We start from the raw sequence: 56,992 nt of genomic DNA on the forward strand, positions 1-56,992 counted from the left end.
GTCGGCGCGGGGCCGGCGCGGCGACCGGCGTGCGCCGACGATCCCGCGACCGCGGCGGGCGGGGCGCGAAGGACGCCGGCGCGATGCCGGTCCCGCCCCGCGGCGGGCCGCCAGGGGCCGTCAGTCGACCCGGTACTCCTCCAGCAGCCGACGACCGATGATCATCTTCTGGATGTCGGCGGTGCCCTCGCCGATCAGCAGCATCGGCGCCTCCCGGTACAGGCGCTCGATCTCGTACTCGGTGGAGTAGCCGTAGCCGCCGTGGATGCGGAAGGCGGCCTCCACGACCTCCTTGCAGTACTCCCCGGCCAGGAACTTGGCCATTCCGGCCTCCANAGGCGGCCTCCACGACCTCCTTGCAGTACTCCCCGGCCAGGAACTTGGCCATTCCGGCCTCCAGGTCGTTGCGCTCGCCGGAGTCCTTGCGACGGGCCGCCATCACCATCATCTGGTGGGCGGCCTCGACCTTGGTGGCCATCTCCGCCAGCCGGAACTGCACCGCCTGGTGCTCGGCGATGGGCCTGCCGAACGCGCGGCGCCGCTGGGCGTAGTCGATGGCCAGCTCGAACGCCCGCCGCGCCATGCCGCAGGCGCGGGCCGCCACGTTCACCCGGCCGACCTCGACCCCGTCCATCATCTGGTAGAAGCCGCGGCCGGGCACGCCGCCCAGCACCCGGTCGGCGCCGATCCGGTAGCCGTCCAGCACCAGCTCGGTGGTGTCGACGCCCTTGTAGCCCATCTTGTCGATCTTGCCGGGGACGGTGAGTCCGGGCGCGACCTCGCCGAACCCGGGCTCTTTCTCGACCAGGAACGTCGTCATGTTGCGGTGCGGGGCGTCGGCGCCCTCGTCGGTGCGGCACAGCAGGGCGATCAGGTTGGCCGAGGCACCGTTGGTGAGCCACATCTTCCGCCCGTCGATGACGTAGTCGTCGCCGTCGCGCCGGGCGCGGGTGCGGATCGCCGCCACGTCCGAACCGCAGTCCGGCTCGGACATGGAGAAGGCGCCGCGGACCTCGCCGGCGGCCATCTTCGGCAGCAGCCGGGTCTTCTGCTCCTCGGTGCCGTGACGGCCGATCATGTAGGCGACGATGAAGTGGGTGTTGAGGATGCCCGAGACGCTCATCCAGCCCCGGGACAGCTCCTCCACGACCAGGGCGTAGGTCAGCAGCGATTCGCCGAGGCCGCCGTACTCCTCGGGAATGGTGAGCCCGAAGACGCCGAGCTCCTTGAGCCCGTCGACGATCTGCCGCGGGTAGGCGTCGGCGTGCTCCAGCTCGGTCGCGACCGGCAGCACCTCGCGGTCCACGAAGTCGGCGACGGTGCTGAGGATCTCCTGCTGCGTGTCGGTCAGACCTTCGGTCCGTGCCAGCCGGCCCATGGCCACCTCCCTGATCAGGCTGCCCCGGTACGGTAACGGGCGCCGGGGGACGGGGGCGGACCGGTCAGGAGGAGACGGTCTCGGCCTGCTGGCCCTCCTGCTCGAACATGCCGCGCCTGCGGAACAGCTCGACCACCAAGTCGCCCTGTCTGCGCAGCATCGCGACGTACTCCTGCTCGGCCTCGGCGACGTCGCCCTTGCGGATGGCCCGCACGATGGCGGCGGTGCCGCGCCGCTCCACGGCGTCGGCGCCGGGCACCAGCTCGAAGAGGTTGCCCGGGACGATCCCGGTCATCTGGCGGAGCATGCCGTGCAGCCGCGGGGACCGCGCCGACTCCACCACCAGCCGGTGGAACCGCGACGTCAGCTCCTGCAGCTCCTCGGCGTCCTCGGCGGCGGCGATCCGCCTGCTGAGCGGCGCCAGCCGCTCGGCCAGCTCGTCCCCCCGGCGTTCCACGGCGCGGCGCACGGCGAACCCGTAGAACAGGCCGTACAGCTCGTAGTGGTCGCGGACCGCCGTCTCGTCCAGCGCGTTCACGAACACCCCGCGGTGCGGGATGATCGTCATCCAGCCCTCGCGCTCCAGCGCGATCAGGGCCTCCCGGACGGGGATGCGCGAGACTCCCAGCGTCTGCGCGATGGCGTCCTGCGGCACCCGCTGTCCCTGGCGGAGCACACCGTCGAAGATCAGCCGCCGCACATAGAGCCGGACCTGCTCCCCGCTGCTCATCCGAGTCAGATTCGGATTCGGTAGGTCGACCGCGCTCTCCGCCTCGGTTCGCAATGGGACGGTTCGCTGCTTGCGCGGGATCGTCCTCACCTCTAGGTCCGGGGGGCGGCCTCATACCGCCCGACTTGTATCAAAGCTACCAGCGCGGTGTTCCGCTCCGAGCCGATCACCTGCGACGATCACGGGCGAAGGAGCCCTGAACCGCCCGGCAGAACGGCCTTTCCGGCAGGCCCGAGCACGGCGGCCCACCGACGCACGGTGCGCGATTTTATATATCGCCTCGCCGCCCGTACGCCGAACCGCACGGGCGCGGCCCCAAGGAAGCGCGATCGGCCGTCGCCTCGGCCGAACGGCCGGTCTCAAAGGCGGGTCGGACCGGGTCTCTCGGTCGTCACGGTCGCCTCCTGCGCTCCGGGCGGAATCGAGCGGACCGCCGCCGGGCCGAGGACGCCGCCGCCGAGCTCCTGCGCATCCCTCCGTACAAGGGGTACCGAAAGGCCGAGCGGGCGTCCTCCACAGGGCCTGCGGCGGACACCCGCTCCGGAGGCGGCGGAACGCCCGGTGTCACAACGCCGCGTCCAGGGCGTCGACGATCCGGTCGAGCTGGTCGGGAGTCGTGCGCCAGTTGCTGAAGGCCGCCCGCAGGGCCCAGGTGCCGTCGAGGACGGTGGGGGTGACGAAGAGGTCTCCTCCGGCGGCGACCGTTTTGACGATCCGGTCGATGCGGTCGGCGGTGGGACCGTCGGCGACGGTAAAGCAGACCACGTTGAGGCGGACGGGGGCCAGCAGCCGCCAACGGGGGTCGGCCTCAAGGCGGTCGCCGAGGGCGCGGGCGGCGGCGATGTTGCGTTCGACGATCTCGCGGTGCCCTGCCCGCCCGTAGGCGGTGAGGGAGAACCAGGCGGCCAGGGCGCGCAGCCGCCGGGAGTTCTCCGGGGTCAGGTGAATGAAATCCGGGTCATCGGTGGGGAGGCCGAGGTAGGCGGCGGCGTTGCGGAAGACACGGACCTGCAGGTCACGACGCCGGGTGAACTGCACCGCCGAGTCGTAGGGGACGTTGCCCCACTTGTGCAGGTCCACGCAGACCGAATCGGCCTCGTCCAGGCCCGCGACCAGATGCGCATGGGAGGGGGAGAGCGCCGCATAGGCGCCGAACGCGGCGTCCACGTGGAGCCAGAAGGGGTGGCGTTCGCGCAGCGCGGCGATGGCCCGCAGGTCGTCGAAGTCCCCGGTGTTCACCGTCCCCGCATTGGCCACGACGACGGCGGGGCGTCCCTCCAGCGCGGTCAACGCCCGCTCCAGCTCGGTGAGGTCCACGCATTCGCGGCCGGGTTGGGTCGGAACGGGCCGCAGGGCGTTCCGGCCGAGGCCGAGCATGGACAGGGCCTTGAAGACGCTGGAATGCGGTGTGCCCGACAGCACGGTCACCGGCCCGAGCGCCCCGACCCCGGCGTCGGAGACCGCGACGCCCGCCTGCTCGCCGAGCCATTCCCGGGCTATGGCGAGTCCGACCATGTTCGACATGGTCGCCCCGGTGACGAAGGCCCCGCTGTGCGCCTCCCCCAGCCCGAACAGCTCGCGCAGCCAGCCGACGACCTCGCGTTCCAGGTCGGGCGCGGCCGAGTCCAGCCCGCTGGTGGGGTTCTGGTCCAGCACGGAGGTCAGCCAGTCCCCGGCCAGCGACGCAGGGGTCGCTCCCCCGGTGACGAACCCCAGGTAGCGGGGGCCGGCGCTGCCGGAGAACCCCGGCTCCCAGCGTCGCCGGAACTCCTCCAGCGCCCCGGCGAGTCCTTTGCCCTCCTGCGGCAGCGCCCGTGCCGCCCTCGGTGCGGGCGGAACCGCCACCGCCCTCGTCTCCAGGCCGGACAGCAGGTCGGTGGCGTACCGTCCGGTCTGCTCCAGCAACTGCGGAAGCCGCGCCAGGTCGTCGCCGAGTCGTTCGTGCATGCAGTGGACGCTAAAAGCGGACGGCTCCGTTGTCGCGGGCCAATGGAGGGAAATTGGTCGGGACGGAGCGGTGAACGGGCACGGGCCGACGGTCGGGAGGCCGAAGCCGCTGCTCGAACCGGGCCGACTCGGCGGTGCCCCAGGACGGCTCTCGTCCGCATGCCGCTGTATCCCCACGGCCGCTGTACGCAAAGGCCGGTGGACCCTACCCTGCGGGTGTGGCCCGGCTCCCGGCGGGTCACGCCCCCTGCAAGAGCCGGCCGTGTCGGAGGGAACATGCCGCCGCAGCGTCCGCCATCGTCCTGGACGCGGGCCGGGCGCACAGCGGCCGTGCCGGTCTCCATGGCGGCCGGGGTCTGGGCCGCGGCGACGCTGGTCCGGGACTTCCACATCAACGGTTCGGTCAGCCGGCAGATACCGGTCGTGCTGGTCATCGTCGGCGTGTTGTTCACGGCGACCCGTCTGCTGCCGGCCCCGGCCTACCGGGCCCTGCAAAGGCGCATACGGCGGACCGCCGAGCACGACATGAGGGCTTCGTTCGACCTCGATGTCCCGAATGACGTCTCGGAGCGGAAGTTCTTCTCCGCTCTCCGGCGCCTCTGGGCTCTGTTCGGCGCGCTCTTCGGCATCCAGGTCGCGATGGGCGTCGCGGTGGGACCCGTGGCGTTGCATCTGTCGGTGCGGCTGTGCGAGGCGCTCGGTCTGCCGGTGCGGCTTTCCGGCTTCGGCGCGACCGTCATCGCCGCCTGGGTGATCCTCGGTCTCTGCCCGGTGCTCACCTACGTGCTGCGGGCGCCGACGGGACGGATACCGGCCCTGCAGGCGGTGTACGTGCTGGTTCGGCAGGCCCTCGTCCTGAGCGGTTTGCTGCTCGCCGCACGGGTTCTCGACGGGGTCCGGGTGACGGCCGGGCCGGAGTGGCGGCAATTGCTCGTGCTGGCCGTGCTGACCGTGTTGTTCACCCTCCTGGCCTTCGAGTTCTCCGCACCCGGCCTCACGCTGCTCTTCCTGGTGACCTTCAGTGCGTTGAAGCTGTGGCTGCTGTCGTGGCTGAGCACCTGGATGGACCCCGCCCTGCAGATCAGCGGCTTTTGGACCTTCCTGGGGACCGCCCTGTTCATCGTGGCGCTGACCTGGCCGATCCGGGTGATCGACGGACGGCGACGGCAAGCGGAGCAGCCGCCCGATCCGTTCTGGGACATGCACCACATGCCTCCCCAGCCGCCCTCGACCTACTTCTGAAGCCTTCCGTCCGCTGGGCTCGAACGGCTCTGGGCGCCCCGCCGACGGCCGTCTCCACCCGCGGAGAGCCGGTGGGACCGGGACGTCGAGGAGCCGATACGGGCCTTGAGGGCGCGCTAGGCGCAGCGGCGCCCGTCACCCCGTCGGCCAGCTCCCGCTGCTTGGCCGACCGCACGCGAAGTGCTCGGCTGAGGACGGGAACCATGAGAGAGACAGGCGGCAGCGCCCGCCCTGCAGTCGCAACAGGGGCGTCGCCGACTGGAGACCTGAGCGGGTCCGACCGGCGGACGGGTCGAGCGGACGGTCAGGGGGTCATCGCTTGAGCCGGGTCAGCAGGGCGGTGAACTGGGCGAGAGACACGGTCAGGTGACCGCGCTCCCGGTTCTTGGAGTCACGGACGCCGACGTCCTCGGCCAGGCGGGCGACCTCGACACAATGACCGCCGTTGGAGGCGCTGTAGCTGCTCTTACGCCACTGTGCGACCGTGCCTGCCTCCTTCAGGGCTTCTCGATGGGAACGGTCGAGGGTTGGACAACCGGGGATCAGGCTTGATCCCCGGCCAGAGCCTTACGAACGAGGCGGGGTTCAGCCACCTGAGAGGTGATCTCGGACGCCCGATGCCGCCCTGCCGGACAGCCAGAGGTCAGATGGTCTACCGCTTGAGCTGGGCCAATAGTGCGGCGAACTGGGCGGAGGTCAGGCTCAGGTGACCATGCTCAGGACTCTTGGAGTCCCGCACGCCAACCCCTTCGGCAAGACGTGCAACCTCGACGCAGTTACCTCCATTGGAGGCGCTGTAGGAAGACTTCCGCCACTTCCGGGCACTCATGTCCACTGCTCCTCAAGGACCTTTTTGATGAAGTCGATCGACTGATCGACCGGCAGCGCGTGGCTGCGAATCGCTTCGAACGACTCTGCCACCTTCTGGATTTCACTGCCCACACTTGTGGTCATACCACGTAGGGCGCACTCTGCATACGCCACTTCGGTGCGATCGTCCAGCGTCGCGATCACGAACGCTCCGGCGTTGCCGGGATGGGGAATGCCCCGGGGCACGATCTGCACGGCGAGGCGCGGGGAGATCATCGCGAGCAGGTGTTCAAGCTGCTCACGCATCACCTCGGGGCCACCCAGCCCGTTGTAGAGCACCGCCTCATCAAGAAGACAAACCACAGCAGGAGGCGGTGGAGACGACCTGTGAAGGATCCTCTGTCGTGCAAGGCGAGCTGCCGTCGCCTCCTCGTCACCGAAGAGCATCGTGCGGGCGTACGCCTCTGTCTGGAGAAGTCCGTAGACGACCACCGGCTCGAATGAGCGGAGCATGACGGCTTCGGCCTCCACCACCGGCCAGTCGAACCAAGTGGGGAAGGCGGAGTCCATCACCAGGTCGTCCCAGAGCTCCAAGAGCTTGCCGCCCGCGCCGAGCTCCCGGTCCATGGTCTCGGCGAACTCGCGAGAACAGCGGGTCCGGCCGCCCTCCACCTGCCCGACGTACTGGCTGGTCACGCCCCGACCGTTGTTGGCGCGGCGGCCCAGGCTCTCCTGAGTCAGCCCGGCCTCCTCCCGGTAGCGGCGGAGCTGACGACCGAAGGCCAGCAGCGTCGGCGAAACGCTGCCTCGCCTGCGTCGAGGGGCCATGCTTCACCCTCCCAAGTCGATGAAACCGGCCAGGGTTCCGATGAAACCCGGCGAGGATCACGAAGGACCACCGTGACCAGTTTCCAGCCTTCATCCAGCACTTTGTGACGAAGCGTACTCGGCCAGTGGCTGAATATCCGTGAAACAGAGCAGTCAGCTCCTTGAAAAGGGATTATTCATGCTCAACGAGCACCCGCGACCGAGCATCCGTGATTCCCGCCCATCGGAGGCGCCAGATGCCCTGACCATCGCCCTGCTCGGGTCCCCGGCCTCCGCCGGCCTGGCACGCACCTTTGCCGAGCAGAAGATTCACAAATGGGACTATTTGCACATCCTGGACGACGTGCTTCTGATCACCGGCGAGCTGGTCGCCAACGCCTCCGAGGCGACTCCGGGCAAGAAGCTCTGCTATCGCCTTGAGCGCAACCCCAAGGGCGTCCTCATCTCCGTCTGGGACTCCAGCCCTCACGTCCCCACCGTGAGGCCCGTCGTCGAGCTCACCCTCGAAGCCCTCGACCGGAGCGAGGACGCCTTCGACTCCGGCGGCGGCTGGGGCCTGCCCATCGTGCAGGCCCTCTCCGTCGCCTGCGGCTGCACTCCGCACCCCACCGGCGGCAAATGGGTCTGGGCCCGTCTCGTCCCATGATCAGCAACGTCCCCGGACCAAGGGAGACGAGAAGGCCCACCCGCTCCGGAGCGGTCGCCGGCAGAGCCGTCTCACGACCACGTCGTTTCCCGGTCGGTCGTCTTGCACCCAATGTGCGCAAGACGACCGACCGCGGGTCGGCCGCTCAAAGGGCCATCGCATACAGGACTTTTTGAACACACGTCCGGTCGCAGCCACCAGTCCCGGCCTCGGGCCCCTCGAGAGGCACCTGCCCGGGGAGTAGACGCCGATGCCCCCGAGCACGAGCCGGCCCCACCTCCCCTGGGCGCAGGCCGGATGCCAGCAGCGACCCGGTGAAGACACAGGAGCCCGGTGGAGACATGGAAGAGGCGTCCGAGCGCCCTCCCCACCCCCGCTCACGGTCCGGCGACCATGCCCTGCCCGACGCTTCTTGGCGATCAGCCCACCGGACCGTCTCTGAATGCTCAAGGCCCCCGTCTGGGAGTCACGGGAAACGATGGCGAGCGGGTATCGCCGATGGTGCCGAGCGACGGGGCGGCGCGTCGGCGGTCAACCTATGGGCGCTGATGACCGACCTTGCATTCCATCGACATCCATCCTCGTTGAAACGGTGCCGTACAACCTTCCGGTGCACGATGACGCCCAGGAAATCCGTTACGCCGTTCATGTTTCGAAAGAAACCTGAACGACGTCGAGAGCTCCTCACCCCCAGAGCCCGGCTCCGGCCGCCAGGCCAGTGCCCACGACCTCCCAAACACTTTTCCAAAAACCCTTGATTACAGCCGTCCCTCATCCTCCCACCGGACAGACCGAAACCATGGACAATCCACTGGAGAACATATTCACAAGTCCTTGACCAGCAGATTCACACAAGACGCACGCCACCACCCCCGACAAGTCCAGCAAAATATAACCATTCAAGTAAGATCTTTGTTGATTGCTGACATTGCAGGCAGTGCTCACGATCGGAGTGGACCGATCGGAGGAGCGCTGTGCCAGACCAGGACCTGTTCCCCCGACAAGTCGGCAAGGGCTGGAAGAGGGCGATCGAGGCGATCGGCGAGCTGGCCCCGGCCGCTCCCGATGCCGAGGAACGACGGCGGCAGGCGGGCGAGGAGCTGAAGCAGGCGCTGCTGGCCACCTTGGAGGAGATTCCCCCCGGATCCTTGGATCTGTTCGACGCCGCCGCCGAGCTACGGCGACTCGCCCGCAGCAGGGAAGCGGACATCGATCTGTGCGCGGCCTTCGGCGACACCGATGACGACGAGGCCGGGCGACTGCTGGCGTTGGTGGCACGGATGCTGCTGGCGACGATGGGCGGTGAGCTGGCAGGGCTGACCACCGAGGAGGTCGTCGCGCTGCTGGCCGGGCATTTCCTGCGGGCTCTGGCGCGGAGAGCGGGATTCGATCGCCGGTTGCCGTTCGGGCTGGGCTCAGAGCTGTCCGCTCCCGATGCCCTGAGCAGGGTGGAGCAGGTGCTGGCAGAACCCGCCGTGGAAGAGCTGATTCCCACGCTCCTGGACTGTTGTCGGCAGTCCTCCGGAGGGAAGCAGGATGAGCACTGACCGAGTGATCGAGTATTGGTCGAACGGCAGGAGTGAACCACTTCACCTGAGTTGGAAATACGACGTCTACAGCGACTTCTCCGAAGCGGCCAACGCGATCGCCGATGCGTTCCCGCCGGTGGCCGCCGACTTGTGGGATATCGCCGCCGCCTGTCATGCCGTCGACCGCCGGGTGCGGCGGCCGCCGAACGAACACTGGAAACCGTCTGCCTGGGGCCGAGACATCGGTATACGGGTGGCCGTTCGCAACCCGTCCTTGTGGGAGCGACACCGCCGTCTGTTGGAAGGACTGCTGACTTGGCTCACCTGTGACCGATGGTCATTGTCCTTCCGTGAACCACGTCCCGGTGAGCTGCCGAAGCAGGTTGTTGAGCCTTTCCTGGAAGGCATAGACGATTGGCCGGGGAAACGAATCGCCATGCTCTTTTCCGGCGGTGCGGACTCCACCGCCGGAGTGCTGCACGAGGTATCGCAGAGTCAGGGCGATTCGGTACTGCTGACGGTGAGCGTGGCTTCCAACAAGAAGATGCGCTCTCGCCAGGAGAATCTGGCCAAGTCCATCCCGCAGCGGCTCGGGATGCGCGTGGCACCGCTGCCTTTCAGGTTGCATCTCAAGAAGTCGACCAGTGGTGCCGTACGGTCCGAGAACAGCCAGCGGACGCGAGGTCTGGTGTTCCTGGCCGCGGGAATCGCCGCCGCGCTCACCGCGGGCTGCCGCAGGCTGCTGATCTATGAGAACGGCATTGGAGCGATCAACCTGCCCTGTACCCGGGGCCAGGTCGGCGCCCAGGCCGCCCGTCCGGTCCATCCGCGGACGATCCTCGTGATGCAGCGCATCGCCGACATCGTGGCGGACGCCTGCGGGCTGCCACCACTCGTGCTGGAGAACAAGGCGCTGTGGCGGACCAAGGCGGAGTTGATCGGCGGCCTGCCGCCCGCATACGACGACATCCTGGCCGCCTCCGTCTCCTGCGACACGGGCTTCGCCGCACGATCTGAGTTCAGTCACTGCGGGGAATGCTCCTCATGCCTGCTGCGGCGGCAGGCCCTGCTCGCCGCCGGCCGCTCCGCCGTCGAGCATCGGGAGGAGTACCGCGGGCGCAGCGAGATCGAGGATCAGCACCTGCACGCCATGCTGTGGCAGGTCGCCCGGATGAGGAGGGCGCTGGAGGCCGAGGACCCATGGACGGCGTTCGTGCAGGAGTTCCCCGACGTTCTGTGCGTCCCGTCGGTTCTGGACCACAGGGACGAACTGCTCGACCTCTATCGGCGCTACTGCGCGGAGTGGGCCGACCCGGCGATCGCCCGGCGTCTTGGATTCCAGCCGAGCACCTGGGGACTGACCGCCCCTGGGTGATGGCCTCCTTCCGGCTCTTCTCCCCTACGGCATCCGGGCTCGAGGCAGGTTTCCGTCCTTCCCTTCCGTCCGCTCCGTCGGTCTTCGCGCCCACCCCTTCGGACCAGGTCCCGCCTCAGGCCGCCCGCACCCGGCTCGAACGGTTCGGCCGCCGGCCCTGAAGATCGCCCGGCGCCCGGGGCCGCCATGCCCCGCCGGTCACTCGGGACGCCATGCGGCGGTCTCGACGGTGGCGTGGTCGCGGACGCGCAACACCTCCCGGAACCTTCGCTGCCGGCGGTGCAGGCCGTGCACGAGCATGGTCTGACGGGCGGCGACCTCGTCGGCGATGTTCAGCAGGCCGCGCCGGTCGGCGTGGGCGGACACCCGCATGGTGGCCACGCGCGCCTTCACCTGGACGGTCACCCGGCCGCCGTGGACCGGAAGGGTGAACTCCCCGCCGCCCTCCTCGGACAACCGCCGCAACCGTGCGCCCGGCGACTCCTCGTCCTGGTAGCCCGAGATGAACAGGGCGCTGCCCGGGTCGGGCAGGATCCGCGCCGCCCACTGCACGGCCGGGCCTCCCGTCAGCATGCCCGACGTGGTGATGACGACGCCGGTGCGGAAGGTGTCGAGCTCGGCGGGGCGGTCGGCGACGGCCACGGCGTCCCCGAAGATCTTCAAAGGATGCGCGGAGTCGGCGGTCGCCGCCTCGAAGGCCCTGCTGAGATCGGCGGCCATCCCGTCGATGCGGACCGGTACCTCCGGCAGGTGCCGCCGCAGGACGAGGGCGATCTCCTGGGCCCGGCCGAGGGCGAAGGCGGGGATCAGCACCCGGCCGCCGCCCTGGTGGATCTCCTGGACCTCGCGGATGAAGTCGCCGACGCGCCGCTCCCGGTCCTCGTGGTCGTCTCCGCAGCATGTGGTCTCCAGGACCAGCAGATCGGCGCCTCGGGCCGATTCCGGCAGGGTGTAGCCGTCGACGCTCTCCTGCCGGAACCCGGAGATGTCGCCGGTGACGACGACCCGGCGGTCACCGGCTCGGATCACCGCCCCCGCGGCGCCCAGGATGTGCCCGGCGGGGAACAGCTCGACCGTCATCCCGCCGATGCGGCGCGGCACCGCGAACGGCACCTCCTCGCACCGGCGGGCGGCCGCCTCGACCTCGGCGTGGCCGTACAGCGCGACCGGGTCGGCCCCCCAGCGGGCCCGCGCACGGTTCTGCTCCCGCATGACCTTGGCGGTGTCCTCCCACATCATCGGCATCAGCCGGACGGTCTCGGGAGAGGCCAGGATCCGCAGCCGCGGGTTCCGGGCGACCAGTGCGGGCACATAGCCGCAGTGGTCGTTGTGGGCGTGGGTGACCACGACGGCGTGCAGGTCGCCCTCGAGCGCCCGGTCGATGTCCCGCGGGGGCAGCGTCCGCCCGTCGGAGGGGCGCAGGCCGGCGTCGACCAGGATCCTGGTGCCTCCGGCCTCGACGAGCAGGCACGATCCGCCGATCTCGGTGTCCCCGCCCAGCGGCGTGACGCGCAGGTCGAGGTCGTCGACGACCTCGACGGGGGGCGCGGGCGGGGTCGGGTCCACCACGGCCCGCACGGCGGCCAACAGTTCCTCGGGGGTGAGCGATGCGGCGGCCGCCGCCGCGAGCAGGACGTCGTTGTAGCGGCCCGGTGAGGCGGCGTCGCCGCGCGGGTCCCGGCTGGCCGCGTCGTCGCGCGGTGCGGGAGGTCGTTCCAGCGCGTGCAGCAGCGCGGCGGCGGTCGCCCGCGGGTCCCGCAGCCGGTGCTGCGCGACCGCGAGCTGCCGGTCGAGTTTGTCGACGCGTTCCTCCAGCTCCGTCATGGCGGCGCGCGTCTCTTCGAGCAGCTTCCCGGCCTCGCGGGCCTCTTGCCGGGCGTACTCCAGCCTCTGCCGCTCGGCCTCGAGCTTCTTTTTGAGGACGCGCTCGGCCTGCCTGGCCCGTTTGGCCCGTCTGGCCGCAGGGTCGGGTGCGGACCCCGGCGGGTCCAGCCAGCCGAGCGCCGCCTCGACCACCGCGTCGTCGGGGTTCAGCAGCAGGGTCGCCAGATGCCGTGCCCGGTCCTGCAGGCGGGCGCCGCGCAGGGTCTCGGCCACCCGGACGCGCACCGCCGGGGAGCGCCGCAGCACCTCCAGCAGCCAGGGCGCGCGCTCGCGGACCAGCCAGTCCGGGCCGCCGGGCAGGCGCGCGGCGCCCGGGCGGGAGCACACCACCTCGGCCACGGCCCGCAGGATCGGTTCGGCGGCGGCGCGGTCCCCCGCGCTCATCGGTGCCCGTCCATCCGGCGAGTGGCCTCGGCGAGCACCGGTTCGCACGACAGTCTTCCCTCCCTGGGCTCCAGTGCGCCCAGCAGCCGCAGGACCTCCACCAGGTCGGCGGTGCCGGAGTAGCCGTGGGCCCGCAGGGATCGCGCGCTCAGCGCCGGAAGCGTCTCCTCCCCGTGCAGCTCCAGCAGTCCGGCCAGGTCCTCGGGGGTCTCCGGGGCGTCCTCGGCGACCAGCTGCCGCCATGCCGCGCTCAGGCACTCGTCGGCCAGCACCCCGGTGGCGGCGACGAACTCCTCAGGGTCGCGGCGCAGCCGCTCCTGGCACCACCGGAGGGCCCGGTCGCGTTCGACGCCGCGCTCCCCGACGCGGTCGACGATCTGACCGATGAGCATCGGCCAGCCTCCGGTGCAGACCAGCAGGGCGTCCTGGCCCTTCTCGTCGGGGAAGCCGTGCGCCTCCTCCCACATCCACTGGCGGATCGCCAGCCGGTTGAAGCGGCGCAGCTCCATCAGGTCCACCCCGTCCCGGCATTGCAGGTCGCTCCAGACCCGCGCCAGGCCGGGGCCGGTGACCAGGACGACGGCGAGGGTGCCGCGACGGGGGGTGGAGACGGCCGCCAGCGCCTCGTCGAGCCTGCGGGCGAAGTGGCGGCCGTCGCCGTCCTCCGGCACGGTCATGACGATCACGGTGTGCCCGTCGTGCCGGTTCGCCCGTTCGACCGCGCCGTCGAAGGTGAGCCTCCCGGGGCCGACCAGGTGGATCTTCACCCCCGGGTTGTCGAGCTCTTCCTCTTCGAGGGCGAACGGGACCCGTTCCACGTGCAGGGCGCGTGAGCCCGCCACCACGTGGACGAGGTCGTGCGGGCGCAGCAGCGCGGCGAGCTGGCGGCTGCTCAGCGGCGAACGCTCGGGGCCGCCTCGGAAGGCGCCGTGGTAGGAGTGGGCGTCGAAGCTGTCGGGCTTTTCGAATTCTCCGGCGTTCTGCAGGACCTCCTCGACCTCGGCGGTGCCGCCGAGCAGGTTGAGGATGTGCGGGGTGCGCAGCCGGTAGCGGTCGGCGTCCAGGCCCAGGACGCCGAGGTTGACGCATTCGTCGAGCAGGCTGCGGAAACCGTCGCTGCTGCAGTCCTCGAAGCCGGCCTCCCACCAGTAGCGGCACTGCTCCGACAGCTCGCCGACGCTGAGGGCGGCGTCCGCGCCCTCGGTCAGAGCGTGCAGGGCCACCGTGTAGGCGATCACCTTGTAGCGCTTGTCCAGGTTGAGCGTCCACTCGAAGCGGTCCCGGAACCCGCGCGCCAGGGTCTTGTCCCGCCAGACCTCCGCGACGTCCTCGGCCGTGATCTCGTAGGGGAGCTCGCGCGTGGCGCGCGGGTTGCGCCGCAGCCTCTTCAGCAGCTCCTCGGCGAAGAGCTGGATGAGGGCGGGGGCGTTGTTGGCCTCGGCGATGACGCGGGCGGCCAGGGTCTCGGGGAAGCGGAACCCGAGCGTCGCCAAGGGGCGCACCAGCAGGTCGAACGCGTCCTGCGGCTCCAGCGGCCCCACCGCGATGGGGGTGCCCAGGTGGGCGAGGGGCTGGTTGGTCAGGCTCTGGAAGCGGGCGGTCTGGTGCAGGCCGGCGAAGACGACCTTCACCCGGCGGCCCGTCTCCTCCATCAGGTTGCGCAGGGCGATGACGTTCTCGAACTTGGCGCCCTTGGCGTCCTCGTTGAGGAACTGGTCGGCCTCGTCCAGCAGGATGAGCAGCTGCCGCTGGGGATCCCGCCGGATCCATTCCAAGATGGCCTTGCACACCTGTTCGCCGCGCACCAGCCCGGTGGGGATCACGCCCTGCTGGGCGAGCTTGTCGGCGAGCTTGGACCACAGCGAGGCCAGCGGCGCGACCTTGCCGACGGTCTGGATGTTCTCCAGGATGACCACCCGGTTCCGGTCGGTCGCCCGGATGTGCCGTTCGACCTTGCGCAGCAGCGCCGATTTGCCCAGCTGCCGGCCGCCGTAGACGAAGGAGGAGCCGGTCTGGTCGGTGACCTCCCGGAGCTGGTCGGCGCGGCCGTAGAACATCTCGTCGGGCACGTCGCCGACCGGGGCGTAGGGGTTGGCGGCGGTGAAGGGCGCCATCAGCGCCACCGCGACCGACCAGTCGGCCTCGGGCATGCAGGCCAGGTAGCTGATCGCAACGTCGTCGAGCACGCCGGCCACCGGCGCCGGTCGCCGGCGGGCGGCGGCGGCCAGCTGCTGCCGCTCCTCGGGGGACAGCACGCCGAAGTACCACACCAGGACGGTCTGGTCCTCGGGCTGGTCTTTGAGCATCTCGATGAGCTGCTGGGGTCCGGGTCGCCGCCACACCAGCAGCAGCCGCAGCCGCTTGCCCGAGGGGCTCATCCGGGAGCCGAAGGCCGGCAGCAGCGCATCGCCCACCACCTGCTCCAGCTCCAGGTCGATCCATACGCGGTGCGGGTCGGCCGGTGCTCCGGTGACGTCGCGCTGCACGCCCTCCAGCCCGATCATCCGCAGGACGGGTCTGATCGCGCTTCTGAGGTTGCCCGCGGTCTTGGAGCCCAGGCCGCACGCCCGCCACTGCCGCAGCCCCTCCTTGGACTCCTGGCGGCGGGCGTTGCGCAGCGCGGGGATGTCGATGCCGGCGCCCTCCAGCAGCGCGGCCAGGTCCGGGTCGGCGACGTGGGTGCCGGCGCCCAGGGCGTCGATCAGCGCGTTGAGGAACTCGACGTTCTCCTGTTTGCGGGCCCGTTTCCCGCCGCGGACCAGGCTGCGGGCGAACGCGGCGGGGAAGGCGGGATAAAAGCGCCGCAGGTGGTGGTCGACGCCCTCGGAGGCCTCGTGCAGCTGCCGGCCCGCCTCGATCTGGGCCAGGAACTCCCGGGCCGTGGTCAGGTCGCCTTCGCCGATGCGCTCGGCGATGCGGTCGCGGACGGCGGCCACGCGGGGGTCGTGTGCGGCCCGTTCCTCCAGTCGGGCCCGTTCGCGCTCGATGGCCTCCCGGCTCCAGTCCTCGAGCAGGTCGCGCAACCGGTCGAGGGAGCGGTCGATCCGGTCGAAGTCGCGCCGGTCGCCCAGCAGCGTGCTCAGCCTCTCCTCCGCCCTGCGGACCTGGTCCTCGGTGAGCACGCCGTCCCGCGCCCGGCGCGCCACCAGGTCGCGGATCTCCTCGACCCGCGCATCCCGGTCCTCGCGGGCGCGCCTGACGAGCTCCTCGCGTCGGGCGCGCAGCTCGAGCGCCGTCTGCAGGTCTCGTCGTTCCAGCACCGTGACGATGGCGAGGGTGCCCTCGTGGTCGCCGCGTGCGGCCCGTTCTTCGAAGGCGGCCCGCCAGGCCCGATCGTCGGCGAGGGCGGTGGGGATCAGCTGGTCGACGGTGAACGGTTCGCGGGGCCCCAGGGACGCCGGGTCCAGCGGGATCGTGGGGGCCAGCAGCAGGTCCCGGTTGACCACGTGGGCGATCGGCGGCTCGCTCTCCGGCAGGGGCCTGCCGGAGAGCAGGTCGAACGTCTCGGTGAGCAGGTCGTGGGCGGCCCGGACCGCGGCGGCCTTCACCTCGTCGGGCGTGCGGGCCATGTCCTGCAGCGCGTCGAGGATCGCGGCCCGTTTCGCCTCGGACGCCTCCTGCAGCTGCCCCAGCGGTCCGAGCCTCCAGTCCTGGACGTCGGCGGCGTCCCGCTCCCGGATCTCCCGCACCGCCCTGGCCCACCGGCCCGCCGTGTCGAGGGCGTTGGCGACCTTGGCGACGAGCTGGGCGCGGGCCCCTGCGATGATCTTCTTGGGGCGGCGCCGGGCGGTGATGCGGCGGGTCTTCTCGTCGATCATCCGCTCGATCTCATCGGTCGCGCGCAACCGGGTGACCTGGGCGGCGACCTGGTCGGCGTTGGCCGGGTCGTCCTGGGCGGCCAGCATCAGCAGGCTGCCGACGGGCTCGTCCCGCTGCAGCAGCGTCTTCCACACCTCGGTGGCCGGCTGGTATTTGATCTTGCGGTGGGGTTCCTCCTCCAGGAGCCGGGCCGCCTCCCGGGCGCTCTGCGTCCGCGCCATCGTCGCCTCGGCCATGCCGCGCGTCCGGCCGGCGACGCCCGAGCCCAGGTAGGCGCCGCCGCGGGCGGCACGGACGAACATCTCCCCGCAGTCGACCAGGTCGGGGTGGCCGGAGACGACGACCGTGAGCTCCTCCAGCAGCTTGGTGGACTCGGGGGTGGGATGCACCAGGCCGGCCCTGATCGCGGCCGCCCAGGCCAGGACGCCGCCCGCCGGGTCCTCCGCGAGGGCCTTGACGCTCAGGTTCCGGGCCAGCGCGGTGAACTCGGCCGACAGCGGTCCGGCGAAGACCGCCATCTCCGCCGCGATCGCCGTGCAGTGACGGGCGGCCGTCTCCGCCTCCGGTCGGCCCGCGGCGCTGCGCAGCCATCCGGCCAGCCCGAACCGGCCGGCGCGCAGCGCGGCGGCCTCCGCTTCGGCCACGGACGGACCGGCGGGGGACGTCGCCTCGGCGGCGGGGCGCGCCGCCGGTCGGCGGTCCGGCTGCTCGGTGGTCGTGGGCCCGGTCCCGGCGGAGACCTCAGTGGAGGTCCCGGCGGAAAGGTCAGGAGGGGTGTCGGAAGGGAGATCGCCGGAGAGCTCGGCGTGGGAGGCGTCGCCTGCCGCGGGTGCGCGCCCCTCGCCGCGGGTCCCGGCCGTCTCGACGGGGGAGGCGTCGTCGTCCGGCGCCTCTTCCGGGAACGCCTCGGCGATCAGCGCATCGAGTTCGGCCAGGTCGTCGGCCGTCCCGTCCCTCTCGTCCGCTTCCGCCGAGGGCTCCGCGTCCGCCTCAGGGGCCGCGTGTCCGAGGTCCCGTCCGGTGTCTCGGTCGGCGTCGTGTCCGGTCTCGTCGTCCGCCCGTTCGGAGGGGTCCGGGTCGTCGTCCCGTTCGGTCTCGCGGGCGATTCCGCCGCCGTGATCGTCCTCGGGTCCCTCCTCTGCGGCCCCTGACGCCGGAGGCGGCGCGTCGGGCATCGTCAGCTGCCCCATCAGCGCATAGTCGACCAGCTTCCGGCATTCTCCGGGCAGGTGCGCGCGCGCCTTGTCGGCGAGATCCGGAGCCCGGGACGGGCCGTCCGGCAGGCTCATCGCCTCGATCAGCTCCGCCAGGGCCGCGAGCCCGTCGCCCTCGCCGGTGCGCGCCATCCGGCGGACCCGGTCGAGGGCGTCGGCCACACGGTCCGGTCCCTGCAGGCCCGTCAGCCTCCGGATCCGGGAGGCGTCCGCCTCGGCCCGCCGTGCGTTCTCCAGCGCCTCGGCCAAGGCCGACAGGTCGGCGGCGGGAGGGTCGCCGGAGGTCACGGCCTCGACCTGCTCTCGTACGGCGTCGAAGCGTGCGATCGTCTCGCCGATGAACGTCACGTCATCGTCCTGCGGGCGTCGTCCGTCCCGCAGCCGCGTCGCGATCCGGTCGGCGGCCGCCGCGGCCCGGGGGAGGCGCTCACGCAGCTCCTCCACGGCCGCGGCGACGGCGGACAGGTCGGGCGACCGGTCGCCGGTCGTCGGGGCGGTGGACGGCACGGTGGTCTCGTCGGAGGGCATGTCCGTCTCGTCTTCGTGGTCGGCGGCAGGCGGGTCGGTGAGCCGGCGGCGCGCCAGCTCCCGCAGCTCGAGGAGACCGATGGGGCGCTCGGGGAGGCGGGGATGTCGCTCGCGGAGGTTCTTCCAGGCGGCGGCGACCGCGCCCGCGCCATCGCCCAGGCGCTCCGGTCCGGCCGCCAGGAGACCGAGCGCCACGGGGGCGAGCGGGCGATCCAGCCCGATGACGCGGGTCAGGCCCCAGTAGGCGATCGAGGCGGGATGGTCAGCGGCCAGATGGGAGCACAGCCCCGGGGCCTTGGCGAGAGCCCTCTCGGCTCGGTCGGGGTCCAGCAGCGCATGACAGTCCTCGGCGGTCAGCTCATCGGGATTGCCGAAGCCGTGGACGAATCCGATGGCGAGCAGCCCGCGAAGCGAGCCACGACGCCGGGAGTCCCCTGCTCGCAGGATGCGCAGAACCGCTTCGGCGGATCGCGGGGTGACTTTTTTGGCGTCTTGAAGGCCCACATGGCTCAGCACCGCGCGGAGGATTCCGGGTGAGCACGCTTGCAGCAATTCCCGTATGTCGTCCGCGGAGACGGCGGCCAATGCGGCCTCCTCCAGCCCGGCGAGATCGGCGTCACCGAGCTGCTCGGCGAGCGATCCCAGCGGCGCCCGTCCCCTCGTGCGCCGGGCGGTGCTCGCATCGTCGCCGCATCGCCACCTCCGCTCCAAGCGCCCCTCTCCCTTCGTGGGAATCCCGATCACAGGTAGCACCCTAGCCAGCAATCCCGGAATGAGCCCCTATGTCAGAACATCCACCTGATCGGGTACACGAGACTGACCTCGAGGACCCCTCTGAGGGCGCAGCTCCAGACCGGGACGGGACATTCCGAGCAAGGACAGGGGAATGCGCCGACAGGGCCGCCGCCCCCGCCGGGCGCCGCGGCAATCCGCCCGGCCGATGAGGTCTTCTCAAGAAGAGAAGTGACATATATGAATAAAACGTGCACTAGAGATTTTTCAGGCGTCGCGTCGTCGGCCTCGAGGGACCGCGGCCCCTTCGGCCGGAGCGGTCCGGGCGCCGGGTCCCCGGCGACGCCGTCCTGTTCACCGCGCCTTCGGGAGCCGGGAGCCGGGCGCCGACCGCGACGGACCGGTCGCCGCGCACCGGCGTGCGATGAGGAAGACGAGGAAGCGGGAGCCGGCCGACGGCCGCGGCCGGTGGAGACCGCGAGGGGGCGTCAACGGCGCTGCACGAGGAGTCCCTGGCCGGCGGGTGCGATGCGAGCCCCGGTGCGGCCCGGCGGCTTCCTCGCCCGCACCACGGTGGTCGCCGCCTCGACGCCGCCGCGCACGGAGGCGGTGATGCGAGAGAAGCGGGCCGACCCCCGGGGTGATCCCCCAGGGTCGACGAACGGTCCGGCGGCTCACGGAGGCGCGAGACCGGAGGCGGGAAGGGCGGCCGGAGGGCGGGCCGGCCCGTGCGCGGCCGGGCCGTCGCCCGGGCACGGCGCGATCCGCCGGAGCGGGCGGAGAAGGGAGCAAGGAACGGCGGCCGGCGATCGCCGGCCGCGCCGCGGCGGGTGGTGCGGTCGCCCGCCGGACCGCACCACCGGCACGAGGGCTACCGGGCCTCGTTCAACGCGGCCAGGGCCTGGGCCCAGCGGACGTACTTCAGCTCGGCCAGCTGCGCGACCGTGGTGACGCCGAACGCCTCCTTGAGCAGCTCGCCGTCCCGCTCGGAGACGCCCTTCAGCGCCGAGACGGGGGCGGCCAGGACCTCCGGCAGGCTCTTGTCCGCCCACGCCTTGTCCAGCACCTTGTCCAGATCGATCGAAGCCACGCGCTCTCCCGGACGATGTCAGTCGCGGACGGTGCGCGACGGTCCGCCGTCGCACACCTACTACACGTGTAGCAGCATAGGGGGCGAGAAGCCTCGACGTAAACGATTCACGATCTACCCGACGAGAAAGGCCAAAAGCACCGATCGGCGGGGCCGGAACAGCGGCGACGCCCCGCCGCCGCTCGCATGACGGCCGCGCCGCGGCGCGGAGGAGCGGTCGCCCCAGCGGGTCACGCCCGGCCGAGGGCGGCGATCGCCTTGGGCAGGTCGCGCTCGTACCGGCGGGCGTAGCGCTGGGCCTGCGGGCCCCGCCAGTAGGGGCCGCCGTTGTAGCGGGCGGCCAGCTCCCTGCCCTCCTCCGGGGTCATCCGATCGGGCTCCTTGTGGGCGAAGGAGGTCTCCTTCTTCACATCCCGCAGGTGGTAGGCGGCGATGACGATGCCCTGATGCGGGTCCTTGAGGGAGGAGACGATGCGGCGGCGCTGGGCGGGGGCGAGGTTCTCCGGGTCGTATCCCAGGGCCTCGGCGGCGCGGCGCACCTGGACCTCCATCGGGCCGTAGGAGGTCTTGTCGGGGTGCCGGGAGGAGAGGCCCCAGCGGCGCACCCAGCCCACGGCCGTGTTCATCCACTCCGGTTTCCCGCCCGCCTCCTGGTAGGCGATGCCAGCCAGGACGGCTTCGGGGATGCCGGCCTCACGGGCGGCGGCCCTGATCGTGTCCGCGTAGTGGGCGACCCACCGCCCCTTGAACTCCTCCTCGTCGGCGAGGCCCAGCGGCCTGGCGAGGAAGAACTGTCCGCTGCCCCATCTCGGGCCGTCGGCGGTCAGGTGCGCCGTCCGCTCCAGCAGTCGCCGGTGAGCGGCGGTGAGCGGGTCGCGCCGGGCGGAGTCCCGCCCTCGGGGCGGGCGCGCGACGGGGTCGCGGGCGGCCCGGTCGGCCCCCTTCGATGATCGGGAAGTCGTCATGGTGACCGTCCTGTGCTCCGGGGGTGCGTCGGCGGGCCGCAGGCAGAGCGTACAGCCGAGTCGGCCGCGACGGAGAGTCCGCCGTCGCCGCCGGGTTCGACGGCCGGGCGGTCTCCCGCTCGCACGGGCCGCGGCAGGAGGACCGGGCCGGACATCGACGTCGGCGCCGCCCGCACGCCCCTCCGGGGGCCGAGGCCGGCGGCTCCTGCGGGCGAGGACGCGCACACTCCACCCAAATTAAGCGTTTTATACATGTTCGCCCGTTTCCTCGGAGGGCGGGTCGGGCAGGGGCACCGGAAAGCGGCCCCGGCGCGGCAAGGGTGACCGCGGCGGCCCGATGAGGCCCCGCCGGGAGATCCGCGGCCGATGGCGCGGCCGGGAACCGTCGATGGCGGGCGGGGCGAGGGCCGCGCGTTCCCTCAGGAGATCACCATGGACGGCGCAACCCTGGAAGCGATGCGCTCCGCGCTGCGCGGACCGGTCATAGGCCCGCAGGACGCCGAGTACACCGAGGCCCGCACGATCTACAACGCGATGATCGACAGGCGTCCCGCCGCCATCGCACGGTGCGCGGACGCCGCGGACGTCATGGCGGCGGTCGCGTTCGCCCGCGACCGCGGACTGGAACTCGCCGTCCGGGGCGGCGGGCACAGCGGCCCCGGCCTGTGCCTGGTGGACGGCGGCGTCACCCTCGACCTGTCCCCGATGCGCGAGGTGCGCACCGATCCCGCCGCCAGGACCGCGCAGGTCGGCGGCGGCGCCCGGCTCGGCGACCTCGACCACGCCACCCACGCCTTCGGGCTCGCCACGCCCACCGGCATCGTCTCGTTGACCGGCGTCGGGGGCCTGACCCTCGGCGGCGGCCACGGCTACCTCACCCGCAAATACGGACTGACCGTGGACAACCTGCTGGCCGCGGACGTGGTGCTGGCCGACGGGAGCTTCGTCACCGCCAGCGAGACCGAGCACCCGGACCTGTTCTGGGCGCTGCGCGGCGGAGGCGGCAACTTCGGGGTCGTGACCGGCTTCACCTACCGGCTCCATCCGGTGGACACGGTCGGGGTCGCGTTCACCGTGTGGCCCGTCGACCGCACCCGCGAGGTGCTGGCGTGGTACCGCGAGTTCCTCCCGCAGGCGCCCGAGGACGTCTACGGCTTCTTCTCGCTCTTCACCGTCCCGCCCGGCCCGCCGTTCCCCGAGGAGATCCACGGGCGGAAGATGTGCGGCGTCGTGTGGTGCCACACCGGCGACCTGAGCCGCCTCGAGGAGGCGTTCACGGCGGTGCACGAGGCCGGGCCGCCGGCCTTCCACGCCGCGATGCCGATGCCCTACCCCGTGCTGCAGAGCGCGTTCGACGAGCTGTTCCCTCCCGGGTACCAGTGGTACTGGCGCGGCGACTTCTTCGACGACATCCCGGACGCCGCCGTCGACGTGCACCTGAAGTACGGCGAGAACATCCCCACCCCGCTCTCGCTGATGCACCTCTACCCGGTCGACGCGGCCGCCCACCGGGCGGGTCCGGACGACACCGCGTGGAGCTACCGGGACGCCGTCTGGTCCGGCGTCTTCGCCGGCATCGACCCCGACCCCGCCAACGCCCAAGCCGTCAAGCGCTGGTGCGTCGATTACTGGGAGGAGATGCACCCGTACTCCATGGGCGGCTCCTATGTGAACTTCATGGGGTCGGGCGAAGGGCAGGAGCGGGTCAGGGCCACCTACCGCGACCACTACGACCGGCTCGCCCGGATCAAGCGGACCTACGACCCGGACAACTTCTTCCACGCCAACCAGAACATCGCCCCGGCGCCGTGAGGCGCCGCGCTCCGGCGTCGCGCTCGTGCCGTGCCCGCACTGCGCTCATGCCGTGCTCGCGCCGTGCCGACGCCGGGTCCGCGTCGGGCTCGTCGGGCGGTCGCGCCCGCCGGCGACCGGTTCCGCCGTAGGGTCGGGGCATGACAGACCGCAGCGGCGACGTCCGCAGGCTCCTGGCCGCGCACCTGCCCGGTCGCCGGGCGGGATCGGTGTCGCCGCTCGGCGAGGGCGAGGACCACGTCGCCTACGAGGTCGACGGCGAGCTGATCGTCCGTTTCGGCAAGGGCTCCGGCGCCGAGGGTCCGGCCAGGGGCGCGGAGGAGGAGGCCCGTCTGCTGAGGGCCGTGGCGGGGCTGTCGCCGCTCCCGGTGCCCGAGCCGTGCTTCACGGCGGCCCAGGAGGACTGCCTGGCCTACCGCAGGCTGCCGGGCGTGCCGCTGATCGACCTCTCCCCCTGGGAGCGCCCCGGGCGGAACGGCCGGATCGGCGCGGTGCTCGGCGCTCTGCTCCGCGCGCTGCACGCCGCCCGGCCCGAGACGGTCGCCGGACTGGTGGGGACCGACGAACAGCCCCGGGACCTGTGGCTGCGGGAGGCGGCCGAGGCGCGCGCCGCCGTCGGCGACCGGGTCCCCGGCCCGCACCGCGCGGCCGTGGCGGAGTTCCTGGGCGCCCCGCCGCCGACCGTGCGGCGCGCGCCGGTGTTCTCGCACAACGACCTGGGGATCGAGCACGTCCTCGTCGATCCGGCGACGGAGGCGGTGACCGGGATCATCGACTGGAGCGACGCCGCGTTCACCGACCCGGGATACGACTTCGGCCTGCTGTACCGGGATCTGGGGCCTTGCGCCCTGGAGGCGGCGCTGGACGCCTACCGGGCCGAGGGTCGCGACCGGCGGGAGCTGAGGACCCTGGCGGTCTTCTACGCCAGGTGCACGGCCCTCACCGACATGGCCTACGGGCTCGACGCCGGCCGCGCCGCCTACCTCGCCAAGGGGCTGGCCGCGCTGCGGTGGCTGTTCCCGGGCCGGCTCCCCTGATCACGCCCGCGGGAACGGACGGGCCCGCCCCGTCGGCGGCGGTCCACTGAGCGGGACGGGCCCCGTCCGGGTCGGGAGGGCGCGCCTATTCTCCGCTCCGCAGGGTCCACTCCCCTCCCGCGGAGGCAGTCCATGGCCACCACCCCCCGGCCCGTTGCGGGCGCCGCCGAGCAGACCCACCCCGACGACCCCCGCGCCGATCTGCGCTGGGGGACGATCGACGCGATGCTGGCCGACGCCGCCCGGCGGCTGGGGCCGGCGGAGGCGATCGTGGACGGCGGCCTGCGGATGAGCTACGCCGATCTGGACGCCGAGGCGACCGCCCTGGCGCGGGCCTTCCTGGCGGCCGGGCTGGCCAAGGGGGACCGGGTGGCGATCTGGGCGCCCAACTCGGCCCGCTGGGTCGTCGCCGCGCTCGGGCTGCAGCGCGCCGGCGGGGTGCTCGTTCCGCTCAACACCCGGTTCACCGGCGAGGAGGCGGCGTTCGTGCTCGGCAAGAGCCGGGCCCGTTTCCTGTGCACGGTGACCGAGTTCCTCGGCCGGGACTATCCGGCGTCGCTGGCGCGGGCCGTCGGCGGGCCCGCCGGGGACCGGCCGTATGCGGGCCTGCCCGACCTGGAGCAGGTCGTCGCGCTGGAGGGGGACGCGCGCGACGGGCTGGTGTCGTGGGAGGCGTTCCGTGCGGCGGGAGCGGACGTCGCCGAGGCCGACGCGGTGCGGCGGGCCGCCGAGGTGGGGCCGCAGGACCTGTCCGACCTGCTGTTCACCTCCGGCACCACCGGCAGGCCCAAGGGCGCGATGTGCACCCACGCCCAGACGCTGCGCGCGTACGCGGTGTGGGGGAAGGTGGTGGGCCTGCGCGAGGGCGACCGCTACCTGATCGTCAACCCGTTCTTCCACAGCTTCGGCTACAAGGCCGGATGGCTGGTGTCGCTGATGACGGGGGCGACGATCCTGCCCGCCCGGACGCTGGACGTCCCCCGGGTGCTGGAGACCGTCCGCGAGGAGCGCGTCACCGTCCTGCCCGGGACGCCCACGCTGTATCAGACGATGCTGGAGCACCCGGACTTCACCTCCGAGGGCGTGGCGAGCCTGCGGCTGGCGGTGACCGGGGCCGCCAACGTGCCGCCCACGCTGCTGTACCGGATCCGGGAGGCGCTGGGCTTCGAGCACGTCGTCACCGGCTACGGACTCACCGAGTCCTGCGGGATCGTGTCGATGTGCCGCTACGACGACCCCCTCGACGTGGTGGCGACCACCGCCGGGCGTCCGCTGCCGGGCCTGGAGGTCACGGCGGTGGACGGCGACGGCGAGCCGGTGCCGCCGGGCCGTGCGGGGGAGATCCGGGTCCGCGGCTACACGGTGATGAAGGGCTATTTCGACGAGGACGCCGAGACGAACGCCGTCGTCGACGCCGACGGCTGGCTGCACACCGGTGACGTGGGGGTGATCGACGCCGCCGGGCGGATCAGGATCACCGACCGGATCAAGGACATGTACATCGTCGGCGGCTTCAACGCCTACCCCGCCGAGATCGAGAACGTCCTCGCGCGGCATCCCGCGGTCGCCCGGGTCGCGGTCGTCGGGGTTCCCGACGAGCGGATGGGCGAGATCGGCGCGGCGTTCGTGGTGCCGCACCGCGACGCGCGGCTCGATCCGGCGGAGCTCATCGCCTGGAGCCGCGACCGCATGGCCAACTACAAGGTGCCCGGCCATGTCCACATCGTGGACGAGCTCCCGGTGAACGCCGCCGGCAAGGTCCTCAAGCACGTCCTCCGGGAGCGTCACGCGGCCATGGCGGGGTCCGGGTGAGGTCGCCCCGCACCCCTCACCGGTCCCGTCGGCGGGCGCCGGGCCCCCGGCGGCGGGAGCGGTCCCGCACGCCGGCCCGCCGACCCCGGGGCGGGGTCGGGTCCCCTCCCCTGTTCCCAGCAGACATCGATGATCAGGAAAGGCATCAGGAGGTCATATGGCCCTGCCCGCGCACTCCCCCTCCAGCGGCGTGATCGTCACCGGCGGGGCCTCCGGGATCGGGGCGGCGTGCGCCCGGGCCCTGGCCGAGGCGGGACGGCCGGTCGCGCTGTGGGACCTGGTCGACGCCGCCGACGTGGCCGAGCGGATCTCCGCCGACACCGGCTCGCCCGCCGTCGCCGTCACCGTCGACGTCACCGACGCGGCCGCGTTCCCGGCCGCGATCGAGCGCAGCCGGGAGACGCTCGGCTCGATCGGCGGTCTGGTGCACGCCGCCGGCATCGTCGAACCGCTCGCGACGGGCGACCTCGACGAGGCCCGCTGGGACGCGGTGCAGCACGTCAACCTGCGCGCCCACGCCCTGCTGGTGCAGGCGCTGCTGGAGGATCTGCGCGCGACGCCGGGCTCGGCGGTGGTGGGGATCTCCTCCATCGAGGCGCTCGTGGGGCAGATGTTCCTGCCCGCCTACTGCGCCTCCAAGGCCGGCCTGCTCGGCCTCACCCGGTCCCTGGCGCATCACCTGGCCGCCGACGGCATCCGGGTGAACGCGGTCTGTCCCGGTTACATCGACACGCCGATGACGCGGGGGAATGCGCCGGCGGAGCTGCGGGCCGAACTCGCCGCCCGGTCCCCGATCGGCAGGCTCGGCCGTCCCGAGGAGGTTGCCGCGGCGGTCCGCTTCCTCATGAGCGACGAGGCCTCGTTCATCACCGGCGCCCACCTGACGGTCGACGGCGGGGCCACCGCCGTCGACCGCTGAGGGCGGCGCGTCCGGTCAAGCCGCCCGCCGCACCGGAGCGATCCGCCTCTCCTCGTCGGATTCTCCTCACCCGGCGCGGCGTGCGCCGGGTGGGGCCGTCTCGACCGTCTCGCGCCGACGCGGGCGGGCAGGGGCGGACGCTCAGTCGCCGAGGGCGCGGTCGAGGCGCTCCAGCCGCTTGACCGCGGTGGCCTCGTGGGCGGGCATCAGATCGGCCCGGGAGATCCGCACGACGTGCGGGGCCACGGCGCGCACGCCCTCGTCGGTGTCGATGCGCTGCCAGGTCACCGTCTTGAGGAACGAGGCCACCGAGAGGCCGCCGGTGTAGCGCGCGGCGCCGGCGGTCGGCAGCACATGGTTGGTGCCGATGGCCTTGTCGCTGAACGCGACGGTGGCGCGCCGCCCCACGAACAGCGACCCGTAGTTGCGCAGGTTCTTCAGGTACCACTCGTCGCGGTCGGTGTGCACCTCCAGGTGCTCGGCCGCCAGCAGATCGCTCAGCCGGACCGCCTCCTCGTGGTCGGCGGCCAGCAGGACGAAGCCGTAGTCGCGCCAGGCGACGCGCGGCACCTCGTCGCCGCCGACCTTCGCCAGCTCGTCCAGCTGCCGATCGATCTCGGCGAGCACCGCCTCGCCCAGCGCACGGCTGGTGGTGATCAGGGCGGCGGGCGAGGTCGGGCCGTGCTCGGCCTGGCCGAGCAGGTCGGCGGCCACCAGCTCGGGGTCGGCGGTCTCGTCGGCGATCACCGCCACCTCCGACGGTCCGGCGATCATGTCGATGCCGACCCGTCCGTACAGTTGCCGCTTGGCCTCGGCGACATAGGCGTTGCCGGGGCCGACCAGCTTGTCGACCGGCTCCGCGCCCTCCAGCAGGCCGAACGCCATCGCGGCCACGGCCTGCACGCCGCCCAGGCAGTAGACGGCGTCGGCGCCGGAGGCGGTGAGGCTGTAGAGGGTCGGGGGGTGCACCCCCCGTCCGCCGCGCGGCGGGGTGCACGCGATGACCCGGTCGACGCCGGCGACCTTGGGGACCTTCACGGTCATGAACGGGCTGGCCAGCATCGGCACGCGACCCGCGGGGGCGTAGGCGCCGACCCGGGCCAGCGGGATCTGCCGCTGCCCGAGGACCACGCCGGGCAGCGTCTGGGCCTCGAAATCGGTGAGGGTGGCCAGCTGGCGGGCCGCGAAGCCGGCGACCTGCTCGATGGCGAAGTCGATGCTCTCCCGCAGCGCGGGGTCCAGGCCCGCCGCGGCCCGCTCCGCCTCCTCGGCGGTGACCAGGAACGAGTCGGGGTCCCAGTCGTCCAGCTCGCGCGAGTAGCGGCGGACGGCGGTCATCCCCTCCCGTTCGATCGTCAGCAGCATCTCGCTCACCCGGTCCCGCACCTGCGGATCGACGGCGCTGGAGGCGATCTTGAGGGGCCGCTTAAGCAGGGTGACGTCACCCTCGGGAACTCGCACGGTGGACTCCTTGTGGCACGGAACTCAGCAGGGCGGCATGCCTGTCGTCGCAGGTCAGCCCTCTTTCGGCAGTCGGGGTTGGAGGCTACTGGGAACCGTTCCACAGGGGTAGCCTTACCTTCCTTAAACTCCGAAAGGATTTTCCTTATGACCTTGATCCAGCTGCTGTACTTCGTCTGCGCGGCGGAGTGCGGGTCGTTCTCCGCGGCGGCCGAGCGGCTGCGGCTGGCGACGCCGTCGGTGTCGGAGCAGATCCGCCGGCTGGAGCGGCACCTGGGCGCCCCGCTGTTCGAGCGCGGCCGCACGCTGCAGCTCACCGACGCCGGCCGGGCGCTGCTGCCCCAGGCCCGCGCCACGTTGCGGGCGGCCGAGGACGCCGAGCGCGCGGTGGCCGACGTGCGCGGGCTCAACGGCGGGCTGGCGAGCTTCGGGTTGTTCCGCAACGCGGACTACTACCTGGTGGGGCCGCTGGTCGAGGCGTTCGTGCGCGAGCATCCGCGGGTACGGCTGCGGCTGCCGGGCCAGAACAGCGCCGAGGTCGCGGACGCGGTGCGGGCCGGACGGCTGGAGGCGGGCCTGGTGGTGCTGCCGATCGATGACGAGGGCCTGACGGTCACCTCGCTGATGCGCGACGAGGTGCTGTACGTCAGCGCCGATCCCGGGCGCGCGGCCGAGCCGGTGCCGCTGGGGCTGCTGGCCGAGCGGCGGCTGATCCTCTACGACGCCGCCTGGGCGGACGTGGACCCCACTCGGCGGCAACTGGCGACCCGGCTGCAGAGCCGGGGGCTGACGCTGACGCCGTTCATCGAGGTCGAGCGGGTGGAGGGGGCGCTGGAGCTGGTCGCCCGAGGGCTCGGCGACACCATCGCGGCGAGCACCGTGCTGCGCACCCGCGCGCCGGACCTGCACGCCGCTCCCCTGGCCGAGCCGCTCCACGACGAGATCGCGGTGGTCCGTCGACGCGGCTCGACGCTGTCCGCGGCGACCGCGGAGTTCATCCGGCTGGCCCGCGCCCGGCTGCACCGGTTGGCCCGCGGCAATCCGCACGCTCAAGTGACGAATCCCCGCGCCGCCGATGGAGGGCGCGGAAAGCCCTGTGGCTCCGAATGATTCGCACACCCATAGGGTGATCCTGTGGATCTCTCAGGAACATTCCATGTTGTCCTTTGTTTCCTTCGGCTCATAGCCTTCCGGCCAAGCCGTTCGAAGTGAGGCAGCGCACATCGCCCAGCCTCCCGGCCGGGCGGCCCCTGGCCGACCGCCGCCGCGATCGGCGGCGGAGGACGCTTCGCGCGCCCGCACCGAAGGAAGGTGGGTGAGATCCACGTGTCGGACCCGCTCCTGCAAGCCAGCGGGATCTACAAGAGCTACGGGCATGTCGAGGTGCTCAAAGGCGTCGACTTCACCGTCGAACGCGGTGAGGTCACGGCGCTGATCGGCGACAACGGCGCCGGCAAGAGCACCCTGGTGAAGATCCTGTCCGGCGCCCTGCGGCCGGACCGCGGGGAGATCCGGGTGGCGGGCCGGCCGGTCTCCTTCGACTCGCCGCAGGACGCCCATGCGCTGGGCATCGAGACGGTGTACCAGGACCTGGCGCTGGCCCCCGAGCTCGGCAGCGCCGAGAACGTCTTCGCCGGCCGCGAGCTGCTCAAGCCGGGGCTGCTGGGCCGGCTCGGCGTGCTGGACCGCAAGACGATGCGGCGGCGCACGCAGCAGGCGTTCATCGAGATGAGCACCGACGTCAAGGACATCGACGCACCGGTGGCGGCGCTGTCGGGCGGGCAGCGGCAGAGCGTGGCCATCTGCCGGTCGGTGATGTGGGCCGACAAGGTGATCTTCATGGACGAGCCGACCGCCGCGCTCGGCGTCCGGCAGACCGGCCGGGTCCTGCAGCTGATCCGGCGGGTCGCCGACAAGGGCATCGCGGTCGTGCTGATCAGCCACAACATGCCCGAGGTGCTGCAGGTCGCCGACCGCGTCCAGGTGCTGCGCCTGGGCCGCCGCGTCGCGGAGTTCCGCGCCGCCGACACCACCGTCGAGGAGCTGGTCGGCGCGATGACCGGCGCCCTGGAAGGGAAGGCCGCATGAGCGACGTGCGAACCGCCGCGCCCGCCGGCACCGCGTCCGAGCCGGCCGGCGCCGTTCCCCCGGCGGCCCCCCGTTCGCCGGTGCGCCGTTTCCTGTCCTCCTCGCCCGCCTACATGGGCCTGGTCCTGCTGCTGCTGGTGGCGTTGTTCTCGGCGTTGCGGCCGGACGCGTTCCCCACCGCCGCCACCGGCCGCAACATCTCGCTGGACATCTCGGTGCTGCTGGTCATGGCGGTCGGCATGACCTATGTGATGGTGGCCGGCGGCTTCGATCTGTCGATCGGTTCGGTGCTGGTCTTCTCCGGCGTGGTCATGGCCAAGACCATGATCGCGATCGGCGGGGACGGTCCGCTGGTGGTGGCCGCCGGGATCGCCGCCTCCGTCGGGGCGGGGGTCGCCTGGGGGCTGCTCAACGGAGTGTGCATCGCGGTGCTCAAGGTGCCCGCTCTGATCACCACGCTCGGCACGATGGGGGCCGCGTTGGGCGCCGCCCAGCTGATGACCGACGGCAACGACATCACCGACGTGCCGTCGGCGCTGCTGACGATCACCGCGTCCCGGCCGCTGGGGTTCAGCTGGCTGGTCTACGTGGCGGCGGCGGTGGCGCTGGTCGGCGGGCTGGTCCTGGCGTTCACCCGGTTCGGCCGGCACACCTACCTGATCGGCTCCAACGAGGAGTCCGCCCGCCGTGCCGGGATCGACGTCGACCGGCACCTGATCAAGCTGTACGCCATCAGCGGCGGGCTGGCCGGGGTGGCCGGCGCGCTGTCGCTGATCCGGTTCGCCACCACCACCATCTCCGGCCACGCCACCGATGCGCTGCAGGTCATCACCGGCGTGGTGCTCGGCGGCACCAGCCTGTACGGCGGCGTCGGCACCGTGCTCGGCACCGTGGTCGGCATCTTCATCCCCGCCGTGCTGCAGAACGGCTTCGTCATCACCCACGTTCAGCCCTACTGGCAGCAGGTCGTCATCGGCTTCGTGCTGATCGCGGCCGTCTACGTCGATCGTCTCAAGCGCCGTCGGCGCGAGCGCAGCTAGGAGTTCCCAATGAAGCGCACCCTCCCCCTCCGTGCGGCGGCCGCGATCGGCGTCGCCGCCCTAGCCCTGACCGCCTGCGGATCCGGTGACGGCGGCCCTGGCGGCGACCGGAAGAGGATCGTGTACGTCCCCGCCGTGACCGGCATCCCGTTCTACAACACCGTCGCCTGCGGCGCCAAGCACAAGGCCAAGGAGCTGGGCGTCACCCTGGACGTGCAGGGGCCGCCGGAATTCGACCCGGCCAAGCAGTCGGCGATCGTCAACGCCCTGGTCGGGGACCGGCCGGACGCGATCATGATCTCGGTGGCCGACGCCAAGGCGCTGATCCCGCCGCTGAAGCTGGCCAAGGACGCCGGCATCAAGATCATCGGCATCGACGGCGACGTCGACGACCGGTCGATCATGACCACCAACATCATCTCCAACAACGTCCAGGGCGGGCGGCTGGCCGCCGCCGAGATGGCCAAGCTGACCGGCGGCAAGGGCGAGATCATGGGGCTCAACAACGACCCGGGCAACCCGCTCGGCGAGGCCAGGGAGCAGGGCTTCGTCGACGAGCTCAAAAAGTACCCGGGCATGAAGTACATCGGCACCCAGTACAGCAAGAACGAAACCGCCAAGGCCGCGTCCATCGCCTCCAGCGCCAGCTCCTCCAACCCGCGGTTGGCCGGCATTTACGCCATGTCGACCACCAACTCCGAGGGCGCCGTGACGGGGCTGCGGGAGTCGGGCAGGACCGGCAAGGTCAAGTTGGTCGGCTTCGACATCTCCGGCCCCATCGAGAACGCGCTGCGGGCCCGGCAGATGGACGGCACGATCGTCCAGCATCCCTACCGCGAGGGCGAGATGGGGGTCCAGTCCGCGATGGACGCGCTGGCGGGCAAGCCGGTGCCGCGCGATCAGAGCGCCGACTTCGTGTTCGCCACGCCCGACAACCTCGACACCCCGAAGGTCCAGCAGTACGTGTACAAGACGGAGTGCGCCGAGTGAACACCGACAAGGATCCGTCCGCCGGGACCGCCGAGCCGGGAACCGGGGCCGACCGCGCACCGAGGTACGCCCCGCAGGTCTCCTCCACCGGCAGGATCATGCCGCCGGACCTGTCGATCTCCGTCCCGGTGGGACGCGGCGCCACCCTGCCGGACGGGGACTACAGCCGGCGCAAGCAGTCGATGCGCGGATTCGAGGACGAGTACACCGACATCGTCGACTACATCGTCCGGATCACCCACCGCATCTGGGAAGACCAGGACATCGGCTACATCTACGACACCTACGCCCCCGGCTGCCGGGTCTACGACGACAGCGGGCCGCGGCACGGCATCGAGGAGATGGTGGCCGGGACGATCCAGTCCATCGCCGCCTTCCCCGCCATGCGGCACTACGCCGACGACGTGATCTGGGCGGGCGACGACGAACAGGGCTTCGTCACCTCGCACCGGGCGCTGAACATCGGCGATCACACCGGCCACTGGCGTTGGGGGCCGCCCACCCACCGGCGGCTCAACACCTGGGTGATCGCCAACTGCGTGGTCAAGGACAACCAGATCCACGAGGAGTGGGTGCTCTACAACACCGCCGCCAAGCTCCAGCAGCTGGGGCTGGACGTGGCCGCCTGCGCCCGCGAGTACGGCAACTCCCGCGCCCTCCGGCCGTTCACCGCGCCGGAGATCACCGAGGTGCAGCGGCTGGAGGGCGGGCGCAAGCCCTCCCTCCTGCCCGAGCCGGACACCGGCGGCGTGTTCGACGTGGAGGCGTGGGCGCACGCCCTGTTCCACAACACCTACAACCGCCGCGACCTCAGCGCGATCGACCGCTTCTACGCGCCGAACGTCCGCTGGTACGGCGCCACCAACCGGCAGGGCTACGGCAGGGCGCAGGTGCGGGCGATGGCGCGCGGGCTGCTGTCCACGTTCCCCGACCTCGGCGTCCATGTGGACGAGGTCTACTGGATGGGCAACCCGGACGAGGGTCACCGGGTCAGCGTCCGCTGGGCGGGCGCCGGCACCCACAAGGGCTACACCCTCTACGGCGCGCCGACCGGGCGGCAGGTGCACCTTTGGGGCATCTCCCAGCTGTACCTCGAACACGGCCGGATCGTCGAGGAGTGGGCGCTGTTCAACGAGTTCGACGTGATGGCCCAGCTGCTGCGGGACGAACCCGCGGCGATGCTCTGACCCTCCGGCCCCGTGGGACGCGCGCGCCGCCGGGCCGCGCGTCCCACGGTCCATTTCACGGAAAGGCGGAGATCCCCGTGATCCGCGTGGCCTGTCTCCAGCTCGCACCCGTGCTGGGGGACGTGGCGGGCAACGTCGAACGCGCCCGGGCCGCGATCCGCGCCGCCGTCGCCGACGGCGCGCACATCGTCGTGCTCCCCGAACTGGCGACGTCCGGATACCTGTTCACCGATGCGGCGGAGGCCCGCCGGGCCGCCCTCGCTCCCGAGGATCCGCTCCTGGCGACGTGGGCCGCGGAGGCGGGACGCGGCGACGCCGTGGTCGTCGGCGGGTTCTGCGAGCTCGGCGACGACGGCCTGCTCTACAACAGCGCCGTCGTCATGGACGGTTCGGGCGTGCGCGCCGTCTACCGCAAGACGCACCTGTGGGACCGGGAGAAACTGCTGTTCTCGCCCGGGACCGCGCGGCCGCCGGTGGTCGACGCCCCCTACGGCCGCATCGGCGTGCTGATCTGTTACGACCTGGAGTTTCCGGAGATGCCGCGCGCCTTGGCGCTGCGCGGCGCCGACCTCCTCGCCGTTCCGACCAACTGGCCGGTGGTGCCCCGCCCGGACGGCGAGCATCCGCCCGAAGTGGTCGCCGCGATGGCCGCGGCCAGGGCGAACCGGGTCTTCATCGCCTGCTGCGACCGCTCCGGCACCGAACGCGGAGAACGCTGGACGCGGGGCAGCGCCGTCGTCGACACCTGCGGCTGGGTGCGCGCGGCCTGCGATGAGGAGAACGGCCGGGCGACCGCCGACCTCGACCTGAACGAGGCGCGGGCCAAACGCCTGACCGCCCTCAGCCACGCCCTGGCCGACCGCCGGCCGGAGCTCTATGCCGACCTGCTCTCCGATGCGCCCCCGCAGCCGTCCCCCTGACCGGTCAGCCGACGCCCGGGCGGCGGGCCGCCGGGTACACGCGCTGGGCGGGGTCGGTGATGCCGGCCAACAGGGTGCTGCGGGCGCGGCGGGCCAGTTCGCGGGTGCCCGGGGACAGCACCGACGAGGCGCGCTGGATGAAGGCGATGGTGTCGTAGAGGGGTTCGGCGAACGGCACGGTCAGCACCTCCGGAGGGCAGAACGGGCTCTCGGCGACCGCCCGCGAGATCACCGTGTCCCCGACGCCGCGGGCCACCAGCTTCAACGCGGCCTCGACGTGCTCCACCTCGATCGTCGGCTCGATCTTCAGCCCCTCGAGCTGGGCGCGTTCGGCCAGCTGACGGCGGGTGGGGTCGGACCAGCCGTAACAGGCGTCGTACATGATCAGGTCGGCCTTCACCATCCGGCGGATGGTCATCGGCGCGGCCACCCGCTCGGGGTCCGCGCTGGCGTAGAGCACCTCATCGCGGATCAGCGGCGTGACCTTCAGCCCGGCGTCGTCGATCGGCAGCACGACCAGGCCCGCCTCCAGCTCCCCCTCGGACACGGCCGCGGCGACCGCGCTGGAGTTCTGGCCGACGAGCCTCAGCCGGACGTTGGGGAAGTCGGCGCGGAACTCCTCGACCAGCTCCGGCAGCAGGTAATAGGCGGCGTTGCGGAGCAGACCGAACGTCACCACGCCGCCGTCCAGCGAGCCGATCGACTTCAGCACCTGGCTGCCCTCGTCCACCGCCGAGACCGCCTGCTCGGCGAACGGCAGCAGCTCGGCCCCGGCCGAGGTCAGCACCAGCCGCCGGCCGCCCCGGATGAACAACGGCATGCCGAACTCGTCCTCCATGCGCCGGATCAGCTCCGACACCGACGCCTGGGCCATCTTCAGCTCGGCCGCCGCCGCGGTGAAGGAACCGGTGCGCACGGCGAGGAGGAAGGCGCGCAACTGGTTCAGAGTCACAGGGTGAGCCTATAGGAAAGTCGGGATAAGTCGGTCTAGTCCTGTTGCAGCTGGAAATCTAGCCTGTTCTTGGGACGTGCACCCCGGGCGCCCGCGAAGAGTCGAGCACGATCCCGCCCCCTACACGCGAGGACGAAATGATCACCTATCTCAAGGAAGCCGTCTCCCGGGAGCGGGCGACGGCGGACGACGACCGCGTCGCCGCCACGGTGCGCGACATCCTCGACGCGGTCCGCGCCCGGGGGGACGCCGCGGTGCGCGAGTACTCGGCCGCGTTCGACGACTGGTCGCCGGCCTCGTTCCGGCTCGATCCCGACGAGATCGCCCGGATCGTCGCCGAGGTTCCCCGCCAGGTCCTCGAGGACATCACCTGGGTGCAGGACCAGGTGCGCCGGTTCGCCGAGCGGCAGCGCGCCTCGATCGAGGACTTCGAGATCGAGACCCTGCCCGGCGTGCGCCTCGGCCAGCGCAACGTGCCGATCCGCGCGGTCGGCGCGTACGTGCCCGGCGGGCGCTATCCGCTCACCGCGTCCGCCCACATGACGATCGTGACCGCCAAGGTCGCCGGGGTGCCGCGGGTGGCGGCCTGCACCCCGCCGATCCGGGGCCGGGTGCCGGCCGCCACCGTCGCGGCCATGCATCTGGCCGGAGCCGATGAGATCTACCTGCTGGGCGGGGTGCAGGCGATGGCCGCCCTGGCGATCGGCACCGAGTCCATCGACCGGGTCGACCTGATCGCCGGCCCCGGCAACGCCTATGTCGCCGAAGCCAAACGACAGCTGTTCGGCGAGGTCGGCATCGACCTGTTCGCCGGCCCCACCGAGATCCTGGTGATCGCCGACGAGACCGCCGATCCGTTCGTCGTGGCGGTGGACCTGCTCAGCCAGGCCGAGCACGGCCCCGACTCCCCCGCGGTGCTGATCAGCACCAGCGAGCAGGTGGCGCGCAAGGCGATGGCGCACGTGGAGCGGCTGCTGGGCGACATGCCGACCCGCGACTTCGCCGCGCCCGCCTGGCGCGACCACGGGCAGGTCCTGGTGGTGGACGACCTGGACGAGGCGTTCGCGGTGGCCGACGCCTTCGCCTCCGAGCACGTGCAGGTGCTCACCCGCGAGCCCCGGCAGGCCCTGGAGAAGATGCACGACTACGGCGCGCTGTTCCTCGGCGAGGGCACCTGCGTGTCGTACGGGGACAAGGTCATCGGCACCAACCACGTCCTGCCCACCCGCGGCGCGGCCCGTTACACCGGCGGCCTGTGGGTCGGCAAGTACCTGAAGACCGTCACCTACCAGGAGGTGGTGGACCGCGACTCCAGCGTCCTGCTCGGCGAGGTGTGCGGACGCGCCGCCCGGGTGGAGCTCTTCGAGGGGCATGCGCGCAGCGGCGACGTGCGGGTCGCCAAGTACCGGGGCGAGACGCTGCCGTGGAGCGACCACTCCTTCGCCGAGGCCGCCGATGCCTGAGCGGGCGAACGGGCCGCTCGAGGCCCTGCGCGGACGGACCGCGGTGGTCACCGGGGCGGGCAACGGCCTGGGCCGGGCCATCGCGCTGGCCCTCGGCGACTGCGGCGTCCGGGTGGTGCTGTCCGGCCGCAACCGCGCCAACCTGGAGGAGAGCGCACGGCTGGTCGCCGCCCGCGGCGCCGCCGCCCGCATCGTCGAGGCCGACGTCGCCGACCCGGAGTCGGTGGCCGGGCTGGCGGCGGCGCTGGCCGACGAGGACCTGTCCATCGTGATCAACTGCGCCGGCGTGCCCGGACCGGTCAAGCCGCTGACCGAGATCGAGCCCGAGGAGTGGGACGCGGTGTTCGCGGCCAACGTGCGCGGCGTCTACCTGGTCTGCCGGGCGCTGATCCCGGCGCTGCTGGCGCACGGCGGCGGCGACATCATCAACATCGCCTCGGTGAGCGGCAAGCGCCCGCTGGCGATGCGCACCCCCTATTGCGCGTCGAAGATGGCGGTGATCGGCCTGACCACGACGCTGGGCGCCGAGGTCGGCCCGCTCGGGATCCGGGTCAACTCGCTGTCGCCCGGTCCGGTGCGCGGTCCCCGCATGGCACGCAACTTCCGGCTGGAGGCGGCCCGGCTGGGCATCACCGAGCAACAGGCCGAGGAGGCCTTCGCCTCCCGCGCCGCGCTCGGCCGGCTGCTGGAGGAGGACGAGGTGGCGCAGGCCGTGGTGGCGATGCTGCTGATGTCCGGGCTGCACTGCGCCGACATCGACCTGTCCGCGGGAATGGTCGCCCGATGAGCGCGGGCCGTCTCGCCGAGCGGGTAGGAGCCGGGCGGACGCTGCTCGGCGGTCTGCTGCGGGATCCGGCGCTCGCCGAGGCGGCGGTCCGGGCCGGATTGGACATCGTCGTGGTGGAGGCCGGCGGAGAGGACGCCGCCGCGCTGCGCCACCGGGTGGCGGCGGCACGCCGTGCCGCCGGGTCCGTCCTGGTGCGGGCACGGCGTCCCGGGGACGTGGTCCGGGCGTTGGAGGCCGGTGCCGACGGCCTGCTCACCGCGGGCGCGGACGAGTCCGCCGAGGCGGAGGCGGCCGTCCGCGCCCGCGGCGGACCCGGCACGGTGGTGCTGACCGAAAGGCGCGACGCCGCCGGTCCGGGTGAGGCGGTCGTCGTGGCGGACGCCGAGCAGGCGCGGGCCGCCCTGGCGGCGGGCGCCCGCGTCGTGGTCTACGACCTGGACCGGGCGGTCGGGGACCTGCTGGGGGATCTGGCCCGCGTCGGTGCGCCGGTCACGGCGCGGCGTCCGGCGGGGGAACCGCTGGTGGTGCTCAGCGGAATGCTCGGCGACGTCACCTGCTGGGACGAGGTGGCGGCCCTGTTGATGGAGCGGGTGACCGTGCGGCACGCCCGCATCGACCTGGACGACTCGGTCGCCGGTCTCGCCGCCGGGGTGCTGGCCGCCACGCCCGGCCGGTTCGCGCTGGCCGGGCACTCCCTCGGCGGCATCGTCGCCATGGAGATCATGCGGCAGGCGCCCGAGCGGGTCACTCGGCTCGCGCTGCTCAACACCAGCGCCGGGGCCGGGTCGCCCGCCCAGCTGGCCGCCTGGGCCGAGCTGGCGACGCGGGTGGAGCGGGGCGAGTTCGCCGCGGTCGCGGCCGAGCTGGCGCGCGCCACCCTGCCCGCCGTCCGTCGCGGGGACGCCGAGCTGGTCGCCCGGAACGAACGGATGGCCGCCACGGTCGGGCCGGACGGACTGCTCAGGCAACTGCGTGCGCAGGCGACCCGGCCCGACAGCGCCCCCTCCCTGCCCGCCATCGCCGTTCCGACGCTGGTCTTGAGCGGCGAGCTGGACGAGGTGAGCCCCCCGCCCCTGCAAAAGGCCATGGCCGAGCTGATCCCGGGCGCGCGCCACGAGGTGATCGCCGGATGCGGGCACATGGCCCCGCTGGAGCGCCCCGTCGAGGTGGCCGCGCACCTGCGGGAGTGGCTGACCTGGTAGCCGGCCCGTCAGGCGCGCCGGTGCGAGGAGCGCAGAACGGGCTCGACCGGGTGGACCACCCGGCGGGGGCCGCCCCGGAACCCGGTGATCCGTTCCAGCAGGAGGTCGACCGCGCTGCGCAGCATGTCCTCGAACGGGACGCGGATCGTGGTCAGCCCGACCAGGGGCCAGGCCGCCTCGGCCAGGTCGTCGAACCCGACCAGGGCGAGGTCGCCGGGCACCCGCAGCCCCAGTTCGTGCGCGGCGTTCATGGCGCCCAGCGCGATCATGTCGTTGGCGCAGAACAGCGCGTCCGGCAGCGTCCCGGCGGCGGCCATCTCGGTCACCGCCGAGCGGCCGTGCTCGAAGGTGAACCCGCCGTGCCGGACGTGCTCGGGGGCGGCCTCGACGCCCGCCTCGGCCAGCGCGTCGTGGAAGCCCGCCGCACGGTCGCGCCCGGTGCTGGCCGAGGACGGTCCGAGCAGTGCGCCGATCCGGCGGTGCCCGGCCTCCAGCAGGATCCGGGCGGCCGACCGGGCGCCGAGCCGGTCGTCGGCGACGCTCGCGTCCAATCGCACGTCCTCGGCGTAGCGGTGCAGCAGCACGGTCGGGACCTCGCGGTCGTGCAGCACCTCGGGCAGCCGGGAGCCGCGCGCGGCGGTGGAGACGATCACTCCGTCGACCGAGCCGCCGAGCACGTGCGACTCGATGTCCTCGGGGTCGCCGTGCTCGGCGATCAGGGTGAGCCGGTACCGGTGCCGGGCCAGCTCGTCGTACAGCCGCCCGACCAGCAGCGACCACAGCGGGTTGTCCAGGTCCACGACCATCGCGACGCGGCGGGTGCTGCGGGTGGCCAGATCCCGCGCCCGGTCGCTGGGGATGTAGTTCAGCGCGGCGGCGGCCTCCCGCACGCGGCGGACGGTCTCGGGGGGTATGCCGGGGTGACCGCGCAACGCCCGGGACACCGTCGACTGCGACACCCCCGCGGCCCGGGCGACGTCGAGACTGGTCACCCGCATGCGGACGCCTCCTCCCGCTCGTGGCCGGGTCAGTACCCGCCGTCCGCCGGCGCGTCCGGCGCGCCGCCGCGCGCCAGCGCCACGCCTTCGGCGGCGGCCCGGCGCAAGATCGCCATGTCGTTGCCGGGCGTCACGAAATCGTAGCCCTGCCCGGCCAGCCGCCGGGCGGCGGCGCCGTCCGCGCAGAACGCCCCGGCCAGGACGCCGGCGGCGTGCGCGGCGGAGACCACCCGACGCAGCGCGCCGGCCACCTCGGGCGGCGGAACGGCCCGGCCGGGCTCGGCGCCGAGGGCGAGCGCGAGGTCGTTGGGCCCCACGAAGACCCCGTCCAGCCCGGGCGTGGCCGCGATCTCCTCCAGATTCTCCAACGCGGCCCGGGACTCGATCATCGCCCAGGTCATCACATGGGCGTCGGCGTGCGCGACGTATCCGGGAAGCCGCCGCAGATCGGCCCGGGCGGGGCCGTAGCTGCGGATCCCGGTCGGCGGATAGCGGCACATGGCGACGAACTCGGCGGCCTGCGCGGCGTCGTCCACGGCGGGGCAGATGATCCCGTAGGCGCCGGCGTCCAGCAGCTTGCCGATGAGGGCGGCGTCGCGGGACGACGTCCGCGCCAGCGGCACGGCGGGACCGGCCGAGACCGCCTGGATGAGGTGAACGGCCTGATCCGGTCCGAACATGCCGTGCTGCAGGTCCACCGTGACCGAGTCGTACCCGGCATGGGAGAGCACCTCGGCGAGGTAAGGGCTGGCGGCCGACAGCCAACCGTTCACCACCGTCCGACCGGCGGCGAACAGGTCCTTGAGGCGGTTGGCGAGCATGGCACCTCTCTATGCATACGTTGGCATTGCTGTTGACATAGGAGTCCTTAGAGGAGGATGGTATCTCTGCGTGCATACGCTTGCATAGAAAGGATCGCATCCCGTGCCCGATCACCCCGTCGAGGTCACCGCCGCCGAGCTGGCCGAACGGACCATCCTGCGCAAGGACCTGGTGGCCGACACCCGGGCCTTCATCGACACGAAGATCCCCGGCTCCGAAGGCAAGATCAACTATCCGTTGATCGGTCCCGGCGTCTCCGAGAACGCCGAGCAGGTGATCCCCATCACCGCTCCCCACGGATTCAACCTGGGCGCCGCCGCCATGCCCGCCGGCGTCACCAACAACCTGCACCTGCACTTCACCGCCGAGGTCTTCGTCTGCATGGCCGGCGAGTGGCTGTTCCGCTGGGGCGCAGACGGCCGGGACGGCACCCTCACCGTCCGCCCCGGCGACGTGATCTCCATCCCCACCTGGGTGTTCCGCGGCTTCACCAGCGTGGGCTCCGACGATGCGTTCCTGTTCACCGTGCTCGGCCGGGACCGGTCCGGCGGCCTGATCTGGGCGCCGTCGGTGCTGGCGAAGGCCGCCGAGCACGGGCTGTTCCTGACCGCCGACAACAGGCTCGTCGAGACCGAGCCCGGCGTCTTCCCCTGCGGAGTGGAGCTCAAGCGCCCGCTCACCGAGGAACAGCTCGCCGCCCTGCCCAGGGTCGGCGTCGACGAGATGCGTCACCGCCTGGCCGCCCCCGCCGATCTGCGCTGGTCGGCCGCCCCGTTCCTGGACTCCCGGCTGGAGACCGGAGGCGCCGAGCTGGCCGCCGTCATCGGCTACGGCGTCACCGAGGACCGCGACCAGGCGCCGCGGCTGGCCGACCCGCACGGCTTCAGCCTGGCGAAGCTGCGCGCGGCCCCCGGACGAGGCGTCTCCACGCACCGGATCCAGGAGTCCCAGGTGCTCATCGTCACCTCCGGCCGATGGCGGATCACCCTCAACCGGAGCAACCCGGTGTCGACGGAGATCGGCCCGTACGACACCGTGTCGATCCCCGTGGGTGCCTGGCGCCGCTTCGAGAGCGTCGGCGAGGAGCCCGGAGAGGCGGTCGTCGTGACCGGCGGCGACGGCCGGGCCCGGCTGGAGTGGGACCCGTCCGTCGTGGCCGCCGCCCGCGAGCACGGCATGGTGATCGACCCGAACGGCTACGTGGCCGACGCCTCGTTCCTGCACCTCACCTGAGCGCGCCCCGCCGGAGCGCGGTCGCCGCCCGCGCTCCGGCGGCGGTGAGCCGCCGGGTCCGGGCGAACGGGTCCGGTCGGCGGGCGACGGGACGGCCCGCCGACCGAAGGCGACCGCGCCCGACGCCGCATCGCCGGGGGCTCCGCCGGACGCTCGATGCGCGGGGCGGGACCCCGCCGTGACGCGGGCTCCGTCAAACGGCGCGCTCCCTGGCCCGGCGGACCGCGCCGGGGGTCTCGACCGGCTCGGCCAGGTGCCCCTCGGCCAGGCGGCGCAGCGCGTGCAGCAGGACCGTCCGTTCCTCCTCCGGCAGCGACTCCAGCGCCTCCCGGTGCACGCGGTCGACGATCTGCTGGCTGCGCCGGGCGACCTCGGCGCCCCGCGGGGTGACCGCGATGATCCGCGCCCGGCGGTCGGTGCTGGAGGGGCGGCGCTCGGCCAGCCCCGCCCTCTCCAGGGCGTCGACCGTCACCACCATCGTGGTCTTGTCCATGTCGCCGAGCTCGGCGAGCTGGTTCTGGGTGCGCTCCCCCTGCAGGGCGTGCACGAGGACGCAGTGCATCCGGGGGGTCAGCCCGATCTCGGCGAGGGCGGCCGCCATCTGCGTCCGCAGCACGTGGCCGGTGTGGTCGAGCAGGTACGACAGGTCCGGCGCGGAGCTGGACGGGGCCAGGGCGGTCATGCCGCCCAGGATAATCGTTCCTTAACGGATCGTCTGTTTCTCACCGGCCGTTCGATGCGGGCGCCGCTCCGCCCCGGTCTGTGAGGTCGGGCTTCATGGGGCACTTGGCGCATTCCTTACGAGAGGTATAGGCATATTCCGCTGCACGCGCCCTAGCGTGAGTGCCATGGACCACGGTGCCACCGACGTCGCCGAGGAGCAGGTCATCGAGGTCGCGACGCGCCTGTTCGCCGGGCTCGGTTATGACGTGACCACCCTGGACATGATCTCCGGCGCCCTCGGCGTCCCGACCTCCCGGATCGTCGAACTGACCGGCGGCAAGCGCGAGCTGTATCTGCGCGTGATGGAACGCCTCTTCGAGGCCAAGTACACCGCGGTGGAGGCCGCCGCCGACGGGGTCGAGACCGGCCGGGAGGCCCTCCACCGGATGGCGGACCGCTACCTGGACTTCTACGCCGCCCACCCGGACTATCTGGCCCTGTGGGAGCACCGCTCGGTCTCCGACGCCTCCGACATCACCGACGTCGAAGACCGCTACATGCGCCCTCTGCTCCGGCTGGTCGCCCGCCGGATCCGCGCCGACGCCCCCGAGGACATCGGCGCCTATGCGATCGTGGGCGTCATCCTGTGGATCATCAACGGGTTCCTCAGCACCGGCGTCCTGGCCCCCCGTCAGGGCATGAAGCGCGCCGACGACCCCGAGACCCTCGAGTACTTCCGCACCGTCATGCACACGGTCATCGACCGTCTCCTGGCCCCGCCGCCCGCCCCCGCGCTCGACGGGGGACGCTGATCGCACGGGCGGACCGGGAGAGGCTCCCGGCGTCCGCCCCGCCCATCGCCCCTCCATCGACCGCGGTCGGGGCGTTCACCCCGCCGGACGCGGAACGGCCTCTCGGCCCGGTCCCTCACTGCGGACAGAGCCGCTCCAGCAGCTCGGCCATGTAGCCGCGGAACACCGCCTGGGCGCGGGGGTCGCCGGGTCCCAGCGTCGAGCCGTCGGGCTGGGAGATGCCGCGGGTGGCGAATCCCGCCAGGCACCAGGTGAACACGCTGAACAGCATCTGGAAGGCGGGATCGTTCGTGGGGTCGCCGCCCAGCAGCTGCGCGGCCTTCCGGCGGATCGGCTCCTGGTAGAGCTGTTCGAGGTCGGTCATGTCCGCCGCGTCCGACAGGGCGCGCTGCTGCCAGACGGCCAGCTCCTCCAGGTGCTGGAGGTAGAAGTCCAGGGCGCGGTCGATGAGGGCGCGCCTCCAGTCGGCGTCGGGGGCGATCTGTGCGGCGACCCGCTCCAGCATCCGGCACTGTTCCTGGCTGAAGCGTTCGAGCAGCCCTCGGTACACCCCGGTCCGGCCGCCCGCGGCCATGACCTCTCCGCGGTCCACCCCGGCCGCGCTCGCGATCATCTCCGTGGTGGTCCCGTCGTAGCCCAGCCGGGCGAACAGGCGCAGGGCCGCGGCGTAGATCTGGTCGCGCCCGGTCTCCTCGCCTCTCGCTCTGGCCTCGTTGTGGGCCTCCATGCCGGACATATCTCCTGAATCACCACAAAGGTACCCACCCCAGCGGCCATTGTTCGACAAATCAGCCGACCGGCGCACCATCACCACGGGAATGATCGCTATAGAAATGACAATTCCGATGACGGTGAACAACTACTGACAAAACGGAGAATGTTCATACGATCTTGCAGGGCGGACCATCGGTCCCGACACCGGGGCGACACCGCGGACGATCGCCGCCCGTTCGCACCCTGCGCGACCGTCGCCCGGGGCGAGAAACCGCCGGGACGGTCACCGGCCCCCGCACGTCCGGCGCCGCCGGGTCCGACCTGCCGCGCCGGGCCGCCGCGCATACTGAAAGCAGCATTTTCATTTAAAGCAACTGGGAATACCGAAGTCCTTGATCACCGATCCCATAACCGCGCGATCACGGTCGGTAGAGGGTCGCGCGGTTCCGTCGATGCGGCGGAGTATCGTTCTGGTCGTGACCTCAGTCTCCGAAGAGCCCGCCTGGCGCCAGCGCGCCGTCGAGCGTTCGACCCATGCCGCCAAACTCCGCGCCGAACAGCGCGTGCAACGCTTCTTGGACTCGGCACAAGAGTTGATCGCGGAGAAGGGGACCACGGACTTCACCGTCCAAGAGGTCGTCGATCGCTCCAAGCAGTCGCTGCGCAGCTTCTACCAGCACTTCGACGGCAAGCACGAACTGCTGCTGGCGCTGTTCGAGGACGCGCTGTTCAAGTCGGCGGCCGAGATCAGAGAGGTCATCGCCGCCGAGTCCGACCCCCTGAAGCGGCTGCGCACGGCCGTGGAGGTGCTGTACCGCAACTCCCACCCGCACTCCGGCGCCCAGCAGCCGCTGTTCAGCGACTTCGCCCTGCAGCTCCTGGTCAGGCACCCGGCCGAGGTCGCGGCCGCCAACCAGCCGCTGCTGACGGTCTTCACCGAGCTCATCGAGCAGGCCGCCGAGGCCGGTGCCGTCCCCCGCGGCAGGCCCCGGCGCCGGGCCGCGCTGGTGACGCAGACGGTCATGTTCGCCGCGTTCGTCGCCCAGGTCGGCGCCGCCGAGGGGCCCGCCACCCCGATCACCGCCGAGGAGGTCTGGCGATTCTGCCTCGGCGGGCTCTCCGCCGCTCCCCCCGAGGCGGACGAGCAGGCCTAGCCGCCGTCAGGAGGCGACCTCGCGCAGCCGCCGGGCCGCCGCCTCGGGCGCGACGTCGTTGACGAACGCCTCCATGCCGGACTCGGTGCCGGCCAGGTGCTTCAGCCTGTCCGCCGCGCGCCGGACGGTGAACAGCTCCAGGTGCAGGGCCAGCTCCCCCTCGCCCCGAGGGGCCTGGTGCCAGGCCGCCACGTACGGGGTCGGGGCCGCCCGGACGGCCCGGCCGGGCTCGAGGAACAGCCGGTCGAAACGGCGGAGGAGCTCCAGGTACAGGCCGGGGAACTCGGCGCGTTCGGCCTCGTTCAGCGCGGTCAGGTCGGGCACCCGGCGGTTGGGGTACAGGTGCACCTCATAGGGCCAGCGGGCGGCGTGGGGGACGAAGGCGGTCCAGTGCTCGGCGGCCAGCACCACCCGTTCGGGGTCGGCCCGCTGAGCGGCCAGCAGATCCTCGAAGAGATTGCGGCCGGTCTCGCGCCGGTGCCGGGCCGCCTGCTCGATCATCTTCGCGGTGCGCGGGGCGATGAACGGGAGGGCGTAGATCTGCCCGTGCGGGTGCTGCAACGTCACGCCGATCTCGGCGCCCCGGTTCTCGAAGCAGTACACCTGCCGCACCTGCGGCAGGGCCGACAGCTCGGCGGTGCGGTCGATCCAGGCCTCCAGCACCAGACGGACGCGGTCCGCCGGCAGGTCCGCGAACGACAGGTGATGGTCGGAGGTGAAGCACACCACCTCGCAGCGTCCGGTCTCCCCCACCAGCGAGGGGAAGCGGTTCTCCAGGACCACCACCTCGTAGTCGTCGGCGGGGATCTCGCTCAGCCGTCCGTCCCGGGACGGGCACAGCGGGCACTCCCCCGGCGGCGGCTGGTAGGTCCGGTCCTGACGGTGCGCCGCGATGATCACGTGGTCTCCGGTCACCACGTCCCGGCGCACCTCGCTGCGCATCGCCGGCGATGTCGGCGGACGCCGGTCGGCCGGCGCCCGCACGGGCGTCCCGCCGGCGGTGTAGTAGATCAGCTCGCGTCCGTCGGCCAGCTTCGCGACGGTCTTCACCTCGCGCTCCCCCACGCTCGTGCCGGATCGTTCCGGCACGACCGTACGCGTCTTCGCCGCCCCGTCCGGCCGGAATCGGGCACCTTCCGCGGAGCGGACGGACGGCCCTCGAAGAGGCGTCCGGCCCCGCGTCGGGACGACGGCCGGCGCAGCGATCAGATCGGCTTGCCGACGATCACGGGCCGGACCGGGATGACGGTGCGGTGGCGGAGACAGCCGGCCCACACCCCGGCCCCGTAGGCCATGTCGTCGGCCAGGACGCCGAGCGTGAACCGCACCGGGTCCAGGTCGGGGCGGCGTTCGGCCCAGGCGGCCAGGGGGGGACCGAGCAGCAGCGAGGCCACGGCGATGCTCCGGGACCGGCGGCGCCCTCCGCTCGCCAGGAGGGCGAGCAGCGCCGGGCCGGCGAACTGGGCGGCATAACGGCCGATGCCGAGCCAGGTCCGATACGTCGCCTCGGCCATCGCGCGCGGCACCCCCCGGGTCGGGACGCCCGCCCGGCGAAGCCTGCGGCGCATCGTCAGGTTCGCCATGCCGAACGCCGCGGCGGCGGCGAGCGGACGGCGGGCCAGCAGCGCGGCGACGGTCAGCGCGGGCCAGGGATGCAGCGCCAGCGGAGATATCGCGACGGGGTGACGCACCGCCAGCGGAGCGGCCGAGGTGCCGTAGCGGAACCGCCGAAGCAGCAGGCCGCCCCAGGTGGGCGGCTCGTGGTGGCCGATCCGCACCGCGGGTTCGTAGCGGATCCGCCAGCCGCGTTCGTGCAACCGCCAGATCAGGTCGACATCCTCCCCCACCGGCATCGTCGGGTCGAACACCGTCTCGCCGCGCGCCGCCTCCAGCAGGGCGGAGCGGCGGGCCAGCAGCGCGGCGGTCGGCACGTACGACACCCGTGCGCCCGGGACCACCCGCGCCGGGCGGTCGCCCAGGTCCAGGCCGCCGTTGGCGCGCGCGTAGCGGCCCGGCCCGGTGTCGCGGGCGAGCGCGACGATGCGGGGAGCGACCGCCGCGACCAGCGGATCGGCGAAGTGCCCGGCCAGCCGGTCGATCCAGTCGGGGTCCGGCAGGCAGTCGCTGTCGAGGAAGGCGACCAGCTCGCTGGAGGTGTGCTCCAACCCGGTGTTGCGGGCGGCGGCGGGTCCGCCGTTCACCGGTCGCCGCACCAGCTCGGCGCCGTGTCGCCGGGCGACCTCGGCGACGGCGGCCGCATCGGCGGACCCGTCGTCGACGACCAGAACGGGGTGTCGGCCGCCGAGCGCGGACAGGCAGCGGTCCAGCAGCACGGGACGGTCCAGGACGGGGATCACCACGGTCACGTCGGCCGCGCGGGCGGGGGGAGGGCACGGATGGGCCAGACCGGCGTCGGTGAGGCGGCGGGCCAGGGCGCCCGTGACCGGCGAGGAGACCGGACCGTCGCGCAGCTCCCGCCAGGCGGCCAGGCCCGCGGCGCTCAGGCGCACCACGCGGGCCGGGGAGCCGCCGAACCACAGTCCCTCGGCGAGCTCTCTGGCGCCGTCGTCCACGGTGATGCGGAATCCGTTCGGCAGGGGCGGGGTCACAGGGGCTGATCCTCCATCCGCCGGCGCGGCGTCTCATGCGGGCTCGCCGAGGGCCGGCACGGGTCGCCGTCCGCCCACCCCGTCGCCGGGGCGGTCTGCTCGCGTCCGGCGCCGGAGGCGGCGCGCGTCCCGTGTCGGCGCCCGGCGCCGAGGGGCGCCCGCCAGGTTAATGGCACCGTGTGCAGAAAGGAAGGGGGTGCGCGCCGGTCACCGGGGCCGGCGCCCCGGGCCGGAGGGCGACGGTCGGCTCGGCGCCGGCGGTCCCGCAGAGCGCGTCCGGCCCCTCGCCCCGGCGACCGTTCCCGCGGACGTCCCTCGCACACCCGTCCGCGTCGACGAACGGGAACGCCGCACGGTGTCCGGCCGTGCACGAGGGGCTGCCCGGGCGAGGCCGATCATGTTAGATTCCGGGTCGGTACTTACGTACTTACATCGTAAGTAGGGGGTCGATGGGCCGTGCGGCAGAGCCGTCCGCGCACAGGAGCCCTCCGCCCCGCCGTGTCCGCACCGGCCGCTCGTCCCCCGCGCCCTCATCGTCACGGCACCGGCCCGCCGACGCCGTGCTCTCACCCCCCAGGAGCGCCCCCATGCCCCCCAGACTGCTGTCCGCGGCCATGGCCGCCGCCCTGACCGTCGGCCTGTGCGCCCCCGCCGCCCAGGCCGCCCCGGTCCGGCCCTCCTCCGCCGCCCCGGCGGTGGACGCCGGCTGGCCGTACTCGGTGCTTCCCGGCTTCGACCCGCTCCGGGCGTCCTCCCGCCCGACGACGCTGGTCAGCGCGCCCAGGAAGCTGAACGTCACCTACACGGTGAACGGCAGGACCCGCACCCTGCAGGACTATCTGAACCGCACCGCCCAGGGGTTCGCGGTCCTGGACGGCGACCGGATCGTCATGGAGTGGTACGGGTGGGGCTTCACCCGCCACTCACTGTTCCAGTCCTGGTCGATGGCCAAGTCCTTCACCGCCGACGCCGTCGGGATCGCCCTGCGCGAGGGGAGGATCCGCGACCTGGACGACACGGTCGGCGCCTACGTCCCCGAGCTGAGGAACTCCGCCTACGGCGACGTCTCGCTGCGGAACCTGCTGCGGATGTCCTCGGGCATCGCCTGGAACGAGGTCCCCGACAACATCCCTCTGCATCTGTCGGCGAGCCTGGGCGTCCAGAGCACCCTGCAGATGGCGGCCGCCGCCCGACGCGGCTGGGAGCCGGGCACCCGGTTCAGCTACAACAGCCTCAACAGCGCCGTTCTGGCCCTCGTCCTGCAGCGGGCCACCGGCATGCCCTTCCACCGGTACATCCAGCAGAAGATCTGGGAGCCGGCGGGCATGGCCGCCGACGCCTATGTCGGCAACGACTCCAACGGCAACGGCATGGGGTACTGCTGCTTCTACGCCACCGTCCGCGACTACGCCCGCTTCGGCAAGCTGATGCTCGACCACGGCGTCGTCGCGGGCCGCCAGGTCGTCCCCCGCGACTGGGTCGCCGCGGCCACCGCCCCGACCGGGGTCAGCCCCTCCTACGGGCTGCACTGGTGGATCGACCCGGGCGAGGGCTTCTACGCCTCCGGCGCCTTCGACCAGAAGATCTACGTCTCCACCCGGCACAAGGTCGTCATCGTGCGCACCACCGGCCTGAACATCGACGACGAGGAGACCCTGCCGGCCATGCGCGCCATCGCCGCCGAGGTCGCCCGCACCCGCTGATCCGCCCTCCGGACACGTCCCGCCGGACCGAGGGCGCCCCCGGTCCGGCGGGAGTCGGCCCGCGCCCGTCGGACCGGGGGCGCGGATGTTCAGGGCATGACCGATGGAGATGCCGCACGGCGGGGCCGTCGTCGCGCTGATCGACCGGACCGCCGGCACGGCCGCCGCCGACGCCGGCGGGCCGAACACCGCCGCCCGCCCTCCGGCCACCGTCGACCTGCACGTCCGGCACCCGGCGCGCGCCGAGGGCGACCGCGTGCACGCCTCCGCCGAGGTCCTCAAGGTCGGCCGCCGTCTCATCACCGTCGAGCGCAGGGTCACCGACGAGGAGGCCGGCCGGTGGCCGTCCCGGACGTCGGCATGATGATCATCCCGCGTCACGGCCGCACCGACGGGTCCCGGCGTTCCCGCCGCGGGCGTCCGCTCAGGGTTTGCGGGCGACCGCGCCGTAGGCGTCGATCGGCTCGGCGTCGGGGCCGTCCGGACGCCACTGCGTGATGGGGACCAGGCCCGGCTCCAGCATCTCCAGGCCGGCGAAGCAGCGGGCGAGCTGATCGGGGCTGCGCAGGATGTAGGGGGCGCCGCCGCTCTCCACCAGCCTGTCGGCGCCCTCGACCACGGCCGAGCCGGTGTCGGTGCCGTCCCACAGCACCAGATGGCTGCCGGGCGCGACGGCGTCCATCATCCGCCCCACGATGGAGCGCACCACGTCCAGGTCGGGCTCATAGCCGAGGACCCCCATGAACATCACCGCGATCGGCCGGTCGAAGTCCAGCGACTTCGCCGCCTCGGCGAGGATCTTCTCCGGGTCGTGGTAGTCGGCGTGCACGTAGGCGGCCGACCCCTCGGCGGTGACGTCGGTCAGCAGGGCGCGGGCGTGCACCAGCACCAGCGGGTCGTTGTCCACGTAGACGACCCGGGATTCGGGGGCGACCCGCTGGGCGACCTGATGGGTGTTCTCCATGGTGGGCAGACCGGTCCCCACGTCGAGGAACTGCCGGACGCCCGCCTCGGCCGCCAGGTGGCGCACCGCCCGGATGAGGAACCGCCGGGACTCCCGCGCCATGACGACGATCTCGGGATAGACCTCGGCCACGGCCTCCCCGGCGGCGCGGTCGGCCTCGAAGTTGTCCTTGCCGCCCATCCAGTAGTTCCAGATCCGGGCGGCGTGCGGCACGTCGAACTTCAGCTGTTCGGCGAGTTCGGGATCCAGGTCGGCCATATCCGAGCCCCCATGCGGCGGTCACGAGACTGAAGGGATCATACTCCTGAATTCACCGGATCCCGCCGATTGCCCTCACCGGGTGGGGATGCGACCGCCTTGGGGCGAGGCCGATCCGAACCGCCCGTCGAATGACGAGAAGGCCAGAGCCGCCGTGGAGTCGAACCTCCGCCGACCAGCCCGCTATGGATAAATAAATCCATAATCAACCATAATTATCCGCCTTGCCCCTTCGAGGAAACGATCGAGGGGACGCACCGGAACCCCCGCGACCTCAGGGGCGACGCCTCGCCGCCGCCCCGTCGCCGTCGCGGCCGCCCCGAGCGCATCCCCCTTCAGACCTCGCGGAGGGGAGTCGACAACGCCCACCGGAGACCGCCGTGACCCTCTTGCCCCTTTTGACACCGAGTGCCATCATGACCACCCGTACCGATCATCGGCCCGGCCCCCCGCGGGCGCTCGTCTCACCTCTCGGAACCGCCCGTCCCCCTTCGCCGGGTCCGGCCACCGTGGAGGCATCCCATGGGACGTTTGACCGGCAAGGTCGCTTTCATCACCGGTGCGGCGCGCGGGCAGGGACGAGCCGAGGCCGTCCGGCTCGCCGCCGAGGGCGCGGACATCATCGCGATCGACCTCGTCGACAACCCCAGCGAATACGTCAAATACCCCCCGGCCACGCAGGCCGACCTGGACCGGACCGCCGAGCTGGTGAAGGAGCAGGGGCGGCGGGTGCTGGCCCGCAAGGCGGACGTGCGCGACCTGGCCGGGCTGGAGGCGGTGGTCCGCGAAGGCGTCGCGGAGTTCGGGCGGCTGGACGTCGTGGTGGCCAACGCGGGGATCGTCAACTACGGCCGCACCTGGGAGCTGACCGAGGAGCAGTGGCAGGACGTCATCGACGTCAACCTCACCGGGGTGTGGAAGACGGTCAAGGCCACCGTTCCGATCCTGATCGAGCAGGGCCAGGGCGGATCGATCATCATCATCAGCTCGGTGGCGGGCCTGAAGGGTCTGCCCTTCCTGGCCCACTACGCCTCCTCCAAGCACGGCGTGGTCGGCCTGGCCAAGACCCTGGCCAACGAGCTGGCCGAGCACGACATCCGGGTCAACACGATCCACCCGCACGGCGTCCGCACCGGCATGACCGACGACTCGATGCGGGACTTCCTGGGGCAGTCGCCGATGCTCGCCCCCCTCTACATGCCGGCGCTGCCCTACCAGATGGTCGAGCCCGAGGACATCGCCAACATGGTCGCCTTCCTGGCCTCCGACGAGGCCAAGTACATCACCGGCTCCCAGATGCGCGTCGACCTGGGCACCCTCAACCGGTGACCCCCGCACGCCCCGCCGGATGACCGGGACGCCCGCGGGCGGTCAGGGGCGGCGCGGCCCGTGCGGCGCGTCGGGGTCGAGGAGGCGGCCGCGGTCGTCGACGCGTCCGCCCTCGACCCGCCGGACGAGGGACGACACCATGGCCCGCACGATCCGGCGGCCCTCGTCGGCCGAGGCCCCGGCCGGCGCACCGAGGACACCCGAGGGCGAGACGGCGCGCACGCCGCGGGCGACCAGGTCGGGCATGATCGCGGCGAGCGGGCGGGGGTCCCCGGCGACCTCCTCGAACGGCCGCACCAGATGAGGGGCCAGGTGCAGCATGACCGAGGTCTCGGTGCGACCGGCGTGCGCGTCGCCGCCCGGGGCCTGGCAGGCCGCCCAGGCGACCCGGTGCCCCTCGTCGCGCAGCCGCCGCACGGCGGCATCGAGCGTGGGGACGTTCCCGCCGTGCCCGTTGACCAGGACGATCCTCCCGGCCCACGGCGCCAGCGACCGCACGGCCTCCACGATCACCGCGCCCAGCGCCTCATGGCCGATCGAGATCGTCCCGGGGAAGTCCGCGTGCTCGCCGCTGGCGCCGTAGGCGAGCGGCGGCGCGACGAGCACCTGCCCGGCCGAGCGCGGGCGCAGGGCGTCGGCCGCGCGTTCGGCGACGGCCTGGGCGATCACGGTGTCGGTGGACAGCGGCAGATGCGGCCCGTGCTGCTCGGTCGACCCGATCGGCAGCAGGACCAGCGGATCCGCCCGGACCTCCGGCCAGGCGCGGTCCGCCAGCGACCCCGCCGACTCCCCCGCCCGGTCGCCGGGCACGTCAGTCCGCCTGGGCGTCGGCGACCGCCCCGCCGCCCAGCGTCACCCGGAAACCGGGCGGGACGTACAGGTCGTCGGGGGACAGCTCGTGGACGCTGGAATGCCCCAGCCCCAGGACGGCGGAGTCCAGGCCGCTGCGCATGATGTCCAGCACGTTCTCCACCCCGGCCTGCCCGTTGACGGCCAGCCCCCACAGGTAGGCGCGGCCGATGAGCACCGCCCGCGCGCCCAGGGCGAGGGCCTTGGCCACGTCCCCGCCGCGTCGCACGCCGCCGTCGAGCAGCACCTCGACCTGGTCGCCGACCGCCTCGGCGATGGAGGGCAGCAGACGGATGGTGGCGGGCGTGGTGTCCAGGTTGTTGCCGCCGTGGTTGGAGACCGACAGCGCGGTGACCCCGATGTCGACCGCCCGCTTGGCGTCGTCCACCCGGGTGACGCCCTTGAGCATGAACGGGCCGCCCCATTCCTCCCGCAGCCACTTCACGTCGTCCCAGGTGGGCGGCGGGGTCTGCATCCACTCGCCGTACGCGCCGAAGAAGGTGGGGGCCGGGCCGCCCGGCGGCCGCATGTTGGGGACGGTGAGGTCGGGGATGCGCCCGGTCTTGACGAACCGCCACAGCCAGCCGGGACGCGGCAGCACCCCCGGCGCCATCTTCACCATGGTCTTGAAGTCGATCTTGTCGGGGATGGTCGGGCTGCCCCAGTCCCGACCGTGGGAGAACGACCAGTCCAAGGTCACGATCAGCCCCTTGACCCCGGCCTTGCGGGCCCGCTCCATGCGCTGGAGCATCGCGTCCCGGTCCCCGCTCCAGTACATCTGGAAGAAGGTGTCGGGGTTGGCCGCGACGACCTCTTCGACGGGCTTGCTGGCGAAGGAGCTGAGCCCCATGATGACGCCCCGGTTGGCCGCCGCGCGCGCCACCGCCACCTCGCCGTCGGGGTGCACGGCCTGGACCCCGGTGGGGGAGATCAGGACGGGCATCGAGGTCTGCACGCCCATCACCGTGGTCGACAGATCCCGCTCGGCCCGGTGCCCGACGACGCGGGGCGCGAACCCCAGGTCGCCGAAGGCGTCCATGTTGTCCTTGACGGTCCGGCCGCGCTCGGATCCGGCGAGGAGGGCTCCGTAGACCATGTACGGCAGCCGCCTCTTGGCCCTGCGCTGGGCCTCGGCCACGGTCTCGAACCAGGGGTTCCGGAGGGGCATGGGGTCTCTCCTAGCCGGGGGGCGGCGGCCGGGACCGGCCGCCGCCCGAGGACGGGTTGGTCTCAGGGAAGCCGCAGGCCCGCCAGCGGGCTCTCGGCGCACTCGCTGACCGGCGGCAGCTCCGGGTCGGGTCGGCGGCCGAGCCTCACCGGGACCGGTCCCCGGCGGGAGTGGTCGACCGACGGCCTGGGGATGCCCGACCGGTCCGCCGGCCGCCGGGCCAGCAGCTCCTCGCCGTGGCCCTGGACGCACTCGGGGTCGGGGCCGTCCAGCGGCAGGCCGGTGAAGAACTTGGCGGCCATGCAGCCGCCCTTGCAGGTGTCGTAGAAGGAGCAGGAGGCGCACGCTCCGCCGTTCTGCGGCCGGCGCAGGTCGCGGAACAGCTCCGACTCCCGCCAGACCTCGGTGAAGCCGCCGGGCTCGCGGACGTTGCCCGCGCGGAACCGCTCGTGGATGGTGAACGGGCAGGCGTACACGTCGCCGACCGGGTCGATGAGGCACACCACCCGCCCGGCGCCGCACAGGTTCAGCCCGGGCAGCGACTGCCCGTAGGCCGACAGGTGGAAGAAGGAGTCGCCGGTCAGCACGTTCTCGCCGTGCTCGAGCAGCCACTCGTACAGCCGGCGCTGCTGCTCGGCGGTGGGATGCAGCTCGTCCCACACGTCGGCGCCCCGGCCGGAGGGGCGCAGCCGGGTCAGCCGGAGCTGGGCGCCGTGGGCGTCGGCGATCTTCTTGAACTCGTCCAGCTGCGGGATGTTGTGCCGGGTGCACACCACCGACAGCTTGGCGTTTTTCATCCCGGCGTCGGCGAGGTTGCGCAGGGCCCGCAGCGCGATCTCATAGGAGCCGGGCCCGCGCACCGCGTCGTTGACCTCGGGGGTCGCCCCGTCCAGCGAGATCTGCACGTCCACATAGTCGTTGGCCGCCAGCCGTCGCGCCGTCTCGGGGGTGATCCGCACGCCGTTGGTGGAGAACTTCACCCCCACGCGGTGGGCGGTGGCGTAGTCCAGCAGCTCCCAGAAGTCGGAGCGGACGGTCGGCTCCCCGCCGCCGATGTTGACGTAGAAGACCTGCATGGCCTCCAGCTCGTCGATGACGGCCTTGCACTCCTCGGTGCTCAGCTCGCGCGGGTCGCGCCGTCCCGAGCTGGACAGGCAGTGCGCGCAGGCCAGGTTGCAGGCGTAGGTGAGCTCCCAGGTCAGGCAGATCGGGGCGTCGAGCCCGTGCTCGAACAGGTCGACCAGCCGCGGTGTGGTGGTCATGAGGTCCTCTCGACGAGCATGGACGACCGGGCCAGCGCGCTCAGCGCCGCGCGGTAGGCGGCCAGGTCGGATGCGGGGACGCCCGCCGCCGTGCAGGCGTCCCGGGCCGTGGGCGCGTCCGCCAGGCCCTCGAGGACCGCCAGCAGCCGACGGTCCTTGAGGAAGGACAGCTTGCGGGTCCCGAAGTGGTACAGCAGCGCGCCGAAGGGCTCGGGCCGCACCGAGACCTGCGGATGCAGGTCCCAGGCGCGGTCCAGGTCGATGTCCGGCATGAAGGGTCTCAGTAGACGCCGCACATGCCGTCGATCGAGACCTCCTCGATCAGCGCCTCGACGACGGCGGGCTCCTCGGTCCAGTCGTCGGCCTGCTCGTGGACCCGGTTCTCGGAGGTGGTGATGTCCATGGCGCTCTCCTTCGCTGACGTGCGGTGACGGTCGACGGCGCGCAGGGGTCGCCTACGTCACCGGCTGGGAGGGATACTAAATGCATCGAGTGCCAAAAGGAAGGCTCCGCAAGGGATGACTTCGCCGTATCCCGGCAGGCCCGATGTGCTCGTGGTCGGCGCCGGCGGCAGCGGCGCCGCCCTGGCGGCCCGGCTCAGCGAGGACGCCGACCGCCGGGTCCTGGTGGTGGAGGCCGGCCCGGTGCCGCGGGCCCCGTCGGCGTTCCCCCCCGACCTGCTGGACGCCCGTCTCGTGCCCGGCGCCCGCCCGGGAGACCCCGCCGTCCGGACGCTGCCGGCCCGCCTCGCGCCCGGCCTGCCCTACCGGGCGGCGCGCGGACGCGTCCTCGGCGGCTCGACCACCGTCAACGGCGGATACTTCGTGCGGGCCCGGCGCGCGGACTTCGACCGCTGGGCCGCCCAGGCGGGCGAGGAGCTCTGGTCGTACCGGAGGGCGCTGCCCTTCCTGCGCGCCCTGGAGACCGACCTGGACCACGGGGCCACCCCGCTGCACGGCGACCGCGGCCCGATCCCGGTCCGCCGCGTGGACCTGCGGCACCCCGCCGCCGCGGCGTTCCAGGCCGCCGCCCGCGAGCTGGGGCATCGGCCCGATCCCGACAAGAACGCCCAGGACCCTCCGGGGTTCGGCCCGGTGCCCTCGAACGCGGTGGACGGACGGCGGATCAACACCGGGATCGCCTACCTGCTCGGCGGCGCGCTCGACCGCCCGAACCTCACCGTGCTGGGCGGGCACGCGGCGCGGTCGGTGGTCGTCCGCCGCGGCCGGGCGGTCGGGGTGGTGGTCGAGCACCACGGGCGACGAGCCGTGCTGGAGGCCGGTGAGATCGTATTGTGCGCCGGCGCGCTGGTCACGCCGCACCTGCTGCACCTGTCGGGGATCGGCCCGGCGGCGGAGCTGGCCCGGGCCGGCATCCCCATCGTCTGCGACCTGCCCGCCGTCGGCGCCGCGCTCAGCGACCACCCCCAGGTGGTCCTGGAGTGGACGCCCCGCCGGCCGCCCGAGGAGCCGACGGGCTCCTGGCTCGGCGGACTGCTGCACCTGTCCTCCTCGGGCGGGGAGGACGCGGGGGACCTGGAGATCCTGCAGTCCCTGGTGCCGATGGCCGGGCTGGTCTCCGGAAGGACGACGGTCCCCGACGCGCCCCTGCCCTTCCTGGTGTCGGTGCAGACCCCCCGGCGGACCGGCGGGGTGCGCACCGTGTCGGCCGACCCCGACGTCC

General features: G+C 72.5%; 48 protein-coding genes and 1 pseudogene (1 of these 49 cut by a window edge). 24 read left to right on the top strand and 25 right to left on the bottom strand.

Annotated elements, in window-relative coordinates; translation table 11 throughout:
* Positions 1–120: 120 nt before the first annotated feature.
* The 4 genes and pseudogenes from EIO00_RS25945 to EIO00_RS18090 all read right to left on the bottom strand — a co-directional run bounded on the left by EIO00_RS25945 (position 121) and on the right by EIO00_RS18090 (position 4,055).
* Entirely contained in the window at positions 121–324 is a 204-nt protein-coding gene (locus EIO00_RS25945) for an acyl-CoA dehydrogenase family protein (protein ID WP_422100055.1), read from the bottom strand.
* 73 nt (positions 325–397) lie between these two features.
* Positions 398–1,378 (bottom strand): annotated as a pseudogene (locus tag EIO00_RS18080) (acyl-CoA dehydrogenase family protein); the annotation flags it as partial.
* A gap of 64 nt (positions 1,379–1,442) precedes the next feature.
* Positions 1,443–2,108: a GntR family transcriptional regulator gene (locus tag EIO00_RS18085; RefSeq protein ID WP_140180531.1), complete on the bottom strand. Its 666-nt coding sequence runs from the start codon at positions 2,106–2,108 to the stop codon at positions 1,443–1,445.
* A 564-nt stretch (positions 2,109–2,672) separates the two neighbouring features.
* On the bottom strand, positions 2,673–4,055 hold the full coding sequence (locus EIO00_RS18090; protein ID WP_140180532.1) for a pyridoxal phosphate-dependent decarboxylase family protein: 1,383 nt from the start codon (positions 4,053–4,055) through the stop codon (positions 2,673–2,675).
* 276 nt (positions 4,056–4,331) lie between these two features.
* Here EIO00_RS18090 and EIO00_RS18095 point away from each other — a divergent pair, with 276 nt between their 5' ends.
* Entirely contained in the window at positions 4,332–5,297 is a 966-nt protein-coding gene (locus EIO00_RS18095) for a hypothetical protein (RefSeq protein WP_140180534.1), read from the top strand.
* Positions 5,298–5,609: 312 nt separating this feature from the next.
* On the opposite strand, the gene EIO00_RS18100 is transcribed toward EIO00_RS18095, so the two are convergent.
* The 3 genes from EIO00_RS18100 to EIO00_RS18110 form a co-directional block, all read right to left on the bottom strand.
* The gene (locus EIO00_RS18100) at positions 5,610–5,843 is read right to left on the bottom strand and encodes a DUF397 domain-containing protein (protein ID WP_422100056.1); all 234 of its coding nucleotides are present in this window, start codon (positions 5,841–5,843) and stop codon (positions 5,610–5,612) included.
* A gap of 106 nt (positions 5,844–5,949) precedes the next feature.
* The gene (locus EIO00_RS18105) at positions 5,950–6,126 is read right to left on the bottom strand and encodes a DUF397 domain-containing protein (RefSeq protein ID WP_140180536.1); all 177 of its coding nucleotides are present in this window, start codon (positions 6,124–6,126) and stop codon (positions 5,950–5,952) included.
* Entirely contained in the window at positions 6,123–6,935 is an 813-nt protein-coding gene (locus EIO00_RS18110) for a helix-turn-helix domain-containing protein (protein ID WP_140180538.1), read from the bottom strand. The genes EIO00_RS18105 and EIO00_RS18110 overlap by 4 nt, the downstream gene beginning before the upstream one ends.
* A 343-nt stretch (positions 6,936–7,278) precedes the next feature.
* Here EIO00_RS18110 and EIO00_RS18115 point away from each other — a divergent pair, with 343 nt between their 5' ends.
* The 3 genes from EIO00_RS18115 to EIO00_RS18125 all read left to right on the top strand — a co-directional run bounded on the left by EIO00_RS18115 (position 7,279) and on the right by EIO00_RS18125 (position 10,485).
* Positions 7,279–7,581 carry an ATP-binding protein gene (locus EIO00_RS18115; protein WP_140180540.1) on the top strand — a complete coding sequence of 101 codons (303 nt, stop codon included), beginning with the start codon at positions 7,279–7,281 and terminating at the stop codon, positions 7,579–7,581.
* A 974-nt stretch (positions 7,582–8,555) separates the two neighbouring features.
* Positions 8,556–9,128, top strand: a complete 573-nt coding sequence (locus EIO00_RS18120; RefSeq protein ID WP_140180542.1) for a hypothetical protein — start codon at positions 8,556–8,558, stop codon at positions 9,126–9,128.
* Positions 9,118–10,485 (top strand): hypothetical protein, encoded by a 1,368-nt coding sequence (locus tag EIO00_RS18125; protein WP_140180544.1) that lies wholly within the window; start codon positions 9,118–9,120, stop codon positions 10,483–10,485. Before EIO00_RS18120 ends, EIO00_RS18125 begins: the two co-directional genes overlap by 11 nt.
* Before the next feature lie 198 nt (positions 10,486–10,683).
* On the opposite strand, the gene EIO00_RS24255 is transcribed toward EIO00_RS18125, so the two are convergent.
* The 4 genes from EIO00_RS24255 to EIO00_RS24260 form a co-directional block, all read right to left on the bottom strand.
* Positions 10,684–12,753 (bottom strand): MBL fold metallo-hydrolase, encoded by a 2,070-nt coding sequence (locus EIO00_RS24255; RefSeq protein ID WP_161602749.1) that lies wholly within the window; start codon positions 12,751–12,753, stop codon positions 10,684–10,686.
* On the bottom strand, positions 12,750–19,025 hold the full coding sequence (locus EIO00_RS18135) for an ICP22 family protein (protein WP_140180546.1): 6,276 nt from the start codon (positions 19,023–19,025) through the stop codon (positions 12,750–12,752). Before EIO00_RS18135 ends, EIO00_RS24255 begins: the two co-directional genes overlap by 4 nt.
* 892 nt (positions 19,026–19,917) lie before the next feature.
* Positions 19,918–20,136, bottom strand: coding sequence for a hypothetical protein (locus tag EIO00_RS18140; protein ID WP_140180547.1), 219 nt, complete (start codon positions 20,134–20,136; stop codon positions 19,918–19,920).
* Between the two features lie 230 nt (positions 20,137–20,366).
* Positions 20,367–21,101: a lysozyme family protein gene (locus EIO00_RS24260; RefSeq protein ID WP_161602750.1), complete on the bottom strand. Its 735-nt coding sequence runs from the start codon at positions 21,099–21,101 to the stop codon at positions 20,367–20,369.
* 432 nt (positions 21,102–21,533) lie between these two features.
* Between EIO00_RS24260 and EIO00_RS18150 the strand changes: the two genes are divergently transcribed.
* The 4 genes from EIO00_RS18150 (at position 21,534) to EIO00_RS18165 (ending at position 26,681) form a co-directional block, all read left to right on the top strand.
* Positions 21,534–22,913 carry an FAD-binding oxidoreductase gene (locus tag EIO00_RS18150; protein ID WP_140180549.1) on the top strand — a complete coding sequence of 460 codons (1,380 nt, stop codon included), beginning with the start codon at positions 21,534–21,536 and terminating at the stop codon, positions 22,911–22,913.
* 140 nt (positions 22,914–23,053) lie between these two features.
* Positions 23,054–23,950 (top strand): phosphotransferase family protein, encoded by an 897-nt coding sequence (locus EIO00_RS18155; protein WP_140180551.1) that lies wholly within the window; start codon positions 23,054–23,056, stop codon positions 23,948–23,950.
* 132 nt (positions 23,951–24,082) lie between these two features.
* A complete protein-coding gene (locus EIO00_RS18160) occupies positions 24,083–25,762 on the top strand; it encodes a FadD3 family acyl-CoA ligase (protein ID WP_140180553.1) in 1,680 nt (559 codons plus the stop codon).
* A gap of 157 nt (positions 25,763–25,919) precedes the next feature.
* Positions 25,920–26,681 (top strand): SDR family NAD(P)-dependent oxidoreductase, encoded by a 762-nt coding sequence (locus EIO00_RS18165; RefSeq protein WP_140180555.1) that lies wholly within the window; start codon positions 25,920–25,922, stop codon positions 26,679–26,681.
* Positions 26,682–26,822: 141 nt separating this feature from the next.
* Here EIO00_RS18165 and hisD (EIO00_RS18170) read toward each other — a convergent pair whose 3' ends face one another.
* Positions 26,823–28,142 carry a histidinol dehydrogenase gene (gene hisD / locus EIO00_RS18170; protein ID WP_206664177.1) on the bottom strand — a complete coding sequence of 440 codons (1,320 nt, stop codon included), beginning with the start codon at positions 28,140–28,142 and terminating at the stop codon, positions 26,823–26,825.
* A gap of 147 nt (positions 28,143–28,289) precedes the next feature.
* On the opposite strand from hisD (EIO00_RS18170), the gene EIO00_RS18175 reads away from it, so the two are divergent.
* From EIO00_RS18175 to EIO00_RS18200, 6 genes are all read left to right on the top strand, one after another.
* A complete protein-coding gene (locus tag EIO00_RS18175) occupies positions 28,290–29,252 on the top strand; it encodes a LysR family transcriptional regulator (RefSeq protein ID WP_140180557.1) in 963 nt (320 codons plus the stop codon).
* Between the two features lie 216 nt (positions 29,253–29,468).
* Positions 29,469–30,230, top strand: coding sequence for an ATP-binding cassette domain-containing protein (locus EIO00_RS18180; RefSeq protein ID WP_140180558.1), 762 nt, complete (start codon positions 29,469–29,471; stop codon positions 30,228–30,230).
* Positions 30,227–31,270 carry an ABC transporter permease gene (locus EIO00_RS18185; protein ID WP_140180560.1) on the top strand — a complete coding sequence of 348 codons (1,044 nt, stop codon included), beginning with the start codon at positions 30,227–30,229 and terminating at the stop codon, positions 31,268–31,270. Before EIO00_RS18180 ends, EIO00_RS18185 begins: the two co-directional genes overlap by 4 nt.
* A gap of 9 nt (positions 31,271–31,279) precedes the next feature.
* Positions 31,280–32,260 carry an ABC transporter substrate-binding protein gene (locus tag EIO00_RS18190; RefSeq protein WP_140180562.1) on the top strand — a complete coding sequence of 327 codons (981 nt, stop codon included), beginning with the start codon at positions 31,280–31,282 and terminating at the stop codon, positions 32,258–32,260.
* Positions 32,257–33,447 carry an ester cyclase gene (locus EIO00_RS18195; protein ID WP_206664178.1) on the top strand — a complete coding sequence of 397 codons (1,191 nt, stop codon included), beginning with the start codon at positions 32,257–32,259 and terminating at the stop codon, positions 33,445–33,447. The genes EIO00_RS18190 and EIO00_RS18195 overlap by 4 nt, the downstream gene beginning before the upstream one ends.
* A gap of 77 nt (positions 33,448–33,524) precedes the next feature.
* Positions 33,525–34,367 carry a nitrilase-related carbon-nitrogen hydrolase gene (locus tag EIO00_RS18200; protein WP_140180564.1) on the top strand — a complete coding sequence of 281 codons (843 nt, stop codon included), beginning with the start codon at positions 33,525–33,527 and terminating at the stop codon, positions 34,365–34,367.
* 4 nt (positions 34,368–34,371) lie between these two features.
* Here the strand turns inward: EIO00_RS18200 and EIO00_RS18205 are convergent, their stop codons facing one another.
* Complete coding sequence (locus tag EIO00_RS18205) at positions 34,372–35,319, bottom strand: LysR family transcriptional regulator (protein ID WP_140180566.1); 948 nt, start codon at positions 35,317–35,319, stop codon at positions 34,372–34,374.
* A gap of 137 nt (positions 35,320–35,456) precedes the next feature.
* Here EIO00_RS18205 and hisD (EIO00_RS18210) point away from each other — a divergent pair, with 137 nt between their 5' ends.
* Genes hisD (EIO00_RS18210) through EIO00_RS25680 form a run of 3 tightly spaced genes read left to right on the top strand, consistent with a single transcriptional unit; the run spans position 35,457 to position 38,771 of the window.
* Positions 35,457–36,782, top strand: coding sequence for a histidinol dehydrogenase (gene hisD, locus EIO00_RS18210; protein WP_140180567.1), 1,326 nt, complete (start codon positions 35,457–35,459; stop codon positions 36,780–36,782).
* Entirely contained in the window at positions 36,775–37,569 is a 795-nt protein-coding gene (locus EIO00_RS18215) for an SDR family NAD(P)-dependent oxidoreductase (protein ID WP_140180568.1), read from the top strand. Before hisD (EIO00_RS18210) ends, EIO00_RS18215 begins: the two co-directional genes overlap by 8 nt.
* Positions 37,566–38,771 (top strand): alpha/beta fold hydrolase, encoded by a 1,206-nt coding sequence (locus EIO00_RS25680; protein WP_140180569.1) that lies wholly within the window; start codon positions 37,566–37,568, stop codon positions 38,769–38,771. The genes EIO00_RS18215 and EIO00_RS25680 overlap by 4 nt, the downstream gene beginning before the upstream one ends.
* An 8-nt stretch (positions 38,772–38,779) precedes the next feature.
* Here the strand turns inward: EIO00_RS25680 and EIO00_RS18225 are convergent, their stop codons facing one another.
* On the bottom strand, positions 38,780–39,769 hold the full coding sequence (locus EIO00_RS18225; RefSeq protein WP_140180570.1) for a LacI family DNA-binding transcriptional regulator: 990 nt from the start codon (positions 39,767–39,769) through the stop codon (positions 38,780–38,782).
* Positions 39,770–39,798: 29 nt separating this feature from the next.
* Entirely contained in the window at positions 39,799–40,590 is a 792-nt protein-coding gene (locus tag EIO00_RS18230) for an HpcH/HpaI aldolase family protein (protein WP_140180571.1), read from the bottom strand.
* Between the two features lie 103 nt (positions 40,591–40,693).
* Between EIO00_RS18230 and EIO00_RS18235 the strand changes: the two genes are divergently transcribed.
* Entirely contained in the window at positions 40,694–41,824 is a 1,131-nt protein-coding gene (locus EIO00_RS18235; protein WP_206664179.1) for a cupin domain-containing protein, read from the top strand.
* Positions 41,825–42,017: 193 nt separating this feature from the next.
* On the opposite strand, the gene EIO00_RS18240 is transcribed toward EIO00_RS18235, so the two are convergent.
* Positions 42,018–42,506, bottom strand: a complete 489-nt coding sequence (locus EIO00_RS18240; protein ID WP_140180572.1) for a MarR family winged helix-turn-helix transcriptional regulator — start codon at positions 42,504–42,506, stop codon at positions 42,018–42,020.
* 166 nt (positions 42,507–42,672) lie between these two features.
* Between EIO00_RS18240 and EIO00_RS18245 the strand changes: the two genes are divergently transcribed.
* Complete coding sequence (locus tag EIO00_RS18245; RefSeq protein ID WP_140180573.1) at positions 42,673–43,299, top strand: TetR/AcrR family transcriptional regulator; 627 nt, start codon at positions 42,673–42,675, stop codon at positions 43,297–43,299.
* Positions 43,300–43,414: 115 nt separating this feature from the next.
* On the opposite strand, the gene EIO00_RS18250 is transcribed toward EIO00_RS18245, so the two are convergent.
* The gene (locus EIO00_RS18250; protein WP_161602751.1) at positions 43,415–44,035 is read right to left on the bottom strand and encodes a TetR/AcrR family transcriptional regulator; all 621 of its coding nucleotides are present in this window, start codon (positions 44,033–44,035) and stop codon (positions 43,415–43,417) included.
* Positions 44,036–44,489: 454 nt separating this feature from the next.
* On the opposite strand from EIO00_RS18250, the gene EIO00_RS18255 reads away from it, so the two are divergent.
* On the top strand, positions 44,490–45,167 hold the full coding sequence (locus EIO00_RS18255; protein ID WP_140180575.1) for a TetR/AcrR family transcriptional regulator: 678 nt from the start codon (positions 44,490–44,492) through the stop codon (positions 45,165–45,167).
* A gap of 6 nt (positions 45,168–45,173) precedes the next feature.
* Here the strand turns inward: EIO00_RS18255 and galT are convergent, their stop codons facing one another.
* Complete coding sequence (gene galT, locus EIO00_RS18260) at positions 45,174–46,217, bottom strand: galactose-1-phosphate uridylyltransferase (protein ID WP_140180576.1); 1,044 nt, start codon at positions 46,215–46,217, stop codon at positions 45,174–45,176.
* A gap of 155 nt (positions 46,218–46,372) precedes the next feature.
* Positions 46,373–47,776 (bottom strand): mycofactocin biosynthesis glycosyltransferase MftF, encoded by a 1,404-nt coding sequence (gene mftF / locus EIO00_RS18265; RefSeq protein WP_140180577.1) that lies wholly within the window; start codon positions 47,774–47,776, stop codon positions 46,373–46,375.
* Positions 47,777–48,363: 587 nt separating this feature from the next.
* Between mftF and EIO00_RS18270 the strand changes: the two genes are divergently transcribed.
* Both EIO00_RS18270 and EIO00_RS18275 read left to right on the top strand, forming a co-directional pair.
* Positions 48,364–49,479: a serine hydrolase domain-containing protein gene (locus EIO00_RS18270; protein ID WP_140180578.1), complete on the top strand. Its 1,116-nt coding sequence runs from the start codon at positions 48,364–48,366 to the stop codon at positions 49,477–49,479.
* A gap of 103 nt (positions 49,480–49,582) precedes the next feature.
* Positions 49,583–49,843 carry a hotdog domain-containing protein gene (locus EIO00_RS18275; RefSeq protein WP_241661444.1) on the top strand — a complete coding sequence of 87 codons (261 nt, stop codon included), beginning with the start codon at positions 49,583–49,585 and terminating at the stop codon, positions 49,841–49,843.
* A 60-nt stretch (positions 49,844–49,903) separates the two neighbouring features.
* Here the strand turns inward: EIO00_RS18275 and EIO00_RS18280 are convergent, their stop codons facing one another.
* A complete protein-coding gene (locus EIO00_RS18280) occupies positions 49,904–50,701 on the bottom strand; it encodes an SAM-dependent methyltransferase (RefSeq protein ID WP_140180579.1) in 798 nt (265 codons plus the stop codon).
* A 522-nt stretch (positions 50,702–51,223) separates the two neighbouring features.
* Between EIO00_RS18280 and EIO00_RS18285 the strand changes: the two genes are divergently transcribed.
* On the top strand, positions 51,224–52,030 hold the full coding sequence (locus EIO00_RS18285) for a mycofactocin-coupled SDR family oxidoreductase (RefSeq protein WP_140180581.1): 807 nt from the start codon (positions 51,224–51,226) through the stop codon (positions 52,028–52,030).
* A 42-nt stretch (positions 52,031–52,072) separates the two neighbouring features.
* On the opposite strand, the gene mftE is transcribed toward EIO00_RS18285, so the two are convergent.
* The 5 genes from mftE to mftA all read right to left on the bottom strand — a co-directional run bounded on the left by mftE (position 52,073) and on the right by mftA (position 55,712).
* Positions 52,073–52,840, bottom strand: coding sequence for a mycofactocin biosynthesis peptidyl-dipeptidase MftE (gene mftE / locus EIO00_RS18290; RefSeq protein WP_241661445.1), 768 nt, complete (start codon positions 52,838–52,840; stop codon positions 52,073–52,075).
* A gap of 1 nt (position 52,841) precedes the next feature.
* Positions 52,842–54,047, bottom strand: a complete 1,206-nt coding sequence (mftD, locus tag EIO00_RS18295) for a pre-mycofactocin synthase MftD (protein ID WP_140180584.1) — start codon at positions 54,045–54,047, stop codon at positions 52,842–52,844.
* A gap of 62 nt (positions 54,048–54,109) precedes the next feature.
* Positions 54,110–55,309 (bottom strand): mycofactocin radical SAM maturase, encoded by a 1,200-nt coding sequence (mftC, locus tag EIO00_RS18300; protein ID WP_140180586.1) that lies wholly within the window; start codon positions 55,307–55,309, stop codon positions 54,110–54,112.
* The gene (gene mftB, locus EIO00_RS18305) at positions 55,306–55,581 is read right to left on the bottom strand and encodes a mycofactocin biosynthesis chaperone MftB (protein WP_140180588.1); all 276 of its coding nucleotides are present in this window, start codon (positions 55,579–55,581) and stop codon (positions 55,306–55,308) included. The genes mftC and mftB overlap by 4 nt, the downstream gene beginning before the upstream one ends.
* A gap of 8 nt (positions 55,582–55,589) precedes the next feature.
* A complete protein-coding gene (gene mftA, locus EIO00_RS18310; RefSeq protein WP_140180590.1) occupies positions 55,590–55,712 on the bottom strand; it encodes a mycofactocin precursor MftA in 123 nt (40 codons plus the stop codon).
* 115 nt (positions 55,713–55,827) lie between these two features.
* Between mftA and mftG the strand changes: the two genes are divergently transcribed.
* A protein-coding gene (gene mftG, locus EIO00_RS18315; RefSeq protein ID WP_140180592.1) for a mycofactocin dehydrogenase MftG crosses the window boundary here: on the top strand, positions 55,828–56,992 show its 5' portion. 383 nt of this gene lie beyond the right edge of the window; 1,165 of the gene's 1,548 nt are visible here — the first part of the coding sequence; the start codon lies at positions 55,828–55,830; its stop codon lies off the right edge, out of view.

The sequence above is a fragment of the Thermomonospora catenispora genome, assembly GCF_006363815.1.
Taxonomy (GTDB): Bacteria; Actinomycetota; Actinomycetes; order Streptosporangiales; family Streptosporangiaceae; genus Thermomonospora; species Thermomonospora catenispora.

Bases quoted from the DNA above. Each gene is read 5' to 3' on its own strand.
- EIO00_RS25945 (WP_422100055.1), bottom strand. From the start codon at position 324: ATGGCCAAGTTCCTGGCCGGGGAGTACTGCAAGGAGGTCGTGGAGGCC.
- EIO00_RS18085 (WP_140180531.1), bottom strand. From the start codon at position 2,108: ATGAGCAGCGGGGAGCAGGTCCGGCTCTATGTGCGGCGGCTGATCTTC.
- EIO00_RS18090 (WP_140180532.1), bottom strand. From the start codon at position 4,055: ATGCACGAACGACTCGGCGACGACCTGGCGCGGCTTCCGCAGTTGCTG.
- EIO00_RS18095 (WP_140180534.1), top strand. From the start codon at position 4,332: ATGCCGCCGCAGCGTCCGCCATCGTCCTGGACGCGGGCCGGGCGCACA.
- EIO00_RS18105 (WP_140180536.1), bottom strand. From the start codon at position 6,126: ATGAGTGCCCGGAAGTGGCGGAAGTCTTCCTACAGCGCCTCCAATGGA.
- EIO00_RS18110 (WP_140180538.1), bottom strand. From the start codon at position 6,935: ATGGCCCCTCGACGCAGGCGAGGCAGCGTTTCGCCGACGCTGCTGGCC.
- EIO00_RS18125 (WP_140180544.1), top strand. From the start codon at position 9,118: ATGAGCACTGACCGAGTGATCGAGTATTGGTCGAACGGCAGGAGTGAA.
- EIO00_RS24255 (WP_161602749.1), bottom strand. From the start codon at position 12,753: ATGAGCGCGGGGGACCGCGCCGCCGCCGAACCGATCCTGCGGGCCGTG.
- EIO00_RS24260 (WP_161602750.1), bottom strand. From the start codon at position 21,101: ATGACGACTTCCCGATCATCGAAGGGGGCCGACCGGGCCGCCCGCGAC.
- EIO00_RS18150 (WP_140180549.1), top strand. From the start codon at position 21,534: ATGGACGGCGCAACCCTGGAAGCGATGCGCTCCGCGCTGCGCGGACCG.
- EIO00_RS18155 (WP_140180551.1), top strand. From the start codon at position 23,054: ATGACAGACCGCAGCGGCGACGTCCGCAGGCTCCTGGCCGCGCACCTG.
- EIO00_RS18160 (WP_140180553.1), top strand. From the start codon at position 24,083: ATGGCCACCACCCCCCGGCCCGTTGCGGGCGCCGCCGAGCAGACCCAC.
- EIO00_RS18165 (WP_140180555.1), top strand. From the start codon at position 25,920: ATGGCCCTGCCCGCGCACTCCCCCTCCAGCGGCGTGATCGTCACCGGC.
- EIO00_RS18175 (WP_140180557.1), top strand. From the start codon at position 28,290: ATGACCTTGATCCAGCTGCTGTACTTCGTCTGCGCGGCGGAGTGCGGG.
- EIO00_RS18185 (WP_140180560.1), top strand. From the start codon at position 30,227: ATGAGCGACGTGCGAACCGCCGCGCCCGCCGGCACCGCGTCCGAGCCG.
- EIO00_RS18190 (WP_140180562.1), top strand. From the start codon at position 31,280: ATGAAGCGCACCCTCCCCCTCCGTGCGGCGGCCGCGATCGGCGTCGCC.
- hisD (WP_140180567.1), top strand. From the start codon at position 35,457: ATGATCACCTATCTCAAGGAAGCCGTCTCCCGGGAGCGGGCGACGGCG.
- EIO00_RS18215 (WP_140180568.1), top strand. From the start codon at position 36,775: ATGCCTGAGCGGGCGAACGGGCCGCTCGAGGCCCTGCGCGGACGGACC.
- EIO00_RS25680 (WP_140180569.1), top strand. From the start codon at position 37,566: ATGAGCGCGGGCCGTCTCGCCGAGCGGGTAGGAGCCGGGCGGACGCTG.
- EIO00_RS18225 (WP_140180570.1), bottom strand. From the start codon at position 39,769: ATGCGGGTGACCAGTCTCGACGTCGCCCGGGCCGCGGGGGTGTCGCAG.
- EIO00_RS18230 (WP_140180571.1), bottom strand. From the start codon at position 40,590: ATGCTCGCCAACCGCCTCAAGGACCTGTTCGCCGCCGGTCGGACGGTG.
- EIO00_RS18240 (WP_140180572.1), bottom strand. From the start codon at position 42,506: ATGACCGCCCTGGCCCCGTCCAGCTCCGCGCCGGACCTGTCGTACCTG.
- EIO00_RS18245 (WP_140180573.1), top strand. From the start codon at position 42,673: ATGGACCACGGTGCCACCGACGTCGCCGAGGAGCAGGTCATCGAGGTC.
- EIO00_RS18250 (WP_161602751.1), bottom strand. From the start codon at position 44,035: ATGTCCGGCATGGAGGCCCACAACGAGGCCAGAGCGAGAGGCGAGGAG.
- EIO00_RS18270 (WP_140180578.1), top strand. From the start codon at position 48,364: ATGCCCCCCAGACTGCTGTCCGCGGCCATGGCCGCCGCCCTGACCGTC.
- EIO00_RS18275 (WP_241661444.1), top strand. From the start codon at position 49,583: ATGGAGATGCCGCACGGCGGGGCCGTCGTCGCGCTGATCGACCGGACC.
- EIO00_RS18280 (WP_140180579.1), bottom strand. From the start codon at position 50,701: ATGGCCGACCTGGATCCCGAACTCGCCGAACAGCTGAAGTTCGACGTG.
- EIO00_RS18285 (WP_140180581.1), top strand. From the start codon at position 51,224: ATGGGACGTTTGACCGGCAAGGTCGCTTTCATCACCGGTGCGGCGCGC.
- mftD (WP_140180584.1), bottom strand. From the start codon at position 54,047: ATGCCCCTCCGGAACCCCTGGTTCGAGACCGTGGCCGAGGCCCAGCGC.
- mftC (WP_140180586.1), bottom strand. From the start codon at position 55,309: ATGACCACCACACCGCGGCTGGTCGACCTGTTCGAGCACGGGCTCGAC.
- mftB (WP_140180588.1), bottom strand. From the start codon at position 55,581: ATGCCGGACATCGACCTGGACCGCGCCTGGGACCTGCATCCGCAGGTC.
- mftA (WP_140180590.1), bottom strand. From the start codon at position 55,712: ATGGACATCACCACCTCCGAGAACCGGGTCCACGAGCAGGCCGACGAC.